Annotated in this window: 59 protein-coding genes and 1 pseudogene (1 of these 60 running past the window's edge); 40 read left to right on the top strand and 20 right to left on the bottom strand. The window is 45.1% G+C overall.

Going from position 1 to position 57,671, the window contains the following annotated elements:
* The 3 genes from acoL to BFW96_RS15810 all read left to right on the top strand — a co-directional run.
* Nucleotides 1-720: the 3' portion of an acetoin dehydrogenase complex dihydrolipoyl dehydrogenase gene (acoL, locus tag BFW96_RS15820; RefSeq protein ID WP_069839965.1), read on the top strand. Its footprint begins 657 nt before the window's first position; the window shows 720 of its 1,377 coding nt (coding positions 658-1,377); the start codon falls outside the window, past its left edge; the stop codon is at nt 718-720.
* Between the two features lie 114 nt (nt 721-834).
* The gene (gene acoR / locus BFW96_RS15815) at nt 835-2,652 is read left to right on the top strand and encodes an acetoin dehydrogenase operon transcriptional activator AcoR (protein ID WP_069839964.1); all 1,818 of its coding nucleotides are present in this window, start codon (nt 835-837) and stop codon (nt 2,650-2,652) included.
* Between the two features lie 53 nt (nt 2,653-2,705).
* Complete coding sequence (locus tag BFW96_RS15810; RefSeq protein ID WP_069839963.1) at nt 2,706-2,885, top strand: small acid-soluble spore protein H; 180 nt, start codon at nt 2,706-2,708, stop codon at nt 2,883-2,885.
* A 36-nt stretch (nt 2,886-2,921) separates the two neighbouring features.
* Here the strand turns inward: BFW96_RS15810 and BFW96_RS15805 are convergent, their stop codons facing one another.
* The 5 genes from BFW96_RS15805 to BFW96_RS15785 are packed head-to-tail and all read right to left on the bottom strand — an operon-like array spanning nt 2,922 to nt 6,204.
* Nucleotides 2,922-3,251 (bottom strand): YnfA family protein, encoded by a 330-nt coding sequence (locus tag BFW96_RS15805; protein WP_083252904.1) that lies wholly within the window; start codon nt 3,249-3,251, stop codon nt 2,922-2,924.
* A 49-nt stretch (nt 3,252-3,300) separates the two neighbouring features.
* The gene (locus BFW96_RS15800; RefSeq protein WP_044052593.1) at nt 3,301-3,858 is read right to left on the bottom strand and encodes a YfjD family protein; all 558 of its coding nucleotides are present in this window, start codon (nt 3,856-3,858) and stop codon (nt 3,301-3,303) included.
* Nucleotides 3,859-3,881: 23 nt separating this feature from the next.
* Complete coding sequence (locus BFW96_RS15795; protein ID WP_014663230.1) at nt 3,882-4,649, bottom strand: hypothetical protein; 768 nt, start codon at nt 4,647-4,649, stop codon at nt 3,882-3,884.
* Nucleotides 4,650-4,660: 11 nt separating this feature from the next.
* Entirely contained in the window at nt 4,661-5,884 is a 1,224-nt protein-coding gene (locus tag BFW96_RS15790; protein ID WP_069839961.1) for a hypothetical protein, read from the bottom strand.
* A 5-nt stretch (nt 5,885-5,889) separates the two neighbouring features.
* Nucleotides 5,890-6,204 (bottom strand): WXG100 family type VII secretion target, encoded by a 315-nt coding sequence (locus tag BFW96_RS15785; RefSeq protein ID WP_042978114.1) that lies wholly within the window; start codon nt 6,202-6,204, stop codon nt 5,890-5,892.
* A gap of 335 nt (nt 6,205-6,539) precedes the next feature.
* On the opposite strand from BFW96_RS15785, the gene glvA reads away from it, so the two are divergent.
* The 12 genes from glvA (at nt 6,540) to lnrN (ending at nt 20,820) form a co-directional block, all read left to right on the top strand.
* The gene (gene glvA / locus BFW96_RS15780) at nt 6,540-7,889 is read left to right on the top strand and encodes a maltose-6'-phosphate glucosidase (RefSeq protein ID WP_069839960.1); all 1,350 of its coding nucleotides are present in this window, start codon (nt 6,540-6,542) and stop codon (nt 7,887-7,889) included.
* A gap of 64 nt (nt 7,890-7,953) precedes the next feature.
* On the top strand, nt 7,954-8,718 hold the full coding sequence (glvR, locus tag BFW96_RS15775) for a MurR/RpiR family transcriptional regulator GlvR (protein ID WP_014476181.1): 765 nt from the start codon (nt 7,954-7,956) through the stop codon (nt 8,716-8,718).
* A gap of 14 nt (nt 8,719-8,732) precedes the next feature.
* A complete protein-coding gene (gene malP / locus BFW96_RS15770; protein ID WP_069149192.1) occupies nt 8,733-10,319 on the top strand; it encodes a PTS maltose transporter subunit IIBC in 1,587 nt (528 codons plus the stop codon).
* A 105-nt stretch (nt 10,320-10,424) separates the two neighbouring features.
* Complete coding sequence (locus tag BFW96_RS15765) at nt 10,425-12,146, top strand: ABC transporter ATP-binding protein (RefSeq protein WP_069839959.1); 1,722 nt, start codon at nt 10,425-10,427, stop codon at nt 12,144-12,146.
* Nucleotides 12,140-13,954, top strand: coding sequence for an ABC transporter ATP-binding protein (locus BFW96_RS15760; RefSeq protein ID WP_069839958.1), 1,815 nt, complete (start codon nt 12,140-12,142; stop codon nt 13,952-13,954). Before BFW96_RS15765 ends, BFW96_RS15760 begins: the two co-directional genes overlap by 7 nt.
* A 153-nt stretch (nt 13,955-14,107) precedes the next feature.
* Entirely contained in the window at nt 14,108-14,512 is a 405-nt protein-coding gene (catD, locus tag BFW96_RS15755) for a DoxX family oxidoreductase CatD (RefSeq protein ID WP_014663239.1), read from the top strand.
* Nucleotides 14,513-14,529: 17 nt separating this feature from the next.
* Nucleotides 14,530-15,387 (top strand): catechol 2,3-dioxygenase, encoded by an 858-nt coding sequence (gene catE, locus BFW96_RS15750; protein WP_069839957.1) that lies wholly within the window; start codon nt 14,530-14,532, stop codon nt 15,385-15,387.
* Nucleotides 15,388-15,504: 117 nt separating this feature from the next.
* Nucleotides 15,505-16,707 carry a two-component system sensor histidine kinase LnrJ gene (gene lnrJ / locus BFW96_RS15745; protein WP_083252903.1) on the top strand — a complete coding sequence of 401 codons (1,203 nt, stop codon included), beginning with the start codon at nt 15,505-15,507 and terminating at the stop codon, nt 16,705-16,707.
* On the top strand, nt 16,704-17,366 hold the full coding sequence (lnrK, locus tag BFW96_RS15740; protein ID WP_069839956.1) for a two-component system response regulator LnrK: 663 nt from the start codon (nt 16,704-16,706) through the stop codon (nt 17,364-17,366). The genes lnrJ and lnrK overlap by 4 nt, the downstream gene beginning before the upstream one ends.
* A 143-nt stretch (nt 17,367-17,509) precedes the next feature.
* Complete coding sequence (gene lnrL, locus BFW96_RS15735) at nt 17,510-18,445, top strand: linearmycin resistance ATP-binding protein LnrL (protein ID WP_069839955.1); 936 nt, start codon at nt 17,510-17,512, stop codon at nt 18,443-18,445.
* 12 nt (nt 18,446-18,457) lie between these two features.
* Nucleotides 18,458-19,648 (top strand): linearmycin resistance permease LnrM, encoded by a 1,191-nt coding sequence (gene lnrM / locus BFW96_RS15730; RefSeq protein ID WP_069839954.1) that lies wholly within the window; start codon nt 18,458-18,460, stop codon nt 19,646-19,648.
* A gap of 14 nt (nt 19,649-19,662) precedes the next feature.
* A complete protein-coding gene (gene lnrN / locus BFW96_RS15725) occupies nt 19,663-20,820 on the top strand; it encodes a linearmycin resistance permease LnrN (protein ID WP_069839953.1) in 1,158 nt (385 codons plus the stop codon).
* A 75-nt stretch (nt 20,821-20,895) separates the two neighbouring features.
* Here the strand turns inward: lnrN and padR are convergent, their stop codons facing one another.
* The gene (gene padR, locus BFW96_RS15720) at nt 20,896-21,444 is read right to left on the bottom strand and encodes a transcriptional regulator PadR (RefSeq protein ID WP_069149200.1); all 549 of its coding nucleotides are present in this window, start codon (nt 21,442-21,444) and stop codon (nt 20,896-20,898) included.
* 459 nt (nt 21,445-21,903) lie between these two features.
* On the opposite strand from padR, the gene BFW96_RS15715 reads away from it, so the two are divergent.
* Nucleotides 21,904-22,992: an acyltransferase family protein gene (locus BFW96_RS15715; protein ID WP_069839952.1), complete on the top strand. Its 1,089-nt coding sequence runs from the start codon at nt 21,904-21,906 to the stop codon at nt 22,990-22,992.
* Between the two features lie 33 nt (nt 22,993-23,025).
* On the opposite strand, the gene BFW96_RS15710 is transcribed toward BFW96_RS15715, so the two are convergent.
* Both BFW96_RS15710 and BFW96_RS15705 read right to left on the bottom strand, forming a co-directional pair.
* Nucleotides 23,026-23,643 (bottom strand): TetR/AcrR family transcriptional regulator, encoded by a 618-nt coding sequence (locus tag BFW96_RS15710; protein ID WP_069839951.1) that lies wholly within the window; start codon nt 23,641-23,643, stop codon nt 23,026-23,028.
* Entirely contained in the window at nt 23,609-24,862 is a 1,254-nt protein-coding gene (locus BFW96_RS15705; protein ID WP_069839950.1) for an MFS transporter, read from the bottom strand. Before BFW96_RS15705 ends, BFW96_RS15710 begins: the two co-directional genes overlap by 35 nt.
* Before the next feature lie 125 nt (nt 24,863-24,987).
* Here BFW96_RS15705 and bstA point away from each other — a divergent pair, with 125 nt between their 5' ends.
* The gene (gene bstA, locus BFW96_RS15700) at nt 24,988-25,524 is read left to right on the top strand and encodes a bacillithiol transferase BstA (protein ID WP_014663253.1); all 537 of its coding nucleotides are present in this window, start codon (nt 24,988-24,990) and stop codon (nt 25,522-25,524) included.
* Here bstA and BFW96_RS15695 read toward each other — a convergent pair.
* Together BFW96_RS15695 and BFW96_RS15690 are read right to left on the bottom strand one after the other, a co-directional pair.
* A complete protein-coding gene (locus tag BFW96_RS15695; RefSeq protein ID WP_069839949.1) occupies nt 25,521-27,077 on the bottom strand; it encodes an MFS transporter in 1,557 nt (518 codons plus the stop codon). The two genes, bstA and BFW96_RS15695, sit on opposite strands and share 4 nt — an antisense overlap.
* Nucleotides 27,078-27,187: 110 nt before the next feature.
* Nucleotides 27,188-27,670 carry a MarR family transcriptional regulator gene (locus BFW96_RS15690; RefSeq protein ID WP_014663255.1) on the bottom strand — a complete coding sequence of 161 codons (483 nt, stop codon included), beginning with the start codon at nt 27,668-27,670 and terminating at the stop codon, nt 27,188-27,190.
* 171 nt (nt 27,671-27,841) lie between these two features.
* Between BFW96_RS15690 and mprF the strand changes: the two genes are divergently transcribed.
* Nucleotides 27,842-30,412: a bifunctional lysylphosphatidylglycerol flippase/synthetase MprF gene (gene mprF, locus BFW96_RS15685; RefSeq protein WP_069839948.1), complete on the top strand. Its 2,571-nt coding sequence runs from the start codon at nt 27,842-27,844 to the stop codon at nt 30,410-30,412.
* Nucleotides 30,413-30,428: 16 nt separating this feature from the next.
* On the opposite strand, the gene BFW96_RS15680 is transcribed toward mprF, so the two are convergent.
* Nucleotides 30,429-31,406: an ABC transporter substrate-binding protein gene (locus BFW96_RS15680; protein ID WP_014663257.1), complete on the bottom strand. Its 978-nt coding sequence runs from the start codon at nt 31,404-31,406 to the stop codon at nt 30,429-30,431.
* 128 nt (nt 31,407-31,534) lie between these two features.
* Between BFW96_RS15680 and BFW96_RS15675 the strand changes: the two genes are divergently transcribed.
* The 4 genes from BFW96_RS15675 to BFW96_RS15660 all read left to right on the top strand — a co-directional run bounded on the left by BFW96_RS15675 (nt 31,535) and on the right by BFW96_RS15660 (nt 35,232).
* Nucleotides 31,535-32,536 carry a FecCD family ABC transporter permease gene (locus BFW96_RS15675; protein ID WP_069839947.1) on the top strand — a complete coding sequence of 334 codons (1,002 nt, stop codon included), beginning with the start codon at nt 31,535-31,537 and terminating at the stop codon, nt 32,534-32,536.
* Nucleotides 32,533-33,564, top strand: a complete 1,032-nt coding sequence (locus BFW96_RS15670; RefSeq protein ID WP_014663259.1) for a FecCD family ABC transporter permease — start codon at nt 32,533-32,535, stop codon at nt 33,562-33,564. The genes BFW96_RS15675 and BFW96_RS15670 overlap by 4 nt, the downstream gene beginning before the upstream one ends.
* Before the next feature lie 114 nt (nt 33,565-33,678).
* Nucleotides 33,679-34,560, top strand: coding sequence for a PhzF family phenazine biosynthesis isomerase (locus tag BFW96_RS15665; protein WP_069149207.1), 882 nt, complete (start codon nt 33,679-33,681; stop codon nt 34,558-34,560).
* Between the two features lie 87 nt (nt 34,561-34,647).
* Nucleotides 34,648-35,232: a nitroreductase family protein gene (locus tag BFW96_RS15660; RefSeq protein WP_069839946.1), complete on the top strand. Its 585-nt coding sequence runs from the start codon at nt 34,648-34,650 to the stop codon at nt 35,230-35,232.
* 37 nt (nt 35,233-35,269) lie between these two features.
* Here BFW96_RS15660 and BFW96_RS15655 read toward each other — a convergent pair whose 3' ends face one another.
* From BFW96_RS15655 to BFW96_RS15645, 3 genes are all read right to left on the bottom strand, one after another.
* On the bottom strand, nt 35,270-35,461 hold the full coding sequence (locus BFW96_RS15655; protein ID WP_014663262.1) for a YfhD family protein: 192 nt from the start codon (nt 35,459-35,461) through the stop codon (nt 35,270-35,272).
* A 66-nt stretch (nt 35,462-35,527) separates the two neighbouring features.
* The gene (locus tag BFW96_RS15650) at nt 35,528-35,638 is read right to left on the bottom strand and encodes a YfhE family protein (RefSeq protein WP_003223230.1); all 111 of its coding nucleotides are present in this window, start codon (nt 35,636-35,638) and stop codon (nt 35,528-35,530) included.
* A gap of 54 nt (nt 35,639-35,692) precedes the next feature.
* Nucleotides 35,693-36,604: a TIGR01777 family oxidoreductase gene (locus BFW96_RS15645; protein ID WP_069839945.1), complete on the bottom strand. Its 912-nt coding sequence runs from the start codon at nt 36,602-36,604 to the stop codon at nt 35,693-35,695.
* An 88-nt stretch (nt 36,605-36,692) separates the two neighbouring features.
* On the opposite strand from BFW96_RS15645, the gene recX reads away from it, so the two are divergent.
* The 3 genes from recX (at nt 36,693) to BFW96_RS15630 (ending at nt 39,144) form a co-directional block, all read left to right on the top strand.
* Nucleotides 36,693-37,484: a recombination regulator RecX gene (recX, locus tag BFW96_RS15640; RefSeq protein WP_069149210.1), complete on the top strand. Its 792-nt coding sequence runs from the start codon at nt 36,693-36,695 to the stop codon at nt 37,482-37,484.
* Between the two features lie 8 nt (nt 37,485-37,492).
* The gene (locus tag BFW96_RS15635; protein ID WP_014476208.1) at nt 37,493-37,807 is read left to right on the top strand and encodes a YfhH family protein; all 315 of its coding nucleotides are present in this window, start codon (nt 37,493-37,495) and stop codon (nt 37,805-37,807) included.
* Nucleotides 37,808-37,950: 143 nt separating this feature from the next.
* Nucleotides 37,951-39,144, top strand: a complete 1,194-nt coding sequence (locus BFW96_RS15630) for an MFS transporter (RefSeq protein WP_083252902.1) — start codon at nt 37,951-37,953, stop codon at nt 39,142-39,144.
* A 31-nt stretch (nt 39,145-39,175) separates the two neighbouring features.
* Here the strand turns inward: BFW96_RS15630 and BFW96_RS15625 are convergent, their stop codons facing one another.
* Nucleotides 39,176-39,328 carry a small, acid-soluble spore protein K gene (locus BFW96_RS15625; RefSeq protein WP_003223241.1) on the bottom strand — a complete coding sequence of 51 codons (153 nt, stop codon included), beginning with the start codon at nt 39,326-39,328 and terminating at the stop codon, nt 39,176-39,178.
* Between the two features lie 124 nt (nt 39,329-39,452).
* Between BFW96_RS15625 and BFW96_RS15620 the strand changes: the two genes are divergently transcribed.
* The 6 genes and pseudogenes from BFW96_RS15620 (at nt 39,453) to BFW96_RS15595 (ending at nt 45,498) form a co-directional block, all read left to right on the top strand.
* The gene (locus tag BFW96_RS15620) at nt 39,453-39,722 is read left to right on the top strand and encodes a YfhJ family protein (RefSeq protein ID WP_014663267.1); all 270 of its coding nucleotides are present in this window, start codon (nt 39,453-39,455) and stop codon (nt 39,720-39,722) included.
* Between the two features lie 117 nt (nt 39,723-39,839).
* Complete coding sequence (locus tag BFW96_RS15615; protein ID WP_040083674.1) at nt 39,840-40,358, top strand: SH3 domain-containing protein; 519 nt, start codon at nt 39,840-39,842, stop codon at nt 40,356-40,358.
* A gap of 83 nt (nt 40,359-40,441) precedes the next feature.
* A pseudogene (locus BFW96_RS15610) lies at nt 40,442-40,773 on the top strand (SdpI family protein).
* Nucleotides 40,760-41,620, top strand: a complete 861-nt coding sequence (gene ephM, locus BFW96_RS15605; protein ID WP_069839943.1) for an epoxide hydrolase EphM — start codon at nt 40,760-40,762, stop codon at nt 41,618-41,620. The pseudogene BFW96_RS15610 and the gene ephM overlap by 14 nt, the downstream one beginning before the upstream one ends.
* A gap of 231 nt (nt 41,621-41,851) precedes the next feature.
* Nucleotides 41,852-42,841 carry a glycosyltransferase family 2 protein gene (locus BFW96_RS15600; RefSeq protein ID WP_069839942.1) on the top strand — a complete coding sequence of 330 codons (990 nt, stop codon included), beginning with the start codon at nt 41,852-41,854 and terminating at the stop codon, nt 42,839-42,841.
* A 71-nt stretch (nt 42,842-42,912) separates the two neighbouring features.
* On the top strand, nt 42,913-45,498 hold the full coding sequence (locus tag BFW96_RS15595; protein WP_069839941.1) for a YfhO family protein: 2,586 nt from the start codon (nt 42,913-42,915) through the stop codon (nt 45,496-45,498).
* Here the strand turns inward: BFW96_RS15595 and BFW96_RS15590 are convergent.
* Nucleotides 45,491-46,474, bottom strand: a complete 984-nt coding sequence (locus BFW96_RS15590; protein ID WP_014663274.1) for a metal-dependent hydrolase — start codon at nt 46,472-46,474, stop codon at nt 45,491-45,493. The genes BFW96_RS15595 and BFW96_RS15590 overlap by 8 nt on opposite strands.
* A 215-nt stretch (nt 46,475-46,689) precedes the next feature.
* Here BFW96_RS15590 and mutY point away from each other — a divergent pair, with 215 nt between their 5' ends.
* Nucleotides 46,690-47,799 (top strand): A/G-specific adenine glycosylase, encoded by a 1,110-nt coding sequence (mutY, locus tag BFW96_RS15585; protein WP_040083669.1) that lies wholly within the window; start codon nt 46,690-46,692, stop codon nt 47,797-47,799.
* Between the two features lie 7 nt (nt 47,800-47,806).
* Here mutY and BFW96_RS15580 read toward each other — a convergent pair whose 3' ends face one another.
* Nucleotides 47,807-48,031 (bottom strand): hypothetical protein, encoded by a 225-nt coding sequence (locus BFW96_RS15580; protein WP_014663276.1) that lies wholly within the window; start codon nt 48,029-48,031, stop codon nt 47,807-47,809.
* An 81-nt stretch (nt 48,032-48,112) separates the two neighbouring features.
* Between BFW96_RS15580 and fabL the strand changes: the two genes are divergently transcribed.
* The 5 genes from fabL (at nt 48,113) to BFW96_RS15555 (ending at nt 52,124) form a co-directional block, all read left to right on the top strand.
* The gene (gene fabL, locus BFW96_RS15575) at nt 48,113-48,865 is read left to right on the top strand and encodes an enoyl-[acyl-carrier-protein] reductase FabL (protein WP_003223262.1); all 753 of its coding nucleotides are present in this window, start codon (nt 48,113-48,115) and stop codon (nt 48,863-48,865) included.
* Nucleotides 48,866-48,933: 68 nt separating this feature from the next.
* A complete protein-coding gene (gene sspE / locus BFW96_RS15570) occupies nt 48,934-49,188 on the top strand; it encodes a gamma type acid-soluble spore protein SspE (RefSeq protein WP_014663277.1) in 255 nt (84 codons plus the stop codon).
* A 172-nt stretch (nt 49,189-49,360) separates the two neighbouring features.
* Nucleotides 49,361-49,621 carry a YgaB family protein gene (locus BFW96_RS15565; protein WP_003242708.1) on the top strand — a complete coding sequence of 87 codons (261 nt, stop codon included), beginning with the start codon at nt 49,361-49,363 and terminating at the stop codon, nt 49,619-49,621.
* Nucleotides 49,622-49,764: 143 nt separating this feature from the next.
* Nucleotides 49,765-50,295 carry a nucleoside tri-diphosphate phosphatase gene (gene ntdP, locus BFW96_RS15560; RefSeq protein ID WP_003223272.1) on the top strand — a complete coding sequence of 177 codons (531 nt, stop codon included), beginning with the start codon at nt 49,765-49,767 and terminating at the stop codon, nt 50,293-50,295.
* An 86-nt stretch (nt 50,296-50,381) separates the two neighbouring features.
* On the top strand, nt 50,382-52,124 hold the full coding sequence (locus BFW96_RS15555) for an ABC transporter ATP-binding protein (RefSeq protein ID WP_014663279.1): 1,743 nt from the start codon (nt 50,382-50,384) through the stop codon (nt 52,122-52,124).
* A 74-nt stretch (nt 52,125-52,198) separates the two neighbouring features.
* Here the strand turns inward: BFW96_RS15555 and BFW96_RS15550 are convergent, their stop codons facing one another.
* Nucleotides 52,199-53,260: an aromatic acid exporter family protein gene (locus tag BFW96_RS15550; RefSeq protein WP_014663280.1), complete on the bottom strand. Its 1,062-nt coding sequence runs from the start codon at nt 53,258-53,260 to the stop codon at nt 52,199-52,201.
* A 219-nt stretch (nt 53,261-53,479) separates the two neighbouring features.
* Entirely contained in the window at nt 53,480-54,769 is a 1,290-nt protein-coding gene (locus BFW96_RS15545) for a glutamate-1-semialdehyde 2,1-aminomutase (protein ID WP_041521271.1), read from the bottom strand.
* A gap of 152 nt (nt 54,770-54,921) precedes the next feature.
* Between BFW96_RS15545 and bcp the strand changes: the two genes are divergently transcribed.
* Complete coding sequence (gene bcp, locus BFW96_RS15540) at nt 54,922-55,395, top strand: thioredoxin-dependent thiol peroxidase (protein WP_014663282.1); 474 nt, start codon at nt 54,922-54,924, stop codon at nt 55,393-55,395.
* Between the two features lie 132 nt (nt 55,396-55,527).
* Entirely contained in the window at nt 55,528-55,965 is a 438-nt protein-coding gene (gene perR, locus BFW96_RS15535; protein WP_003223285.1) for a peroxide-responsive transcriptional repressor PerR, read from the top strand.
* Nucleotides 55,966-55,999: 34 nt separating this feature from the next.
* Here perR and BFW96_RS15530 read toward each other — a convergent pair whose 3' ends face one another.
* On the bottom strand, nt 56,000-56,353 hold the full coding sequence (locus BFW96_RS15530; protein WP_069839940.1) for a YgzB family protein: 354 nt from the start codon (nt 56,351-56,353) through the stop codon (nt 56,000-56,002).
* A gap of 207 nt (nt 56,354-56,560) precedes the next feature.
* Between BFW96_RS15530 and BFW96_RS15525 the strand changes: the two genes are divergently transcribed.
* The gene (locus BFW96_RS15525) at nt 56,561-57,445 is read left to right on the top strand and encodes a nucleotidyltransferase-like protein (protein WP_069839939.1); all 885 of its coding nucleotides are present in this window, start codon (nt 56,561-56,563) and stop codon (nt 57,443-57,445) included.
* Nucleotides 57,446-57,671: the final 226 nt, after the last annotated feature.

Here is a 57,671-nt window from a genome sequence, read left to right as displayed (position 1 = left end):
AAGCTTGAGGAAGACGGTGTTGAAGTGCATATTTCATCCAGGTTAGAGCGGGTGGATCAAACAGCGAAAACGGCAATATGGAAAAGCGGTCAGCGTGAGTTTAAAACGAAGGCCGATTATATACTGGTGGCGATCGGCAGAAAACCCCGTGTTGACGGATTACAGCTGGAGCAGGCGGGAGTTGATTTTTCTCCAAAAGGCATTCCGGTGAATGGGCACATGCAGACGAACGTGCCTCATATTTATGCGTGCGGAGATGCAATAGGAGGCATTCAGCTGGCGCATGCCGCATTCCATGAGGGTATCATCGCTGCTTCTCATGCTTCTGGAAGGGATGTCAAAATCAACGAGAAACATGTGCCGCGCTGCATCTACACGTCCCCGGAAATCGCGTGTATCGGAATGACAGAACGACAGGCAAGAAGCGTATACGGGGATGTGAAGATTGGCGAATTTCCTTTTTCCGCAAACGGCAAGGCGCTCATTAAACAGCAAGCGGAAGGAAAGGTCAAAATCATAGCTGAACCGGAATTCGGCGAAATCGTAGGTGTTTCGATGATTGGTCCGGATGTAACCGAGCTCATCGGCCAGGCGGCAGCGATCATGAATGGTGAGATGACGGCAGATATGGCGGAGCATTTTATCGCCGCCCATCCGACCTTATCGGAAACATTGCACGAGGCGCTGCTAAGCACGATCGGGCTTGCGGTTCATGCATAATAAAGGAAAAGCAGGCGAATGGATATAAAGCGCCTGCTTTTTTATTGTTGAAAGCGCTTTATTTTTCCCCTACAATAGATGAAAACGGCGTGTAAGGGAGGAGCGATCAAGGAAATGAATTCGGTCCCAAACGATTTGCAAACCTGGAAACGTTTTGTGAAAGACGGTGTGCTTGACGAAGCGCGAATAAGAAAACGGATCGCAGAGTCATGGCATCGCTGCAAAAAAGCTGAGGTCAATCCTTATTTAGAAAAAGGCCCGAGGGTTTTACAGCAAACGGAGCTGGATCAGCAGTCAAAAAAGCATTCATTCTTCCTGACGACCGCAAAGCCTTACCTCGAAAAACTGCTGCCTGCCATAAAAGAAATGGAAATGATGGCGCTGTTAATTGATTCAGATGGTGTTGTACTGGCATTGGACGGCCATCCCCGCGCGCTCTATGAAGCCAAACGCATCAATTTCGTCGAAGGGGCATGCTGGACAGAAACGGCTGTCGGAACAAATGCGATTGGCACGGCGCTCCACATCAGCGAGCCAGTTGCAATACAAGGATCAGAGCATTACTCTATCGCTTCCCATCTTTGGAACTGTTCAGCCGCTCCGATTCACCATGAGGATGGCAGCCTTGCGGGTGTAATTGACATATCATGCCCGGCGGCAGGCGCGCATCCTCATATGCTTGGTATTGCCACGGCGATTGCCTATGCCGCTGAACGGGAACTCGCAGCTAAAAGCCGTGAGAAAGAGCTGGAGCTGATCAGCCGTTTTGGGGAGAGAGCTGCATCCAGTGTGCCGATGGTGCTCTGTAATACCAAGCGGCACATCATCAGTGCGAGCATGCCGATTCGAACCTCAATGCCGGATTGGCAGGGCCGGCATCTGTACGAGTTGAAGGAACGGGGCTATTCAATCGAAAAAGCTGTCACCATAGGAGGTGGCGGCACTTGTTTTTATCTTTCGGAACAAAAGAAAAAGAAGGCGTTTCGATTCAATGGAGTGATCGGGCAAAGCGGCCGATCGCAAGCGATGCTGATGCACCTTGAACGAGCAGCTGCGACGGATGCAACGGTCTGTTTGTCGGGTGAAACGGGTACGGGAAAGGAGGTCGCGGCTCGCGCGCTTCATGAGAACAGTGAGAGACGGCACGGTCCGTTTGTTGCTGTCAATTGCGGAGCGATTCCGTCTGATTTGATTGAAAGCGAACTGTTCGGCTATGCGGAAGGTGCTTTTACGGGAGCGAAGCGAAATGGCTATAAAGGCGCCTTTCAAAAAGCGAATCAAGGCACCTTATTTTTAGATGAGATCGGAGAAATCTCCCACTCGATGCAGGTTGCGCTTTTACGCGTGCTTCAGGAACGCAAGATTACGCCAATCGGCGGGGCGAAAGAAATTCCGGTTGATATCAGAGTCATTGCCGCCACACATTGTGATTTACGCGAGCTTGCCGAAAGCGGAAAAATCAGAGAGGACTTGTTTTACCGCCTTCATGTCTATCCAATTGAACTTCCTCCATTGCGCGATCGCCCCGAGGATATTCCGGACCTCTTCGAGTACTACAAACAGAAGAATCATTGGCCAGGCGAACTTCCTTCTGATTTTTGCGAGGTGCTGAAGCATTGGAAGTGGCCGGGAAATATCCGTGAGCTATTTAATGTGTTTGAACGTCTTTCCATCAGATTTCCGGACGGCGGGCTTGGGGATGAGCCGCTTTCCGCTTTACTGGAAGCCGCTGGACTGCCGGTCAGCACTGCAGAAAAACAGCCCGCTGCTGCCGGCGTGCTCAAACTTCGTGAGCAAATCCAAAAGGATATAATGATCAAAGCGCTTGAATCCGCAAAAGGAAACGTCTCTCAAGCCGCCAAAATCAGCGGGATCCCGCGAAGCACTTTCTACAAACGCCTGAAAAAATTCAATTTGTCCGCTGAATCATAAAGCATACTTCCTTCAGGAAATGGAAACATTATGTATTGAAGGAGGGTGTTACGATGAATATACAAAGGGCGAAAGAAATTGTAGAATCTCCCGATATGAAAAAAGTAACGTACAACGGTGTTCCTATTTACATTCAGCACGTGAATGAAGAAAACGGAACAGCAAGAATTTATCCGCTTGACGAACCGCAAGATGAGCATGAAGTGCAGCTGACCAACTTAAAAGAGGATTAAACAAAAATGGCCCGCTTCATAAGCAGGCCATTTTGTTTATCCGCGCGGCGCAAATAAGATGACGCAGACACCGATGAGACAAATGCATGCGCCGATCCAATCATACAGATCAGGTGTTTTCCGGTCAACAAGCCATCCCCACAGGACCGCAAGCACGATGAATACCCCGCCATAAGCGGCGTATACACGGCCGAAGGAAGGGAAGGACTGGAATGTCGGAAGAATGCCGTAGACAATCAAGATCAATGCTCCGGCGATCCCATAGCCGACTGGCTTTGCCTCTCTCAGCCATAGCCAAATCAGATATCCGCCGCCTATTTCGGCAAGCCCCGCCGTGAGAAATAAAAGAATGGTAATCGGCATCACGTGCACTCCTCAAGTTGCTTTTCTCTTTCATTATAAAGGAGGAGAGCTGTTAAAGCTTTGGATGATTTTCAAATTCCTTTAAATACGCGCTGCGCTGAATCTCCGTAAATTGGCTGATCCAGTTGCTTTTCGCCTCTTCATTCAGATGAGGGAGGATATAGCGTTCCACCGCTTCAAAAAACAATGGATTCGCGATAATGTTCCAAGTAGGGATGCGAACGACTTTTCCGTCTGTTTTCTCGATGATAATATCTTCAAAAAAGATCCCTTTCAAGCTGTAATGATGCCGTCCCATATAAATCCGTTTTACCTCAGAAAACATCACGCTGCGCTTTCTAGAGAAAATCTCGCCATCAGGCCCTGTTTTTACGCTGAAAATGACATTTCCCCGGCTTGTGAACGCCGGAAAAGCCATAAAAAATGTGATCAATCCATAAACGATCGCCATTAATCCGCCGCCCAAATAAAGCAGGGCATACTTAGATTCAAATGTAAGAGCTTCAGACACCAGCCATACTCCTGCAATAAAAGCGCCTCCTGTAGCGAGGAACAGCCATATTCTAAAAAACAGTCTGCTTTTGACCTTAATTACTTCATTGTTTTTCAATTGCTATTCTCCTTTATCGCTCTTTAGCAAAAAAGTATTCCTTTTATCACATCTTTATTTGCTGTTACGATAGAAAATTCATTTTGAGTAATGCCTGTTACCAGCCAAGTATGACGGCTGCCAGGCAGGACGAAAGCCATATCAGCCACTTCCGGCGAGTTGTCTTTGTCATAAACCAGCCGCATCAGCGTATCCATTTTTCCTTTTCGCAAAGCCAGATCATTTACAAAACGGGTCACGTCCTCTTGGTGATCATGCTTATCTAGAAATTCCTTCAGATATGCGGGAGTGTCTGAAGCGCCCTCCAGAAGCCATTCGAATTCAGTTGACGTCAGGGTGATCATTGATTCTTTATGATCTTCTGCATCTATTACATTTAAAAACTCGTATGTTTTAGAGAGTACTCCATTAGTTGAATCCATTTTTTTGATTCTATGTACCTGTTCATCAAACAGCAATTCATGAGAGTAAGTGCCAAACTTCGAAACATGGCAGGATATATTCTGTTCTTTGGCTTGTTCATCAAATTTGGATAGCTTCACTGTATAGTCCGCATCGTTTAACACATGGATAAACGGACAGTATTCGTCCTTTAACCGATATTGATGATTCCGATATTCCGCCGCCTCCTTGGCTAAGAGTGAGCGGCACGCAGCTTCAAATAAGGAGCCGAGCTGTTCATCTTCTATTTCGGGAAAATAAGCTTGTTTTAAGGCCATTCCCTGTTCAAAAAACCCTTCGCTGTAAAAACAAAACAAGAGTTCTTCTATGCTAATTGTAAACTGCTTCATTGTTTATTCTCCTATCCAAATGAAAATTTCCCTTTAAGGAAATGGGTTGCGCCGTGTATAAGCGAATCCGCTGTTTTCTTTGCTTTTTCTATTCCTTTTTTCGCGCTGTCTATCCCTTTATGTATCGATTTATTCGCCGCATCTATGCCATCATTCACTGATTTGACGACTTTGCCGGCTGATTCCAGCCCTTTTTTGGCTGTATCAACGACAGCATGGATCGGCTCTTTCAGCTTTATCGCTGCTTTTTCAGCATAGACTGATGTGAATTTTGCGATTTTTTCCCCAACAAATCCGCCTACCGCCGAACCAATTGTGCCTCCGACTACGGTGCCGACAGGGCCTAACACACTTCCTACGGCACCGCCTACAACAGCACCAGCTGTCGCACCGCCCGCTATAAAAATGGTGTTATTCACAGCATTCCCGACGGCCTTGGCGTTTTCACGCTTGAGAACTTCCGGTTTGTCCTGGTATTTCGCGTAATTTTCAGCTATTTTCAAGCCCGCTCCGAACGTTTCGGTCGCACCGGTAATCAGTGTGGCGGTAATGGCATTTCCTTTCGCGAATTTTAAGCCCGTTTTTCCGACATCCTTCAAAGTTGAGCGTACGCCGGCTTCATTAAGAAATCCTTTTGTGTAGCTTCTGACGCTATTTGAAAAATCGACCGTGTCCTGAGGGAAGTATTTTGTAAACTTTTTATGTACCAAATCTGAAAATGGCCGGTTTGTCTTTTTTAACAAATATTTAGGGTTCAAAAGGACTCTTGCCGCTTTTTGATAACGGGAGCTGTCAACGGCCCTGGAAATATCCAATAGAAGTTTTGAGTGCTGGGCGGTATGCAAGCCGCTTGGCTGTTTCACAAATTTCGTAAGCCCTAATCCATAATATTTTCCCTGTGTCAGCATAAGGGCGGTTAAGCTTGTCATCGTGCCGTATTTGTCGTAGGCATTGTAGAGCTTTCGCAAAATATCATCTTGCTCCACAAATTTATCGCCCGTTTTTCTGATGAAAATCTCATTGTCACTCAGCTTGGTGACGAGCGCTTTTCCTGAGCTCCACGCATCGCCCACTCCGGAAAAACAGCTGCTGTAGCGGGGATCGCATTGCAAAATCATCTGCCCCAGCTCCACATGCAGATCCTTATATTTGTTTTCCATATCAGTCAATTCATTGACTACATCATTTGCAAGCTGTTCGAGCTTATCCGGATCAACTGCAATATTTCCTGACATACCGTTCACCTCCCGAGTTTATGTCTTTCCTCTCTTGCTTTACGTTCCAGTTCTTCCATTCTGGCAATTTCAGCTTTTCGTTCTTCTATTTTGACAGCGGCTGCCTTCAGCTCCTGGCTAGTTTCAAGCAGCTCCTGTTCAAATTGGTCGTAGGCGGCTTTCGTTTCCTCGAAATCCTGGTCAAACGAATCTCTTGCTTTTCCCTGCCAAGCATCTCCCATTGCAGATAACCGGGATTCAAGCAGCATTTTGGAGCTTCTGACCTCTTCTGCGGCCGCACTGTACTTGTTTGCCAGCTCAATGACTTTATATGAGTCCAACTTTTGTCCCCTGCCTTTTCTAAATTCACGCACAATTGGATGTTTTATATAAATGATTATAAATAATTCGGCATGTATCCGAATCGTACAAAAGAACCTTTTCATAAGAACTGGAAGGGCGTATATTCACTTAAAATTCACAGTTGATGAGACTTTAAGATTACAAAAAAGGAAAAAAAACCAAATCTTACGGACGGAAGGTAAATGAGAAATTTCCCGCTCTATGGGAAAAAACACTAAAATTGATCAAATGACCTAAGTGCGCCAAACGTGTTACGGGACGGGCTCTCCCATGGTATAAATGAAATTGTAAACGTTATCAAGGAGGTCGTCATATGAAGAAAAAATCATTCTCAATTGTAATAGCGGGCGGAGGAAGCACTTTCACTCCAGGGATCGTACTCATGCTCTTGGACCATTTGGAGGAGTTTCCGATCAGAAAGTTGAAGCTGTATGATAATGATAAAGAGAGACAGGATCGCATTGCAGGCGCCTGTGACGTTTTTATCAGAGAAAAAGCGCCGGATATTGAATTTGCAGCGACGACTGACCCGGAAGAAGCTTTTACAGATGTCGATTTTGTTATGGCGCACATCCGGGTAGGGAAATACGCGATGCGCGCGCTGGATGAACAAATTCCGTTGAAGTACGGAGTTGTCGGCCAGGAGACATGCGGGCCGGGCGGGATCGCGTACGGGATGCGTTCGATCGGCGGTGTGCTTGAAATATTAGATTACATGGAAAAATACTCGCCTGAAGCGTGGATGCTCAATTATTCCAACCCGGCGGCAATTGTAGCTGAAGCTACGAGACGCCTTAGACCGAATTCTAAAATTCTCAATATCTGTGATATGCCTGTTGGAATCGAAGACCGGATGGCGCAAATTCTTGGCTTGTCCTCAAGAAAAGAGATGAAGGTCCGCTATTACGGATTGAATCATTTCGGCTGGTGGACATCGATTCAGGATCAAGAGGGCAACGATTTAATGCCGAAGCTGAAGGAGCATGTATCCCAATACGGTTATATTCCGAAAACAGAGGCTGAAGTTGTGGAGGCAAGCTGGAATGACACGTTCGCCAAAGCGCGTGACGTGCAGGCTGCAGATCCTGACACACTGCCGAATACGTATTTGCAATATTATTTGTTCCCAGATGATATGGTGAAAAAATCAAATCCGAATCATACGCGGGCGAATGAAGTCATGGAAGGGCGCGAAGCTTTTATTTTCAGCCAATGTGACATGATCACACGTGAACAGTCCTCGGAAAACAGCGAAATTAAAATCGATGACCACGCATCGTATATCGTTGATCTTGCCCGGGCGATTGCCTACAACACAGGTGAAAGAATGCTGTTGATTGTTGAAAATAACGGTGCAATTGCGAACTTTGACCCGACTGCGATGGTTGAGGTGCCATGCATCGTCGGCTCAAATGGACCTGAACCGATTACCGTCGGCACCATTCCGCAATTCCAGAAAGGGCTCATGGAGCAGCAGGTATCCGTTGAGAAGCTGACTGTTGAAGCGTGGGCGGAGAAATCGTTCCAAAAGCTGTGGCAGGCGCTGATCCTGTCAAAAACAGTGCCGAACGCGCGTGTGGCAAGACTCATTCTTGAGGATTTAGTGGAGGCCAACAAAGACTTCTGGCCTGAGCTTGATCAAAGCCCAACCCGCATATCATAAATGAAATTCCCCCATTTTCGAATCTGTAATTGTATATAATAGAAAGAAAATGGGGGGATCTGATATGCAGCTCGAAGAACTGATCAATCAGCACTACAGCAAATTGAATGACAACGATTTTCATATTTTAAAATATATATTGAATCATAAGCACACATGCTATCACCTTGGAATCGACGCGCTGGCCAAAGCTTGCAGTGTATCGCGTTCCTCAATTTTGCGACTTGCCCAAAAGCTCGGTTTCAGCGGCTACAGTGAATTTCGCGTCTTTTTAAAGTGGGAAGATCAGCCGGAAGAAGGCGAGAGTATGAGTTTTGAAAAGCTGCTTGATGATATTGAAGCAAATTTGAAGTTCTTACGGACAAAGGACATGACGGACATGTGCCAGCTGATTGATGAAGCGGACCGCATTTTCGTCTATGGTTCTGGAAATGCGCAAAAGATATGCGCCCGCGACCTGCAAAGAATGTTTATTCCGCGCCATCGCTATCTTATTTTGATTGAAGACACGAATGAATTTAATCTGATGCGCGGGGATTTTAAAGTGAACGATCTGTTTATCATCATTTCTCTTTCCGGAGAAACACCGGAGCTGATTCCTCAGGCAAGAATGCTTTCTGCAAAGGGTATTCCCTTTATTTCCATTACGAATTTAAAAAACAATGTCCTCGCCCAGCTGACTCCGCATAATCTTTATGCGACAAGCAAACCTGTGACATTAAGCGATAAAACGGAAATTGTCGCTTTTGCACCGTTTTTTCTCGTTGGCGAAGCATTGTTCCGCGCATATGTTGATTACAAAGAGGCAGAAAAAAATGACAATGAGTAGCAGGGGGTTTTGGTATGATGCAAAAAATTCAGCGCTTTGGAAGCGCGATGTTTGTGCCTGTTTTATTATTCGCGTTCGCCGGCATTATCGTCGGTATCAGCACGCTCTTTAAAAATAAAACCCTCATGGGATCGCTCGCCGATCCTGACGGTTTTTGGTATCAGTGCTGGTATATCATTGAGCAGGGCGGCTGGACTGTCTTTAACCAAATGCCGCTCTTATTCGCCATCGGCATCCCGGTTGCTTTGGCGAAGAAAGCTCAGGCACGCGCTTGTTTGGAAGCGCTTACTGTTTACCTAACCTTCAATTATTTTGTCAGCTCGATATTGACGGTATGGGGAGGAGCATTTGGCGTCGACATGAATCAAGAGGTCGGCGGAACGAGCGGATTAACGATGATTGCGGGCATAAAAACGCTCGATACCAACATTATCGGAGCCATCTTTATTTCTTCGATTGTCGTCTTTTTGCATAACCGCTATTTTGATAAAAAACTGCCCGATTTTCTCGGCATCTTTCAGGGTTCAACGTATATCGTGATGATTTCCTTCTTTATTATGATCCCGATTGCCCTGGCAGTGTCTTATATATGGCCGATGGTTCAATCTGGAATTGGCTCGCTTCAAAGCTTCCTGGTTGCTTCCGGGGCGGTGGGCGTTTGGATATACACGTTTCTGGAACGGATTTTAATTCCGACCGGCCTTCATCATTTTATTTACACGCCGTTTATTTATGGCCCAGCTGTAGCGGAAGGCGGGATCGTCACGTATTGGGCACAGCATCTCGGCGAATATTCGCAAAGCGCCAAACCGCTGAAGGAACTCTTCCCGCAAGGCGGATTCGCGCTTCACGGGAACTCGAAAATCTTCGGTATTCCGGGTATCGCCCTGGCTTTTTATGTGACAGCCAAAAAGGAAAAGAAAAAACTCGTTGCAGGGCTGCTGATTCCTGTCACACTGACAGCGATTGTCGCGGGAATTACAGAGCCGATTGAGTTTACTTTCTTATTCATTTCACCATTCTTATTTGCGGTTCACGCCGTGCTTGCCGCCACAATGTCGACAGTTATGTATATGGCCGGCGTCGTCGGAAACATGGGGGGCGGACTGATCGAAGCGGTGACCTTGAACTGGATTCCGCTCTTTGGCAGCCACGGCATGACATATGTATATCAAATTTTGATCGGACTCTCGTTTACAGCTATTTATTTTTTCGTCTTCAGATTTTTAATCCTCAAATTCAATATCGCTACACCAGGACGGGAAAAGGATGAACAGCAGGAAACAAAGCTGTATTCCAAAAAGGAATACAGAGAACGAAAAAACAAGGATGAAACGGCGGCCTCCGCTGCAGAAACGGCGGATGACACTGCTTTTCTATATATTGAAGCGCTGGGCGGAAAAGACAACGTCACTGAAGTCACAAACTGCGCAACCCGTCTCAGAGTCAGTGTTAAGGACGAAACAAAGGTTGAACCCGACAGTGTATTCCGGGCGCTTGGCGCACATGGCATCGTCAGGAACGGGAAGGCGTTTCAGGTGATTATCGGATTGAGCGTGCCGCAGATGCGGGAGCGTGTGGAAAAAATATTGAATCAATAAAGACAGCCCTCCTTTTCGGGAGGGTTTTCGTTTGCCGTCAAAAAGACCGCCATAGTAAAGTAAAGAAAGAGACAATCGAGTAAAAAGGGGTTTGGAGGCTTTTACATGCAAAAGGCTTTGTCGTTTTTAAAACCATATTCATTGCTTGCGGGAATTGCGCTGATTCTTATGCTGACGGAGCTTGCGGTTGAACTGATGCAGCCTTTATTGATTGCAAAAATCATCGACGATGGGATATTGAAGCAAGATCTGCGGCATGTTTGGACATGGGGCGCGGTCATGATCGGACTGACCGTGCTATCCTTTGCGGCGGGGATGCTGAATTCCTTTTATGCCGCCCATGTCAGCCAAAGCTTTTCCTATGATACGAGAAAAGGGCTTTTTCAAAAAATCCAGTCCTTCTCCTATTCCACATTTGGACAGTTTTCATCCTCTTCTTATATTACAAGGCTGACAAACGACGTCACACAGGTTCAAAATATGATTTTTATGAGTTTGCGGTTTATGCTGCGGGCTCCTTTAATGATTGCAGGCGGCATTGTGCTGTCGCTTGCCGTTAATGTGAAGCTCGGCTTTTTTCTGCTTGTGGCCATTCCGATCCTGATCTTGTTTTTGCTATGGGTATTAAAGAAAGGCGGGGCGCTGTTCCGTTCAGTGCAGAAACGGCTGGATCAAGTGAACACCATCATGCAGGAAAACTTAACCGCAATCAAGCTGATCAAAGCGCTGCTTCGCGGCAGCCACGAGGTCAAAAAATTTATCAAAGCCAACACAAGACTGATGGAAAAAACGGTTTCTGCCTTTCAGCTTGTGGAATTCACGATGCCTGTATTGATGCTTTTGATGAATCTCTGCATCCTGTTGATTTTGTGGGCGGGGGCCTACAGTATCACGAGCGGAAGCACTCAGGTCGGCGATGTTGTTGCGATTATTAACTATGCCACACGAATTACGGGCGCGCTTTCGATGTTTCCGTTTTTGATTATGATTTTCACAAGGGCGAAGGCTTCAGGAGATAGAATCGGCGAGGTGCTTGAAACAGAAGGCGACGAGCGGGAGGAGGGCATCATATCTGATCGTTTGGCGGGACGGATTGAGTTTCAGCAAGTATCTTTCCGCTATCCTGAAATGGACAGGGAAGCGCTCAGAAATGTGTCATTTTCAACAAAGCCAAGAGAAACGATCGCGATTCTCGGTGCGACAGGCTCGGGCAAATCCACGCTTTTTCAGCTCATTCCGAGGCTTTACCAGCCGGATGCAGGCCGCATTTACATAGATGAAAAGCCGGTTCAAGATTTTCCGGCTGAAGGGCTGCGCAGGCAAATTGGATATGTACCGCAGGAGGTTCTCTTGTTTTCAGGCACAATCAAAGAAAATATCGCGTGGGGCAAAGAAAATGCTTCACTAGATGAAATAATGGATGCGGCCAAACACGCGCAAATTCATGAAACGATTTTGAAGCTCCCAAATGGATATGACACAGTTTTGGGGCAAAGGGGCGTCAATCTGTCCGGCGGCCAGAAACAGCGGATTTCCATTGCTAGGGCGCTGATCCGAAAGCCGGCCATCCTTCTTTTGGATGACAGCACAAGCGCGCTTGACCTGCAAACGGAGGCGAAGCTGCTTGAGGCAATCAGCACATACGAGTGCACAACATTGATCATTACGCAAAAAATGACCACAGCCATGAAAGCTGAACAGATTTTGCTGCTTGAGGACGGCGAACTGATTGAAAAAGGCACTCACAGTGAGCTGCTTTCTGAATCTCAGTTATACAAGCGCATTTACGAGTCACAATTCGGAAGGGAGGGGGGCGAGTCATGTTAAAAGACATCCGCAAGCCTTTCCAATATCCCAAACTGCCAATTGACAAAAAAGAAAGCGCGAAAAAGCGGGCGAAAGCAAAGGATACAAAGGGTACACTGAGACGAATCTGGTCTTACTTGGCTGAACGAAAAGGACTTCTCGTACTTGTCATGCTGATGGTTGTCATCAGCGCGATATTCGGGCTCCTTGGCCCCTTTGTGATCGGAAAGGCCATTGACCATTTTATCGTTGGGAAAACGGTCAATGGCTTGATTCCTGTTTTGCTTCTTCTGCTCGCTATCTATATCATTCAGTCCCTGTCGCTCTGGTTTCAAAACTACTGGATGATTACGATCTCGCAGGGCACGGTTTTCAGAATGAGAAGCGAATTGTTCACCCATCTGCATGAGCTGCCGATTCCGTTTTTTGATAAACAGCGGCACGGCGAGCTGATGAGCCGGGTGACGAATGACATCGAAAATGTCAGTTCTACCTTAAACACGTCAGTCATTCAAATTTTGTCAAGCGTGATCACCTTTGTCGGGACCGTTGCGGTGATGCTGTACATGAGCCCGCTCCTTACATTGATTACGCTGACCATTATTCCGGTGATGGCAGCGAGTCTGAAATGGATCACCAACCGAACGGGGAAGCTGTTTAAAGAACAGCAGAAAAATCTTGGTGATCTGAATGGGTATATTGAGGAATCTGTTTCCGGCGCAAAGGTCATTAAAGCCTATTCGCGTGAGAAGCAGATTACTGCTGAATTTCTCGAAAAAAACGCTGCCCTCAAGACGTCGGGCTTTTGGGCGCAGACGATTTCAGGGTTTATCCCGAAAGTCATGAACTCTTTGAATAACTTAAGCTTTACAATGATTGCGGCAATTGGCGGTCTGTTCGCGCTGAAAGGCTGGATCTCGATCGGCTCAATCGTCGTCTTTGCCGAGTATTCAAGACAATTTACACGTCCTTTAAACGATCTGGCCAACCAGTTTAATACGATGCTGTCCGCAATTGCCGGCGCTGAACGGGTATTTGACGTGCTTGATGAAAAAGAAGAACGCGAGGATGAAAAGAACGCCGTGCATCAGCCTATCCAAACAGGAAGCATTGAATTTCGGGATGTGTCCTTCGGTTACGATAAAGGGCGACAGACACTGAAGCATTTACAGTTTACCGTGCCTGCCGGGCAGTCCATCGCGTTTGTCGGGCCGACGGGAGCGGGAAAGACGACCGTCACCAACCTACTCGCCCGTTTTTACGAGCCTGACGAAGGAAAAATTTTAATCGATGGTACAGATATTAAAACCCTTACTAGAGCAAGCCTGAGAAAAAACATGGGATTTGTTCTTCAGGATTCGTTTTTGTTTCAAGGAACGATCAGAGAAAATATTCGCTACGGCAGGCTTGATGCTTCTGATCAGGAAGTAGAAACAGCTGCAAAAACAGCAAATGCCCATAGTTTTATTGAAAGGCTGCCAAAAGGGTACGACACCGTGCTGACGCAAAACGGCTCGGGCATCAGTCAAGGACAGAAACAGTTAATTTCTATAGCGCGGGCGGTGCTTGCCGATCCGGTTCTTCTCATTTTGGATGAAGCAACAAGCAACATTGATACCGTAACGGAAGTCAACATTCAAGAAGCGCTTGCCCGTTTAATGGAAGGAAGAACAAGCGTCATCATTGCCCACAGGCTGAATACCATTCAAAGAGCGGATCAGATTGTGGTGCTGAAAGACGGCGAAATGATTGAAAAGGGCAGCCATGATGATCTGATCCGGCAAAAAGGATTTTACAGCAACTTATATGAAAGCCAATTTGAGAAATAGACCTTTGTCCTGCACAGAGGTCTTTTTTGTTACAGTTTTATAGTACTTTTATGTCATTTTCGTAAAATGTAACAAAATTACTTGACGTAAACAAGTTATGTATATATACTAGCTTACATTAAGTAAGTGATAACATTTATCAAGGAGGATCAAATGAATAAATCATTTGAAATTGGCACATTACTTTTAAGGGTTATTACAGGTATTATCTTTTTTGTCCACGGTTTGTCTAAGTTTCAGGGAATGGAGGGCACCATCCAATTTTTCGGCAGCATAGGCCTTCCAAGCTTTATGGCGTATGTCATCGCAGCGATTGAACTCATTGGCGGAGTGCTTGTCTTCTTCGGATTGGCTACACGTATTGTCGGTGTACTATTCGCGCTTACACTGATCGGCGCCATCATCACAGTTAAGCTGAAAGCGCCATTCATGGGCAATGCAGAATTTGATTACCTTCTGCTTTTGACATCCATCCACCTGGCGCTTACGGGAAGCCGATTCCTGGCGCTGGACCCATTAGTGTTTAAAGGAAAAAAGAACACAAACGTATCAGCATAAGAAAAGAGGCATACAGCATGACAAGCATTCATGAGGATACACACATTGGCTATGCCAAACTCACAATCCGCAGTTTGGAGCGTTCCCTTCAGTTCTACTGTAACGTCATCGGTTTTCAAGTCTTAAAAAAGACGGATCACCGAGCTGAATTAACGGCTGACGGGAAACGCATCCTGCTTATTCTTGAAGAAAATCCAAGCGCCGTCGTCTTGCCTGAACGGTCTGTAACAGGCCTTTATCACTTTGCGATTCTTCTTCCGGACAGGAAGGAACTTGGGATCGCGCTCGCCCGCCTGATTGAACACGGCATTGCCATCGGGCATGGAGACCATGCTGTCAGCGAAGCTCTCTACCTGTCTGATCCTGACGGAAACGGCATTGAAATGTACGCTGACCGCCCCCGCAGCACGTGGCAGCGTGACCGGGAAGGGAACTACGTCATGACGACAACCGCTGTTGACATTGAAGGCCTTCTGGAAGAGGCAGGAGATGAGCGGAAAACTGCGCTTCCCAACGATACAATCATCGGACACATTCATCTGCATGTCAGTGATTTGAATGAAGCAAAAGCGTTTTATACAGATGTGCTGGGCTTTGACATTGTCGGAAACTATGCGGGCATGTCCGCTCTCTTCGTTTCAGCCGGAGGCTACCACCATCATATCGGCTTAAACATTTGGGCGGGAAGAAACGCGCCGCCCAAACCGACAAATGCCAGCGGACTAGACTATTACACGGTTGTCCTACCTCATCAAGAGGAGCTGGATCAAGTGGCTGACCGAGTCAAACGCGCCGGATATTCGATCGAAGAAATGGAAAACAGCTTCCGCGTGAAAGATCCTGTTTCCGGGACCCATATTCTATTTGTGAATTGACTGCAATCCCCTTGCCGAAAAAACGGCAGGGGGATTTTTTATTTTCCAGAAACTCCTGTCAAAAATGCCCTGAGGCAGGTATGATAAGAAGGGAATTGGGTATCGGGAGTGATGAGCGTGAAGGCTCTTTTTTTTACGAGAATGTTCACCTTGATGGTGAGTTGTTTAATGTATTTGTCCATTGTCAAAGAGGATAACTGGTTTGGATATGTATTTATCGCAGCAGGTGCTGCCATGTATGCAGCCAATCATGTTTTGCTGACAAAAGAGACAAGTGCCATCTGGTTCTGCCTGATTGATATTGCAATCGGCTTTTCGTTCGGCTTTATCTTTCCAGGCACAGGTTTGTTCATTATTATGCTTTGTCCGGTTGCGGTCGCCTTTTTTCTGCGCGGGTTTCCTAAAAGAACAGCATGGTCTGTCTTATGTCTTTGTTCTATTTTGTTTTTGATCGTCCTCATCCGTACATATGCGATGTTCGGCAATGAATTTGTCATTGATCATTTGACCAGCATGACATTCGTTGTCTTCTGCGGTGTCGTGGGCAAATTAATCCGCAAGCTGTTGGATGCGCAGGAAACGGCAAAACAGCAGTACCGGGAACTGACGGAATCCCACTTGGCGCTGTCTGCTGCCCACGAGGAGCTGCATTTATATGCGAAGCAGGTTGAAGAGCTGACCGCCATTTATGAGCGGAACAGAATGGCAAGGGAAATCCATGATACAGTCGGACACAAAATGACGGCGCTCCTCGTTCAGCTGCAGCTTTTGCGTGAATGGCAAAAAAGAGACAGCCAAAAAGCGGATGAGACAGTCGGTGTCTGTGACACGCTTGCCCGTGAAGCGCTTGATGATGTCCGCTTATCAGTACGCACCCTGCAAACGGAAAACGATCCTTCGCTAATCGAATCGCTGAAACAGCTGACAGAAGACTTTTATAAAAATGCAGGAGTCACAATCGAATTTGCGGTAAGCGGCGATCCTGCAATCATCCCGCTGTCTCTTCATCCGACCCTGATCAGAACGGTGCAGGAAGCACTGACCAATGCCAAACGGCACGGCGGCGCCACAGCTTGTTCGATACAGCTTGCCTGCACAACGGACAGCGTAAGCCTTGTCATTAAGGATGAAGGCAAAGGAAATCCCGAAACGGCACTTGGCTTTGGTCTCTTGAATATGAAAAAGCGGGCAGCGGAGCATGGCGGAATGATCCGCTTTGAGAGCGAACGGGATCAAGGGTTTACTGTAATCGCCGAATTTTCACTGGCTAATAAAAAATGGAGCTTCGGGCCCGCGCAGCAAAAGGAGAATTTATCATGATTAAGATCATCATTACCGACGATCAGGATATCGTCAGAGAAGGGCTGGCATCCCTGCTTCAGCTCCGAGAAGAGCTCGATGTGATCGCAACGGCGCGAAACGGACAGGAAGCCTTTGAAAAGGCGAAAGAGCTGGAGCCGGATATCGTGTTAATGGACATCCGCATGCCAATCTCCAATGGTGTCGAAGGAACAAAATTGATTACAAGCTCTTTGCCCGGCGTAAAGGTTTTGATGCTGACAACCTTCAAGGACTCAGAGCTGATTGCTGAAGCACTTGAAGAAGGAGCGAGCGGATACCTGCTGAAGGACATGTCGGCAGATACGATTGTAAAAGCGGTCATGACTGTTCATTCTGGCGGAATGGTGCTTCCTCCGGAACTGACCGCCCAAATGCTGAACGAATGGAAACGTGAAAAACAGCTGAAAGGAATAAATGAGATAGAAAAACCTAAGGAGCTGCTCGACTTGACCGAGCGCGAAATCGAGGTTCTGGCTGAGCTGGGGTACGGGCTGAATAACAAAGAAATTGCTGAAAAGCTGTACATTACAGAAGGCACAGTCAAAAATCATGTTTCAAATATCATCAGCAAACTGGCTGTCAGGGACAGAACCCAAGCCGCCATTTACTCGGTCAGATATGGTGTATCTGTCTTTTGACATATGACGTTTTGCATATGTATTTCTCTAAAAAGGCCTTTTACAGGCCTTTTTTTCATGCCTTACATTCTATCCGGCGCTACATGCCGCACGCCTTTCTTTTTTCTACAATGGTAATGGGAGTAAAAAAGGAGTGAAACAACGTGCTGCAAGCAGAAAACATCAAAAAGGCATATGGAAAAAAAACAATTGTGAAAGGCATTTCATTTTCCCTCCAAAAGGGGGAGTCATTCGGACTGCTCGGGCCAAACGGTGCGGGAAAATCCACAACCATCTCGATGATTTCCGGCCTTGTGCCGCATGACAGCGGGAACATCACAGTCGGCGGCTGTGTCATCGGAAAAGAAACAGCTAAAGCGAAACAAAAAATCGGCGTTGTCCCGCAGGAAATTGCTTTATATCCGACGCTGACGGCTCATGAGAATCTTATGTTTTGGGGAAAAATGTACGGACTTACGCACGGTCAGGCCAAAAAAAGATCGGCAGAGGTTCTTGAATACGTCGGCCTGACTGAGCGTGCCAAAGATAAAATTGAAACATTCTCCGGAGGGATGAAGCGAAGAATCAACATCGGTGCGGCTTTAATGCATAAGCCCGAGCTGCTGATTATGGATGAACCGACTGTCGGTATTGACCCTCAGTCAAGAAATCATATTTTAGAAACGGTGAAACAGCTCAACGAATCGGGCATCACGGTGATCTATACGAGTCATTACATGGAAGAGGTTGAGTTTTTATGCGATCGGATCGGAATTATTGATCAGGGCGAAATGATTGCGATCGGTACAAAAACTGATTTGTGCAGCCGTCTTGGAGGCGATACCATCATTCAGCTCACAGTCAGCGGGATCGATGAAGCGTTTCTTTTTGCAATCCGTTCATTGGCTCATGTGAATGATGTAACAGTACATGATTCAGAGCTCAAGATTGAGATTGCTGCGGCTCATCATGAGAAAGTCGTCACCAGCCTGCTTGCTGAAGCCGCTGCCCATCATATAAACCTGCTGTCCCTCCAGGTGCAGGAACCGAATCTGGAACGCCTGTTTCTGAATCTGACTGGCCGCACGTTGCGGGATTAGGGGGGGACGGCTATGAAAAAAAGCATATGGATCGCATGGAAAGATGTCAAAATTAGAATCACAGACAGAAAAGGGTTTATGATGCTTATCCTAATGCCGCTGATCCTAACCTGTATTTTAGGAGCGGCGCTCGGATCAGTTGTTGACGGAGGCAGCGGGATTGATGAGATCAAAGTCGGCTACGTTCAACCAGATCAGTCAGATGCAGCGAACATGTTTACAAAAGATGTGCTCAAAAAAATGAAATCGATAAAGGCCACACAAGCAAACAGCGAAGACAAGATGAAGAAACTGCTTGATGAAAAGAAAATCGATGTAGGTATTGTCATTCCGAAACATTGGGAATCCGGCAAAACCTCAGCTGTAGTTTATGCCGCTCCTGATCAAACATTAAAAAGTTCCATCATCGAAACCGCTGCCAGCTCTTTTATAGACCAATATAAAGCGGTAAAAGAAGCCGCGTCAGCTTCAATGGATTACGTCAGCAAAACGGCAGCTGTCAAACAAGGAAAACTTGATCCTGCACAGTTTGCGGAAAAGCTGACAAAGACGCTTGAAAGAGAAACGGGTGACAAGCTTACTATTGCGGAAAAATCTGTCGGCAGCAAGACAGTTACCAGTTTTCAATACTATTCGGCTGCAATGCTTTGCATGTTTATGCTGTTTCATATGACTGTCGGGGCGAAATCATTTTTACAGGAAAAGGATACGGAGACGCTTGCCAGAATGCTGATGACGCCCGCGCAAAAATCTGTCATTCTCTTCGGAAAGTGGCTTGGGACATATCTGTTTGCCATCATACAATTTTTCATATTTCTGATCGTCACAATCAATGTTTTTGGTGTGGACTGGGGCGGCAATCTGCTGTTTGTGAGTGTTCTCGGGCTTTCTTACGCCGCTGCTGTATCCGGCATTTCAATGCTGCTTGCGTCCTTCCTCAGCGATATGAAATCTGCGGATGCGATCGGCGGCTTCGGTATTCAATTGCTTGCAGTTCTCGGCGGGTCCATGCTGCCGCTGTACCAATTTCCGGACGTCTTGCAGTCTGTATCCAAAGCTGTGCCGAATCGCTGGGCGCTTGACGGCTTTCTTTCTTTAATGGAAGGGGGAGGCTGGACTGACCTTCAAAAGCCTGTGCTTCTTTTTGCGGGGATTGGGCTTTGCTCACTTGTAATTGGTATCAGACGGCTTCATACAAGATAAGGAGGTACACCAGGGTGAAAAAAATCATAGCCATTTGCGGCATTGAGCTTTCTCTCATTTTTAAGAAGCCGCAGAACTATTTAATCATGTTTGCTGCCCCGCTTTTGCTTACCTTTGTATTTGGGAGTATGCTCGGCGGAAATGATGATAAAGTGCGGCTTGCAATCGTTGATCAGGACGACACGATTCTCTCACAGCATTATATTCGGCAGCTGAAGGCGCACGATAATATGTATACATTCGAAAGCATGTCTGAAAACAAAGCGTCAGAAAAGCTGAAACAAAAGAAAATTGTCGGGATCATCGTCATTTCCCACACGTTCCAGACACAGCTGGAAAAAGGCAAACATCCTGAGCTGATTTTCCGTCACGGCCCCGAGCTGTCGGAAGCGCCGATGGTCAAACAATATGCAGAAAGCACATTGGCAACGCTCAATATTCAGGTTATCGCGGCGAAAACGGCAGCTCAGACAGCGGGAGAGAGCTGGAAGGCGGCGTATAAAACATTTTTCGCCAAAAAACATGAAGATTCAGATCCGGCTGTAAAACGACAGACGCTCAGCGATAAAAAAGAGGGTGCGGAAGCGAGTGACACAGCCTCCAGAGCAGCAGGCTTTTCCATCCTGTTTGTCATGCTGACCATGATGGGAGCGGCTGGAACCATTTTAGAAGCAAGAAAAAACGGCGTCTGGTCCAGATTGCTTACAACCTCAGTCAGCCGAGTGGAAATCGGTGCTGGGTATGTGCTGTCCTTCTTTGTCATTGGCTGGATTCAATTTGGCATATTGCTTCTCGCAACCCATTGGCTGTTTGGCATCAACTGGGGGAATCCGGCTGCGGTTATGGTATTGGTCTCGCTATTTTTGCTGACCGTTGTCGGCATTGGATTGATGATTGCGGCCAATGTCAGAACGCCAGAACAGCAGCTCGCTTTTGGCAACTTGTTCGTCATTGCAACGTGTATGGTGAGCGGAATGTATTGGCCGATCGACATTGAACCGAAATTCATGCAATCCATCGCTGAATTTCTCCCCCAAAAGTGGGCAATGAGCGGGCTGACTGAGATTATTGCTAACGGTGCCCGCGTCACAGATATTCTCGGGATCTGCGGCATTTTGCTTGCATTTGCGGCGATCACTTTCGCAGCGGGGCTGAAAGCGCTCCGAGCTTAAAAAAATCATCTGTCCGAGGGACAGATGATTTTTTTATGTGGGCAAACCCATGCATTACGTAAAGGCCGCTCCCGGTTAATCCTTATCGATCATAGCTAAAATCGATTCCAGCCAAGAAACGTAATTTTTCTCTCTCTCCAGCGCTTTCGTCAGCACGAGGTAGTGGCCGAAGTCCGGTGAAGAAAACGACATCGGCTCTGCTGAAGCCATAAGCTTTTCATAGCTTTCCTGCAGGTCAGACAGCTTGGCCTTGCGTTTTAGAAGCTGGTCTGTAAACAATTCTGAAGCCTCCTGCCGTGATAGAGAAGAAATAAAGTATGCCTTCAGCATAAATTCATCCTTCACCGTCTCCGGTATCGGCTGATGGCGGATCAGCCAGTCATGCAGTTCCTGCTTTCCGCTGTCTGTCAGGGTGTACATCTTTTTCTCCAGCTTTGTGCCCTGAATCGTTGTCCGGAACGTGATAAATCCTTCATCCGTCAGCTTTTTGAGCTCAGGATAAATCTGGCTGTGCTTGGCGCTCCAAAATTGGCCAAGCTCCTCTTTAAAATAACTCGTAATGTCGTATCCACTCAATTCGCCTTTTCGCAAAAGCCCTAATATGGCGTATTTTAATACTCTCATGCTATCCTCCGTGTCTATGGCTGTTTCGCAAAACAGATGAGCCGGTGCTCATCTGTGATTCTAACTGCCTATTCCCCTTATTATAGAAAAGGGAGGAAGGGAACACAACCGGGCCACTTGGGAAATGAAAATAAAAGGTATGTCAGACGTATCCGATTCATCTCCATCGATGATATAAAAGAGATTTACATTTAATTTTAGAAAAATATAAACGATATTGTTTTTTTATGTATAATGGGGAATCCTCTCATAATATGAGCCGCAATATCTATATCTCCATAAAACAACCTGCTGTCTCCGTTACAGCGGATTTTTTCGTCTGAGAAAGCCATAGGGTCTTATGACCTTAGTCTATCATGCATACGTCACTATATGACATCAGGCACTTTTTCAAATAGAACAGACATGTTAAGGTACAACCATCGATTTCTGTCAATTTGAAATAAAAGGAGCGCTGTCATGCAAATTAAAGAAATTTTTATGATCCGCTGCATTTCGTGCTTAAGTGTCGTCCTGCTCCATATCATTTCAATGGTCCTGATGCTTCAGGCAGAAGCTCTTGCAGATATTTCTCACACTGTTGATTCTTTCCGTACCCTCCTGATGTTCAGCACGCCCGCTTTTATTTTCATCTCTGAATTTTTACTGGCGCGTTCTTATCCTGACGGGGTGCCGGACGGTTTTTTAAAGAAGCGGGGAAAAGTGATTTTTGTTCCTTTTTTATTTATCGCGGCCATTGATGCCCTGCTGATGACCAGTGCGATGGGGGGAGAGATAACCTTTCTCGCGTTTGTGCAAAAGTATCTGGCGAATGTATTCCTAGGAAACTTTATCGGGTACTTCATTCTCGTCATCTTTCAGTTTTACATTCTGCATATGATGTTTCATGAGTATTTGAAAAAAGCATCTCTGAAATGGGTGCTGTCTATCTCATTTGTGGTGACAGCCGCTTATTTAAGCTTTTTCTCGGCAGTCAGCCCGGCTCCTGCTTCTGAAGAGGGCGGGTCATTTCCGTTTTTCTGGGTTCCGTTCGCAGGCTGGCTTTTCTACTTTTGTCTAGCCTACTATTGCGGAAAAGAGTACAAGCGTTTCTTAGCGCTGCTGAACCAATACCGCTGGGTCGTATACGGTTGCGCAATTGCTTCTGGTGCGCTGGTTGTCACTGTTTCTTATGTCGGCGAAATCGGCATGATCAGCTCGAAGCGGCCTGATATCATGCTGTATTCGACAAGCATGATTTTCCTGTGCTTTCACTTGTTTTCTAAAATGAAGCATGTGCCGAAAATCATGATGTTTATCAGCAACTATTCCTTTTCGATTTATCTGCTCCATGCCTATTTTATGATGATAGGCTACGTGTTGCTTTTGAATATGCCCGAAATTCCCGCCGTACCGGCTGTTCTCCTGTTGTTTGCCGTGTGTACAGTCGGCCCGATTCTGACCTCGTGGGCGCTGAATAAGTTCAAATACGGTTATTTATTTGTGGGGAAGGTTTATCAGCCAAAACAGAAGAAGGTAATAGTCGAAGTGCGTGATCACGCAGGGTAAAAACAAGCGGCAGGGGGCTCCTGCCGCGTTTTTTTATTTCTCATCCGCTTGCAGAACTGTTTTTAAATATAGTTTTGCAGACTGAGCAAGTCCAGATACATCAGCCTTTTCTTCATCGAAATACAGGGCGTTTTGAATGATGCCGTCATTCATATTGAGGAAAAACTTGGCGATAGTCGCAAGAGGCTGAACCGGCTGAAACTCTCCCTGATCAATCCCTTTTTGCAATAGCTTTGAAAACCTTTCCACAAAAAGATCATACCGCTTCTCCAAGTACTGCCGTCGCTCTTCATTCCGCCAAGCTGTCACTAAATATTCAAATTGCACCGGCGCCAGCGTATCTGCTACATCACGCAGACCCTCAGTCAGTTCGTCCAAATAGATTGAAATGGCGGCCCAAACACTTTGGTGTTCAGCTGATTTATCAAGCTTACGGAGTCCTTCATCCAGCCCTGTTTCAATAATGCGGCGAAACATCTCCTCAGTGCTTGAAAAATAAAGATAGACACCGCCTCGGCTGAAACCTGATTCTTCCACAACGTCCTTCATCGTCGTTAATTCGAATCCTTTTCGTTTAAAAACCGTTTTGGCAGCCTCTAAAATCTCTGCCTGCCGTTTATCCTTGTGCTCCTTTGTTACTTTCGGTGACAAGATATCGCCTGCTTTCTGAAACTTTCTTACCTATAAGTGTAATCAACCCAATCATGATCAGCAAGCAGCCACAGACAAGAAAAGCAAGTGAAACACCGATCCATTCCGCCAGCACGCCCCCGCCCGCCATGCCGAGGATGGAGGCGAGGGTTGTCGCGCTTTGAATGGCGCCGAACACCCTGCCGCTGTAATCGACAGGCACTGTTGTTTGCACGAGAATTTGAAATGGAATATGGACGAGGCCGAAAGCCGCCCCCATGATGAAAAAAGCAAATATAAAAAGAGCCATGCCGGCAATGCCCATGCCGGTTAGAAATGGCACACTTCCAGTCGCTAGTCCAAGAAGAAGGGTCCCAGTTGAGAAATAAAGCAAATAAGAAGTGATCTGCCGTCTGCCGGCAATGACCGCCGTAAGGAGCATTCCGGCGCCGCTTACGGCCATGCACCAGCCTGCAAGCTCGGGCGGAGCTCCTGAAAAGGAGCGGATAAGAATAATCGCTTGGGAATCACCAATCTGCAAAACAAAGAGAACGACACAAGCTGTGAGTAAGCCTGTTAAAAGCAGCGGCATCCGTTTCAAAAACTGAAGGCCTTCCTTGATAGAGGTAAGTGCTGATGTTTTTTCTTGAGGTGTATTGGCTTTTTGTAAAAAAGCATCTCTGGGGAGGAAAAACAAAATGACAGCGGAAAGAAAGAAGGCGCCGGCGTTTATATAAAAAACAGAATGTATCGAGAAAGCAGCGATCAGCGTGCCGCCGAGAGCAGGGCCAAAGATTTTTGCACTATTATCAATGATGCTGCTGACGGAAACAGCCTGCTGGAGGTGTGCTTCCAGTGCCAATTCCTTAAGCTTTCCGTTTTTAGCAGGTGAAAAAAGTGAAGAAAAACAGCTCTGAATGCATAGCAATACGTAAAGCTGCCAAAGCTCACTGACATAAACGCAGCTGATAACGGTGAGGGCACGGCCGATTTCAGACAGAAACATAATCGTTTTTCTGTCAAAACGGTCGGCGAGTAGGCCCGATACAGGTCCAAGTACAATGACAGGCAAAGCAAATGACATCATTAAAAACGACATATCTAATGGTGAAGCATCCAGCTGAAAAGCGGCTAACGTTAGCACGGCCAAAATGTGAAGCCAGTCTCCAAGTGAAGAAATGGTTTGTGAGGCTAACAGTGTCATCAGCCCTTTTTGAGTGCGAAACAACGGTTTTTCCATGATTCATCCTCCTAAATAATAAAAATGACACTAGTGTCGTTTTTTTATTGTATGGGAAAAAGACGCAAGACACAATCTTTTTCTTGTAAAATAAAGGAGAAGAGTGAAAAGAAGGGGGAACATGCATGACAACAGACAACCTAAGCTACCCAATAGGAGAATACAAGCCGAGGGAATCCATATCGAAGGAGCAAAAAGATGAATGGATACAAGCCCTTGAAAAAGTGCCTGCCCAACTGAAGCAAGCCGTAGAAGGCATGACGGACAGCCAGCTTGACACACCGTACCGGGACGGTGGATGGACCGTTCGGCAAGTTGTTCATCATCTGGCTGACAGTCATATGAACAGCTATATTCGTTTTAAATTGAGCTTGACGGAAGAGACGCCGGCTATCCGTCCGTATGATGAAAAAGCATGGTCGGAGTTAAAAGACTCGAAAACGGCAGATCCGAGCGGTTCACTCGCCCTTTTGCAGGAGCTTCACGGAAGATGGACGGCTCTGCTCCGCACTCTGACGGATCAGCAATTTCAGCGCGGGTTTTATCACCCTGATACAAAGGAGGTTATTACTCTGGAGAACGCGCTCGGCCTGTATGTCTGGCACTCACATCACCATATCGCTCATATTACAGAGCTTTCCAAACGGATGGGGTGGTCTTAACGCTTTTGCCGGCGGAAAGCTGGAATACTGATAGCGGCAATCACTAGCAGTGAGATCACAGCAGCCGCTGCATATAAATGGTCATAGCCGCTGGCGACACTCGCATGAATGGCGTCGCTTATCGCGGCTTTGACTTCAGGAACGGGAATGCGTTCAACTTGTTCTTGTAAAGTAGAAACATCAGAACTGTCGATCTCCGGAATCATCTGCCTCGCCTTTTCTGAATGCCCGCTGTCCGATAAGCGGCTCTTGATTTCATCACCGATTTGGTCGAACCCGGCTGTGATAAAACCTGCGTAAAGAGTAGGCGCCAAGGTCAGTCCAATTTGTCTTACTAATGAAAGCGTGCCAAGCGCTGTGCCCTTATTTGTTTTAGCCGCCTCTGATACAAGGACGTTCAGCGGAGCCCCTAAGAGAAAGCCAAAACCGATCCCAGCCACCACACTTGCGATCATAAACTCCCATTTTTCTGTCACCCAAAGCGGAAATAAAGCAAACCCCGCACATGAGATGATTCCCGAAAGAATAACGGTTTTTACAGGACCTTTTTTGTCGGTAAGCGCTCCGCCAAGCCAAGCGCCGATTCCGGAAGCCAACGCAAGTGGTGTCATCCAATAGCCTGCTTTTGCGGCAGGGACTCCTAAATACTGCTCGACATATGACGGGATAAAAATGACTGCCGCCAAGAGTCCCCCGGATAACAAACCGATGATAAGCGTGCGCTGAAACATGTTGTTTCGCAGCAGAGAATACGCCAAAATCGGATCGCCCCCGCGCATTTCAACTCTCTTTTCATACGTAATAAGCGCTGCAAAACAAAGAATGCCAAAAATAATACATCCATAAACCTCCGGATTTCCCAAGCTGTTTAAGAGATTTGCCCCGTCAAGGTTTGTCATGCCGTACATCACGGCTAAAATCGACAGGGACAGAAGAAAGATGCCAGCCGTATCGAGGCGTTTAGCCTCAGGCGCTTTTGTTTCCGCAATAAAACATGCGCCGAAAACAACCAATAGCACGGCAATCGGCAAATTAATCAAAAACAGCCAATGCCAAGACCCGGTCCAATCAAGCAGAAAGCTCCCGATATTGGGTCCGAGCACAGCGGCCATCCCGTTCATTGCGCCAAGCAGCCCAAGCGCCTTTCCTTGTTTTTCCTTTGGAAGCGTAGCGAGAATGTGCGAGCTGCCGATGATGAAAATCCCGCCGCCGCCAAGCGCCTGAATCAGCCGCGATATCAGAAAGAGCGGGAAGCTTTGGCTCAAAGCAACAAGCAAAGAACCAAGTCCGAACAGGCAAACCTCAATGAGAAAGAGTTTTTTTCTGCCGTAGCGGTCGGAAAGCTTTCCGACGATTGGCACACTGACGCTAAGACCAAGCGTATAAAGGGTGATGCCCCATGATCCCCAGGAAGGAGAAACGGCAAACGACTCGTTTATCGTTGTTAAAGCAGCCGAAATAATTCCGTTATCTAAAGCAGCCATAAACACGCCAATCGTAAACAGGCTGATTGCCCACTTTTGGCTTTTCTGCTTTGTTAATGCTTCAGACATATTCATCACTCCTATTTAGTTTACTCAAAATTTATTATTCATTTTAAGTGAACTAAATGTCAAATAAAAAAAGCCTGTTTCCGCAGTTTGCGGATGACAGACTTGCAGATCTATTCTTTTTTCGCTTTCTCTAATGCTCTTGAAAGGATAGACAACCCTTCGGAAACAGCCTGCTTTTCTTCAGGGGACAGCAGCTCCAATGAACGCTTCAATTTCAGGTGGCCTTTTTCATACAAACCCCGGAAAATATTTTTCGCATTCTCTGTCAACTGAACAACCACTGAGCGGCGGTCCTCTTCAGAATGTGAGCGTTTGACAAATCCTGATTTTTCAAGCCGGTCAAGCAGCCCTGTTGTATTAGACAGGGAAGCCCCCATTTTTTCAGCAATGTCACTCACTTTCAGTGTTCCATGGTTGTTTAATAGCATCAGCACTTTCATTTGCGGCATGCTCATATCCAGCTTCATCCATTCGGACACATCACCGAGCCCGGCAGAAGTTAAGACTTTCATATAGAGCACCCATATTTCCCGCTCCTCCGATGAAAGAATGTTTTCGTTTAGTACCGTTGTATCATGTAAATTATATTCCATTTCATCACTTCCTCATCATTCACTCCTCTTATCATATTACTCGATTTCTACTCCTGAAAGAAAGTGAGCAGAAACTGCATGCGGGACTTTGTCCGAGAAATAACGGTAGTGTATAATGAGTTGGAGATTATTGGGGGAGAGATTCGAACTAGAATATGATTGGAGAGACCATTGCTGATTAAAAAGAATGCTTTATCAATATTAAAAATCGTTTTTCCTATTGCTGTTTTGCTATTTGTTATTTATCAATCGAAAAAAGAACTGACAAATCTGTCTTTCAAACGTACGCTCATGGTCATCAACGGGCTGGAACGAACAGACTTATTCATACTTGTGTTTGTCGGCTTGCTGGCTGTAGCGGCCATGTCTCTGTATGATTACGTCCTGAAATACTCACTGCGCCTATCGATCACAAACGGAAAAGTATTCAGGGTTTCTTGGATCGCCAATTCATTTAATAATGTGCTGGGATTCGGCGGTTTAGCCGGAGTCGGGTTAAGAATGATGTTTTATAAGGAGCATACGAAAGACCATAAGGCTCTCGTGAAAGGAATCGCCTGGCTCACATCCTCTATGCTGCTCGGATTATCTGTTTTCAGCATTTTCGTCGTTGCCCGAGTGCTGCCGGTGGATGAAGTCATTCATGAAAAGCCTTGGCTGTGGGCGGTCGTTATCGGGTTTGCGCTGATTTTACCGCTATCCTTGGCAGTGTCCAAAATAAATGACCGCAAAGCTGGGGACGAAGAAAATGCGGATAAAGTGAAAAATCCGATTTTCGCATATATTGGAGCTTCCGTTGTTGAATGGCTCATGGCCGGGATCGTCATCTATTTTGCTTTGTTCGCTATGGGCGTTCATGCTGATATCAGGTATGTGTTCGGAGTGTTCGTCATTGCGGCGATCGGCGGGATGATCAGCCTCGTGCCGGGCGGCTTTGGTTCGTTTGACCTTTTGTTTTTGCTGGGGATGGAGCAGCTTGGCTATCATCAGGAGGCCATCGTTACTTCTATTGTGTTGTACAGGCTCGCCTATTCATTTATCCCATTCATTTTGGGACTATTCTTTGCCGCAGGCGACCTGACGGAAAATACAATGAAACGGCTCGAAACGAACCCGCGCATCGCACCGGCAATTGAGACGACAAACGTTCTGCTTGTTGTTCAGCGTGCGGTATTAGTGAGAATTTTGCAAGGCTCGCTTTCGCTTATTGTGTTCGTAGCAGGCCTGATTATCCTGGCCTCAGTTTCCTTGCCGATTGACAGGCTGACGGTTATACCGCACATTCCGCGCCCGGCTCTTTTGCTGTTTAACGGTCTGTCCTTAAGCTCAGCGCTCATTCTGCTGATATTGCCGATCGAGCTTTATAAACGGACAAAACGCTCCTATACGATGGCCATTACAGCACTTGTCGGCGGGTTTGTGTTCAGCTTTTTAAAAGGACTTAACATCAGTGCGATATTCATACTGCCGATGATTATCGTATTGCTTGTGCTATTGAAAAAACAATTTGTCCGCGAACAGGCATCTTATACACTGGGACAATTGATTTTCGCTGTAGCGCTGTTTACTGTGGCACTCTTTAACTACAATCTGATTGCGGGCTTTATTTGGGATCGGATGAAGAAGGTGCTGCGTCATGAATATTTCGTCCACAGCACCTCGCATATTACACATGCAACCATCATGGCAATCATCATTGTGCCGCTGTTCTTCTTTATATTTACAGTGGTCTATCATAAGAGAACGCGACCGATCGGAGAGAAAGCTGACCCTGAGCGTCTTGCTGCGTTTCTCAATGAAAAAGGCGGCAACGCGCTGAGCCATCTCGGCTTTCTTGGAGATAAGCGGTTTTATTTTTCAAGTGACGGGAATGCATTGCTTCTGTTTGGGAAAATCGCCAGAAGGCTGGTCGTGCTCGGCGACCCGTCTGGGCAAAGAGAATCATTCCCGCTCGTGCTGGAAGAGTTTCTGAACGAAGCGCATCAGAAGGGATTCAGTGTTTTGTTCTATCAAATTGAACGAGAGGACATGGCGCTGTATCACGATTTTGGCTACAACTTCTTTAAATTGGGCGAGGAAGCATATGTAGATTTACATACATTTACCTTGACTGGGAAGAAAAAAGCCGGCCTTCGGGCAATCAATAACCGCTTTGAGCGGGAGGAGTATACTTTCCATGTGGATCATCCCCCATTTTCTGATGCGTTTCTGGAGGAGCTGAAACAAATCTCAGACGAATGGCTAGGTTCGAAAAAGGAGAAGGGATTCTCGCTCGGATTTTTTGATCCTGCCTATTTACAGAAAGCGCCGATCGCCTATATGAAAAATGCAGAGGGAGAGATCGTTGCATTCGCAAATGTCATGCCGATGTACCAGGAAGGAGAGATATCGGTTGATCTGATGCGCTATCGCGGCGACGCTCCAAATGGCATTATGGACGCATTGTTCATCCGCATGTTTTTATGGGCAAAGGAAGAGGGCTGCACGTCATTTAATATGGGAATGGCACCCTTGTCCAATGTCGGCACTGCCTTTACATCCTTCTGGTCAGAAAGGTTTGCTGCTGTCATTTTTAACAATGTCAGATACATGTACAGCTTCAGCGGCCTAAGGGCCTTTAAAGAAAAGTACAAACCGGAGTGGCGCGGGAAATACCTGGCGTATCGGAAAAACAGATCTCTTTCTGTCACCATGTTCCTCGTTACACGTCTGATTGGCAAAAGCAAAAAAGACTCCGTCTAATAAGACGGAGTCTTTTTTATTTCGTTTTTAAGAAATAGGTTTCAATATCATCAAGCAGGTAGTTTGCGGCTTTAATTCCGCCTGCGGTTGTCCACACGACGTCGTCGACTTCATGTGCGTTACCAGACTTCACGGCCTTTAGGTTTTTCCATAATGAACTGCTTGTCCACTGATTGGCCCATTTTTCATTTTCCTTTGCATTATCGGCTTTATATGTGAAATAAAACAGCACATCGGCATCCATATCAGGAATGGACTCTTTACTGTCTGTTGAGAACGTAAATTGGTCCTTTTGCTTCTTGAACAGTTCTACTTGTTTTTCAGGGCGTTTGAAGCCAAGCTGGTCTAAAATAATTCCTGAGAATGAATCAGTATAATAGATTCTTGATTCACCGGATAAAAAGCGTACGACAGAAACTGTTTTGTTGGTCTGGTCGCCAAGCTTTTCTTTTAAATCGGCAGCGCGTTTATCAAAATCGGCAATGGCTTTCTTGCCTTTGTCCGCCTTGTTCACCGCGTTGGCATATAAAGTCAGGTTATCCTTCCAATTCCCGGCCAAGGATTCAGCAAAAACAGTCGGTGCAATCGCATTTAGCTGATCATAAATTTTTTCCTGGCGCACTTTGTTTCCAATAATCAAATCAGGCTTTAATTCTGCGATGGCTTCTACATTCGGTTCTGTTTCAAGGCCGACGTTTTGAACACCTTTCATGTCATCCTTCAGATAGTCATACCACGGGTCGCCCTTCCATGACTTCACGGCGCCAACCGGCTTGATGCCAAGCGCTAAGAGCGCCTCTGTGCCTTCGTTTGTTAAAACAACAATCCGTTTTGGATTTGCGGGAATATTGTCTGATGTTCCCATTGCATGTTTAACCGTTCTGGTTTTGCTGTTTGACTCCTCGCTGTTGCTTGAACTTTCTGAACTATTACAGGCAGAAAGTACGACAAGGGTCATTAAAAATACGAATAGCATGCTGATATGCTTTTTCATCTTTTTCCTCCCGATATTGAAATTCATTATCATTTAGATCATAATAAGCAGTGGTGAGAGTGTCAATCCCTAATTGAGGATTATTCTCAAAAACAAACAATACATAGTAAATCTGGGAGAATGAGATCATGATCTGCAAAAAGGCATCTTCAAAATGGATTACGTTATTATGTCTGATTTTCATTTTACTGGCAGCTGTCTGCGCAAGTGTTGTGTACGGTTATACAGGTACGTCATGGGGACAGGTCTATCAAGCGTTTCATTCCTTCAACGGTACAAATGAGCATGTCATCATCAAGGACGTCAGGCTTCCGCGTGCTTTGGTTGCCACAGTCGTCGGCGCTTCGCTTGCAGCCGCGGGAGCACTCATGCAGGCGCTCACAAAAAATCCGCTTGCGTCACCGGGAATTTTCGGAATAAACGCCGGTGCCGGCTTTTTTATTGTGGCCGGATCGTTTTTTCTGCATATTCAATCACCTCAGGCACTAGTATGGAGCTCGTTTCTCGGGGCAGCATTTACCGCTGCGATCGTCTACGCAGCAGGCTCGCTTGGGAGAGAAGGGCTGACACCAATCAAATTGACGCTGGCGGGCGCTGCCATGGCAGCCATGTTTTCTTCTCTGACGCAAGGCTTGCTGTCTGTCAACGAACTTGAGCTTGCCCAGGTGCTTTTTTGGCTGACTGGCTCTGTGCAGGGCAGGAGTCTGGGTCTGCTGATGACGATGTTTCCATATGCAGCGGCAGCGCTGGTAATCTGCTTTTTTCTTGGCCAAAAAATAAATCTCCTTGTGATGGGAGAAGATGTGGCAAAAGGACTCGGCCAAAAAACGGGCCTGCTGAAATTCGTGATGGCGCTTTGTGTTGTCTTGCTAGCAGGATCTGCTGTCGCCATTGCCGGGCCGATTTCCTTTATCGGCATCATTATTCCGCATTTTTCCAGGTTCGTCGTCGGTAATGATTATCGCTGGGTTCTGCCGTTTTCCGCTGTTTTGGGTGCCATTCTGCTTGTTTCCGCGGACATTGGTGCGCGATATATCATTATGCCTCAGGAAGTTCCTGTCGGGGTCATGACCGCCATCATCGGAATGCCTGTGTTTGTGTACATCGCAAGAAGGGGGGCGAAGCTATGAAACTTCGTTTTGGCGTTACTGCGGCTGAAAAGAAAGCGTGGATCGTCTTTTTGGTTTTACTGGGATTAACAGCTGCTGTCCTCATCATAAGCGCCGGTCTTGGACAAAGGTTTATTCCTCCCTGGGATGTAGCAAAAACATTCTTTGGCGCAGGTTCCAAGCTGGATGAACTGATGATCATGTCGTTCCGCATGCCAAGAATTTTGACGGCTTTATGCGCCGGCGTTTGTTTGGCAGCGGCAGGCGCGATATTGCAGGGACTCGTCAGAAACCCTCTCGCATCTCCGGATATTATCGGAATAACGGGAGGAGCGGCAGTAGCTGTCGTACTTTTAATGATGTTCTTCTCAGACCGCAGCAGTTCACTGACGATCAGCCTGTCATGGCTTCCAGCGGCCGCATTTATCGGCGCCTCGGCTGTCGGTCTCATCGTCTATTTACTGGCATATAAAAATGGCGCCTCCACATTTCGGCTGGTGCTTATCGGAATCGGATTTTCTATGTCGGCGCAGGCGATGACGACCCTGCTGATGATCAAAGGTCCGATTTATCGGGCATCACAAGCCAATGTATATATCACTGGGTCAGTTTATGGGTCAAACTGGGGGCATGTAAAAATAGCTATTATCTTATCTGTCATTCTCCTATTCATTTGTTTTGTCGCGCTGAAAAATATGAATATACAGGTGCTGGGTGAAGATATTGCGGCGGGTGCGGGAAGCGCTGTGCAGCGAAATCGTTTTTTCTTGCTCCTTTTGAGTACGGCTCTTACGGGTTGTGCAGTTTCAGTTGCCGGCACAATCGGTTTTGTCGGGCTGATGGCGCCCCATATTGCAAGACGGCTTGTCGGCTCATCTTATGGCGCGCTGCTTCCGGCGTCGGCACTTATTGGGGCTCTGCTCGTCTTAACAGCTGATATTGTCGGCAGAACCTTATTTGCTCCGGTGGAAGTTCCAGCCGGCGTCTTTACAGCGGCTATCGGTGCCCCTTATTTTATTTATTTGCTCTATAAAACAAGAAACTCTTGATCGTTACGCCCATTTTCTTGAAGAAGAAAATGGGTTTTTTTATTAATAACTGAAGATTCGTAATTATTTTTGCTATACTGACAGAGACATTGATAAAGAAAGGGCGGCAGATGAATGAAAGAAGCAGAGGTATTAAAATATGAAGCATTTACAAGCAGTCCCGGAAAAGGAAACCCCGCAGGCGTCGTATTGCAGGGAGACGATTTTACTGAAAACGAGATGCAGATCATAGCCGAGCGTGCCGGGTATTCAGAAACCTCCTTTATCCGAAAAAGCGAGTCGGCCGATCTTGAACTCCGTTACTTTACCCCTGGACACGAAATGAATTTGTGCGGTCATGCTACAGTTGCTTCTCTTTACGCATTATGTGAGAAAGGGATGCTGGAGAGCGGTAAAACGTACAGCATCCAAACGAAAGCCGGAATACTGCCTGTGAACATTTCTGAAAAAGATGGCCGCATTCACATTACGCTTGAACAGGCCTCCCCGCAATTCAAACCATTTACAGGCGATCGGGAAAAACTTGCGCACGCACTGGGAATCACCGAAGAAGATTTTCATGAAGATCTTCCGATTGTATTTGGCAGCACTGGCATATGGACAGCCATCGTACCGCTTAAATCATTAGAGGCTTCTAAAAAGATGGTGCCAGATAACAAACAATTTCCGAATGTGTTAGTTGATCTGCCAAAAGCTTCAGTCCATCCGTTTACCTTTGAAACCGTTCATCCTGACAGCGACCTGCACGGACGCCACTTTTCATCCCCGTATTCGGGAACAATTGAAGACCCAGTGACCGGCACAGCGTCCGGCGTGATGGGGGCTTATATGAAACATTATGGCAATGCCGAGCAGCATAAATTTATCATTGAACAAGGGCAGGAAATCGGAAAGGACGGAAAAGTCGAAATCGAAATGAACGAAGCGGACGGCCATGTGAAAGTGAAGATGACAGGAACGGCCGTTTACTCAGAAACGCGTATTTTTAACATCTAATACGGATGATGGTTTACAACAAGATGCACTTTCCGTTATCATTATGAAATGATAATCATTTTCAATTGGATAGGAAGGTGAAACGGTATGCCTCAAACCGAACAAATACATCAGCACTCAGAACTGCGGGACATCATACGCAGCAGAAGATCGATTCGAAAGTTTAAACAAGGGCCAGTACCTGCAGAAGTCATTCTTGACATGCTTGAAACGGCAAAATATGTGCCAAATCACAGAGTAACAGAGCCATGGAGATTTATTTACGTTTCCAGTGAGACAGGTAAAGCGAACCTCATCAATACATTTGCAGCGTTCTCTAAGAAATCCAAGCCGGATATGACAGAGGAAAAGCTTCAAAATTTCAAAAACACACTTGGGCGCGTTCCGGGTTTTCTGCTCGTCGTATTTCAGGAAGATGAAAACGAAAGAGCGCGAGACGACGATTTTGCGGCAACAAGCTCATTGATTCAAAACCTTCAGCTTCTTGCTTGGGAAAAAGGAATCGGCATGGTTTGGAAAAGCGGAAAAATCCTATACGACAAAGAAGTCCATCAGGCCTTTGGTTTACAGGATAATGAACGCTTCGCCGCCATCATACAAACGGGTTATCCTGACGAGTCGCCGGAAGTGAAAAAACGCACACCGATCCGCGACCGGTTCACTGAAATGTAAAAAACCCCTTGTCTCAAACGGAGACAAGGGGTTTTTATTAACGAGATTTCTTTTTCGCTCTGTTGTCGGCTGCTTTCGCACGCTCTTGCGCTTCGCGGTCATTTGCATCAGCAAGCTCGCTTGAATATTCTTCGTAAACGCCGTCAGTTTCCCTTTTTAATGCATCGGGAACTTGTGGAAGCTTTTGTTTGTTTTTATCACGGTTTTTGTGGATATGATTTCTGCCCATATCAAATTCCCCCTAAAAAGTGATATCAAACAAAGATAGTATTTGGTTTTAAGGGGCTATGTATTCCTACTTCCGCTTAGCAGCTTTTTCCGCTTTTTTAAATTCGCCTGAATAAAGAACTTCCTGCATTTTCTTCAGGTTGGCGCCTTGCTGGTGCTTCTCCCTCTTTTTTTCCATAAAAAGGACCTCCTTCAACCATGTTATCCTTAAGGTTGACGCTTCCTGCTGTTTTTATACAGTCTTTCGGTCCGTTATCAGCTGTAAGAGTGCGAAGGCAAGATCCGAATATGTAAAACGAAATCCAGAGGTGATCGCTTTTTTAGGAAGAGCGCGCTGACCTTTCACAATCAAAAGACTCATCTCACCCAATGCTTTTGATAAAAAGAATTCCGGGACGGGGAGCCAGTGCGGGCGGTGCTTCACCCGTGCAATCGTTTTGCCGAATTGTTTCATTTCCACAGGATTGGGCGCGGTGACATTCATTGGGCCAGAGATGCCGGCGTTTTCCACCGCATATCGGATCATCTGGGCCGCGTCTTCGACATGTATCCATGACAGCCATTGTCTGCCTGTTCCGATCGTTCCGCCGGCCAGAAACTTATAGGGGAGAACGATAAGCGGTAGAGCGCCTTTTTCTCCAAGCATCACGCCAAATCTCGCATAAACCGTCCTGATGCCCATCGCCTCAATATTCTGTCCTTCCTTTTCCCACAGGTGCGCAGTATGGCTGAGAAAATCCTCATCTGACGTTGCAGAATCCTCTGTAAAGGTTTTCTCAAGGCTTGTACCGTAAATACCCACAGCACTGGCTTGGATCAATGTCTTCGGCTTCTCCTTCTGTTTACGAATAAGCCGCTGCACTTCACGCGTCGCATTGATACGGCTGGAGAGAATGTCCTGCTTCGTTTTTTCTGTCCAGCGGCCAAAAATCGATTTTCCCGCAAGGTTTATCCAGACATCAATATGAGGAAGTTCCTGCTCCGGGGCGGCTCCTTCCGTCAGCCATTGGACATATGTCATATTTTTTTGTTCAGTTTCCCTTGCGTTTCTTGATAAAATATAAACATGGTGTCCCTGGCGGGTAAGAACGCCTGTCAGATGCCGGCCGAGAAAACCGGTTCCGCCCGTCATTGCGATATTCATCAACATCTCTCCTCATCGTTCTAATAAATATACTTTACCTCATTTTAATAAAAGGAAACACGTTTCAGGCCTGAGAAGGGAGATTAAGATGCCGTTTATTACAAAAATATCAGCGCAAAAAAAGAATACGGAACGCTTCAATATTTTTCTGGATGATAAATACGCCTTCAGCGTGGACGCGGATGTGCTCGTGAAATATGAGCTCAAGAAGGGAAAAGAACTTGATGATCTTGACATCATTGAGATTCAATACGGCGATGAAGTGAAGAAAGGCTTCAACCGCGCGCTTGAATTTTTATCCTATCGAATGCGGTCAACGAAAGAGGTCGAGGACCACTTGAAGAAAAAAGAAACCTCGCCACCCGTCATTGCGGAGGTCATCCATAAGCTCAACGATTACAAGTACTTAAACGACCAGGAATTTGCCGCAGCCTATGTCAGCACCCACAAAAAAACAAACGGAAAAGGACCTGATGTTTTGTTCAGAGAGCTGAGAGCGAAGGGAATTGATGACGATACAATTAAGGAGGCGCTAAGTTCTTTTTCCTTTGAAGATCAGACAAGAGAAGCGGTCAAGCATGTTGAAAAGCTTCTCAAAAAAGATAAAAAGCTTTCGACAAAAGAACTCAAACAGCGCGCCCAGATGCAGCTTCAGCGCAAAGGCTTCTCATTTGATGTCATCAATGCGGCGCTAGAGCAGATTGAATATGAAAATGATGAAGACACAGAGAAAGAAGCGCTGCGCATTCAAGCAGAAAAAGCGCTTAGAAAATACCGCTATGACGGCTCCTATGAAAGCGCCATGAAGGTCAAACAATTTTTATTCCGCAAAGGATTCTCACTCGATTTAATCGAACAATTTCTGCACGAAGAGGAGTAGCTGAAAAAATGGAGAAACGATACAGTCAAATGACACCGCACGAACTCAATACTGAAATTGCATTACTTTCTGAAAAAGCAAGAAAAGCCGAACAGCACGGAATTATAAACGAACTGGCTGTGCTCGAACGGAAAATTACGATGGCAAAAGCATATTTGCTGAACCCGGAAGATTACTCACCGGGAGAAACGTACCGTGTTGAAGACACTGAGGACGAGTTTACCATCAGTTATTTAAATGGCGTTTTCGCATGGGGATACAGAACCTCTTCTCCTCAGCAAGAGGAAGCGCTGCCAATCTCAGTTTTGAAAGAAAAAGAATAAAGCGTAACAGGGAGGCTGATCATCAGCCTCTTTTTTTGTGCAGCACATTTACACGAGGTCTTAAAGAAAAAATCATTGAATTCATTTTAAAAATCTTTTAGTATGGAAATCGTTGTTTTTTAATATCAAAGGAGGCGATGACGTTGAGTATCAAAAGCCCATCTGTAAAATTTATTATATTTGTTCTTATGATTTGTACATTTTCAATCGGCTATACAGAATACGCGGTGATGGGTATTTTGACGTCGATTGCCAATGACTTTCATATACAGGTTTCATCTGCAGGGCTTCTTGTCACGGCTTACGCGGCAAGCGTCTGTTTGACAGGACCGCTCGTCACCATCATTTCCGTCAAACTCCCGAGAAAGCCTGTGCTTCTTGGGCTGATGGCGATTTTTATCCTTTCAAACCTGATGAGCGCACTGGCACCGAATTTTGCGGTACTGGCCGTCTCAAGAATTTTATCTGCGTCCATTCACGGCGCATTCTTCGCGATAGCCATGGTCTTCGCCAGTGAAATGGTTCCGCCGGAAAGGCGCGCTGCAGCCGCTGCTTCAATGAACGGCGGACTCACAGTAGCTCTAATGCTTGGTGTTCCATTCGGTTCTTATCTCGGAGATGTCCTGAATTGGAGAGCGGTGTTTTCCATCATTACGGCACTTGGAGTCATCGGATTTTTAGGCCTTATGGCTGCCGTGCCAAACAGAAAACCAAAAGTGATCCCCATGCTTATGAATGAGTGGGGGGTTTTTAAGCACAAACAAGTGCTGTTTTCCTTCGCGATTACCATTTTAGGCTATTCCGGTGTCTTTATCGCCTACACCTTTATCGAACCGATCTTGAGACATTCAGCCGGATTCAGCACGGTTGGCATTACAGGCGCTCTCTTTGCGTATGGTTTGGGAGGCGTTGCAGGGAATTTTTTTGCGGGAAAAGTGCCACTGCCTCTGCTGACTCGGACGATGATCGGCGTAATGATCGGTTTAATCGGTGTTCTGGCTGTATTTCCGTACATCGCCATTTACCCGGCTGCAGCCATTGTGGCCACGTTCCTATTCGGGGCATGCGCATTCGGCACGCCGCCTCTGCTGCAAACAAAGGTCATTTCCTCATCTGAGGGCGGCACAACCATTGCCGCAGCTGTCAGCGTATCAGCATTTAACCTTGCTAATGCCCTTGGTGCATGGATCGGCGGAATGATTTTAAGCGGAACTGGCTCTTATTCCTGGCTGTTTGCAGGCGGCGCGCTTATGACTGCATGCGGACTTGTGCTTTCTACCTTCGCACACTTATCAGAAAAGAAGAGCGTCTACGAATATCAAGTCAATAAAGGGTAAAAACAGCTGCAGTGTATGCAGCTGTTCTTCTTTACCGTTTGCCAGAGGCTCTCATTCTTTCTTGAGGATGCTGATTGATCGATCCATCAGCACGCTTTGAAGCATAGTCGTCCTTTGCTCTCGGTTCACCCTGAAATTTGTTTTCGTTTTCGTAAGGAAATCCTTTTTCTTTATTCCGGACCATGTCATATCCCCCTAAGTTCGAGATCAAAAAGTTGCGTCTTTCCAGATGAAGACGTAAGGTTAGTATATGGAGAACACCACGTAATAAAGCGTTATTTTTTTCCTGAAGAAAGGAGACTGCACACATGAATATGTACATTGAGAAACTGACGAATCTGCTTCTGGAAAAGAACGATATGATCAGCTATATACAGGCGAAAACATGGGTGGAACTGCTATGGAGCGATTTTGAAGCAACCTATGCAAAAGCCGGACACGCCTATCAGGGTGAAAAAATGACTGAAAAAATCGTCACACAATGGATCGAAAACTACGGAGGCCAGCTCCACCTTTTTCAAAGCTCCCGTAACGACGTGAATGATTACTTACATCAAAGCAGAGGCCTTTTGCATTAAAAACCTGCCATTAGCGACCGGCAGGTTTTTTCATTTTTTTCACATAAAACATGTTTCGCCAGCCTGTCAATCAGGGAATACAACTTATATCTTGTCAAATGCGAGGAGGAGCTTTAAATGAAAAAGAAACAAGTAATGCTCGCTTTAACAGCTGCCATAGGAATGGGCTTGACAGCACTTCACTCCGCTCCCGCAGCAAAAGCTGCGCCCCTTCACGACATATCTGTCAGCATGCCATCATCCGATACTTACATCATAAAAGCAGGAAAACTGAATGTCCGGACTGAGCCAAATCATGAAGGTGATATTCTCGGCACTGTATCATCAGAACAAAAGGTAACAGTCGATGGGTTCGTAAATGCCGATTGGGCTCAAATTCATTTCAAAGGAAAAAAAGCATATATTTCAACTCACTTTTTAATGAAAACCGCAAGCCAAGCGAAAACAACGAAACAGACAGCCTTCTATACACCGACACCCGAAAACGGAAAAGCTAAGCAGCTCTCATCTGGAACAAAGGTGACAATACTCGGGTGGGGATTTAGTGAAAACGGAGGATTTGACTTCACTTGGGCATTCGTGGATTATGGCGGTGTTATAGGCTATATTCACACAAAGGATTTACAAATGCGATAAAAGGCAGGCCGAGGCTTGTCTTTTTGTCTATGTGTGAAACATTTCTTCTTTCTGCACGTAACAATGAGAAAGGAGATGATAATATGGCTGGTTTAGTCAGCGGAGGACTTATGATCATTGCGGGCATACTGATCAAACAGTTTCTTCCAAATCCATCAACAGTGTGTACGGATACAGAACAAGACGCTCAATGTCAGATCAAAGATTATGGAATGAAGCGAACCGTTACAGTGCATCATTAATGATCCTGTCAGGCTTGGTGATTGCGGGAATGGGATTTTTGCTGGGATCAAGCTTGATCATTCTTCAGCTAATCCTGCTGATTGCCGCTTGTGTCATCATATTTATGCTAACGGAAAAAAGACTGAAAACCATGATGCACAGTCAAGGAGGAGATAGAAGTGGACGGAGTTAAATGCCAGTTTGTCAATACAAACGGAATCACGCTCCATGTTGCAAGCGCAGGACCGGAAGACGGCCCGTTACTTGTCCTGCTTCATGGATTTCCTGAGTTTTGGTACGGCTGGAAAAATCAAATCAAACCGCTTGCTGATGCGGGTTACCGGGTCATTGCTCCTGATCAGCGGGGCTACAATCTCAGTGACAAACCGGAAGGAATTGATTCGTACCGGATTGATGCATTAAGAGATGATATCATCGGACTTATTACGCAATTCACTGATGAAAAAGCAATTGTCATCGGGCATGACTGGGGAGGGGCTGTCGCATGGCATTTGGCTTCCACACGCCCGGAATATCTTGAAAAGCTGATCGCGATCAACATCCCGCACCCGCACGTCATGAAAACCGTAACGCCGCTTTATCCGCCGCAGTGGCTGAAAAGCTCGTATATCGCATTCTTTCAGCTGCCAGACATACCGGAGGCATCACTAAGGGAAAATGAATATGAAACATTAGACAAAGCGATTGGATTATCGGCCCGTCCGGAGATTTTTTCGTCCGATGATGTCAGCAGGTACAAAGAAGCGTGGAAACAGCCGGGTGCACTGACAGCTATGCTGAACTGGTACAGAGCCCTCAGAAAAGGAAGCCTTGCAGAGAAACCGCCTTACGAAACAGCACCCTACCGGATGATCTGGGGAATGGAAGACCGCTTTTTGAGCAGAAAGCTTGCGAAAGAGACGGAAAAGCAATGCCCGAATGGACATCTCATCTTTGTAGATGAAGCATCCCATTGGATTAACCACGAAAAACCAGCCATCGTCAATCAGCTGATTTTGGAATATCTTAAGAACCAATAAGAAAAATTTTCTCTCCATCCGTCTGCCATAATGGCAGACTTTTTCTGTGCGATTTTTTCATAGTCTGTTTTAAACATGACAAAATAACATTAAAAATCATGAATGTCACCATAAAATTGTAACAAAAAACAGGTTTAAACGACTTTAAAAAAAGGAATAGCCTTACTGAAGATTTGTGTAAAACTCCCCTAAGGCAATACTTAAAAAGAATAATAAAAAGAAGGTGCCTTAATGAAGCAAGGATTAATCTCGATTATTATCCCTTCTTACAATGAAGGGTATAATGTCAAACTCATTCATGAATCTTTAAAAAAGGAATTTAAAAACATTCATTATGACTATGAAATATTCTTCATAAATGACGGAAGCGTTGATGACACGCTTCAGCAGATCAAAGACTTGGCAGTGACGTGCAACCGGGTGAAATATATATCTTTTTCTCGGAACTTTGGAAAAGAAGCCGCGATTTTGGCGGGCTTTGAGCATGTTCAGGGCGAGGCGGTAATTGTAATGGATGCCGATCTGCAGCATCCGACATATTTGCTGAAGGAATTTATCAAAGGCTACGAAGAAGGGTACGACCAGGTCATTGCCCAAAGGAACAGAAAAGGAGACGGGTTTGTCCGCTCACTCTTATCATCAATGTATTACAAGTTCATTAATAAAGCGGTGGAAGTCGATTTGCGTGATGGTGTGGGTGACTTCAGATTGTTAAGCCGCCAAGCTGTAAATGCTCTTTTGAAGCTGAGCGAAGGAAACCGCTTCTCAAAAGGCCTTTTTTGCTGGATCGGCTTTGATCAGAAAATTGTGTTTTATGAAAATGTCGAACGGAAAAACGGCACATCCAAATGGTCGTTCAGCAGTCTGTTTAATTACGGTATGGACGGCGTCGTTTCATTTAATCATAAGCCGCTGAGATTATGTTTTTACACCGGCATTTTCATCTTGCTGCTTTCCATCATTTATATCATTGCCACATTCGTTAAAATTCTGACTAACGGTATTTCTGTGCCTGGGTATTTTACAATTATCTCAGCTGTGTTATTTCTCGGCGGAGTACAGCTGTTAAGCCTCGGGATCATAGGCGAATATATCGGCCGAATTTATTATGAAACAAAAAAACGCCCGCATTATTTGATCAAAGAAGCGAATATCCCAAACAAAGACCTGCCTGAAACGAACGAATTAAAAAGCGTGCGGCGTCTGACAAAAATGCACTGAAATCACCAAGCGCCATTGGCAGTGCTTTTTTTGCGTGTCTATCATCTTAAAAGCAAGACTGGAGAATGTATATGAAAAGAAAACATGTTATGATATATGCGGCCAGTCTGCTGGTGTCCGTTCTGGCACACGCCTTTTTTGTGAAAGAATGGGCGGAAGGCAGATATATGACAGGTCCGGGTGACGGGCTTGCGCAAATGATCGTATTTAAAAAATTATTATTTGACCAATATACACATGGGAATTTTTTCTACAATTATTCATTCGGACTTGGCGGCGGCACATTCAGTCAGCTCGGCTATTATTTTTCTGCTTCTTTTCTATTTCTTGCTGTGTCCGCCGTTGTCTGGCTGCTTCAAGCCCTCCAGTTTATCGGAGAAGCGGATACGCTTTTTTGGGCAGAGTCAGCTGTTTTTATCAGTATTTTCAAATTGAGCTTGATCATCTTTACGTCCGCTTCTGTTTTTCACTATCTTCTCAAGCATAGAGCGGCATCGTTTACGGGGGGCGTGTTATATGGCGTCTCGATTATTTATTTCCGTCACGAAGCGTATTGGGAATTTTTTACCGATACAATGGTTTTGCTTCCGCTGCTTGTGCTTGGCGCAGAAAAAATTATTAGAGAGCGGCGTCCGGCGTGGTTTATTGTTGCGTGTTCGCTGACGTTCATCAACAATTTTTACTTTGCATACATAAACCTTATATTCATCGGAATCTACGTGCTGTTCAGATGGCTGATCAGACTGGAACAGGATGAAGTGAAAAGATGGATTCAATGCAGATTATTTCTGGTTTCGGGCCTCATTTCTTTTGGCATCAGTGCGGCGGTGTTTGTGCCGGTGGTATACGGTTATTTAAACAACCTGCGCCCCCCATACAGCCAGAAAATAGAGTGGCTCAATTTCGATGATAATATATTATTTTCGAGCCGGATCATCATTGTGCCGGCCGCTTTTCTGCTGTTTTTGTTTATGATGTCTTTTTACAAAAACCGTGTGTTTCGTCTTTTTGCCGGATTGAGCCTGCTGTTTATTCTTTTTCATTTCAGTCCGTATGCGGCAAGCGTTTTTAACGGCTTTTCCGCCCCGCAAAACCGCTTTGAATATGTTCTGGCCTTTACCATTGCGGGAGCAGCGGCGGCTGGTTTGTCACAGCTGTCTGAACTGAAACGGAAAGAACTGCTCCCGGCCATAGCTATCGTCCTGCTTCTTTACTTGTATCATATCCAAAGGTATAAGCTCGATATATGGAAGCCTGCGAATGAAAGCATTCTCTTGCTCTTACTCATGACAATCGCAGCCTTGTTTGCTGCAGCTTTTGCGAAAAAACGGGCAAAAGTGGCTGTGTACGGTATCATCATTCTTTCTTCGCTGTTTGTCGCCAACTCCTATCAAAAATACGCACTCTCAGAAGGCGGCGATCTGGATAGTGTGACAAGAGAATATCTTACAAGTGAGGAATACAGAGGGCAAGAATCATCTGAGCTCATCAGACGTTTACAAAAGGAAGACAATGACCCGCTCATGAGAATCGACTGGATGAACGGTGTCCGCAATAATACGCCAATCATTTACGGATTTAATGGCTTCAGCGCCTATTCCAGCATTTTAAATAAAAATCTGCTGGCCTTCTATTGGAATGATTTAAGCATCGATATGGGCAGGGAAAGCGTCAGCCGTTATGCGTCATTGGGAGACAGGGCGAATTTATACAGCCTGCTTTACGGCAAATATTATATGACGGAAAAAACAAACGCAGCCAGCGTCCCGTTCGGCTTCAAAAAGCATTTAGAAACAGAGCATTATGCGGTTTATGAGAATGAGTACATGCTTCCATTCGTCAAAACAGCGGATGCCATATACAGCGAAAGTGAGCTGGACCAATTGCCCGCTCTTGCGAAAGAACAGGCGATGCTGAAAGGAATCATATTAAAAGATCCATCTGGAAAAACCGAGCAGACACCAAAACCGGCCAATTTGATCACCAAGTCGGACATCACCGCAAAACAAGCCCATTATCAAAACGGACTGCTCACCGTAACTGGAGAAAACGGAGGAGAGCTGACCATCACTCCGAAACAGCCATCATCCGCTCCGGGAGACTACTATGTCAGCTTTTATTTGAAAAGCAAAGCAAAAGACAAAGGATTTACATTAAAGGTAAATGATTATGTCACAACAAGGAAATCGAACAAATCGATCTATAAAACCGGTGTAAATGATATTACGGTCAGAGTGCCTAAATCAGGCCATATCTCAATCCATCTTCCGAAAGGAACCTATGAGCTGAGAAATATAGCGCTCTATGAAGAAAATTATGAAACGCTGAAAAACGCTGTATTGCAACATAAAACAGAGAAAGCAGAGAAACTGAATTGGAACAAAAATCAACTGACCTTTGCATATCATCTGTCAAAAGACCAGTACATCATGCTTCCGATCCCATATGAAAAAGGCTGGGAGCTGAAGATCAACGGACACACAGAGAAGATCGAAAAAGCGGACTATGCTTTTATAGGCTTCAAGGCGCAAAAGGGAGACAATCACATTGAGCTGACTTACTATCCGCCATACTTCAACATATCGGCGATCATATCTCTCGTCAGTCTGCTGCTTGCTGTTTTATATATAAGACGTAAAAAGCCCGGCTCTATATAGAGCCGAGCTTTAATTTTTTCTGAAGTTTTTCTTCGCTGAATATCCATCCCGTATAGGATGAACGAATCGTAAGATCATGGCCGATATGAACAATTGCCACAAAAGGATAATGGCCTTTGCTCCGATAACGCAGGTCGATAAATCTCACCTCATAATGATCTTTAAACGTATCCACTTCCCACCGGTAAACCGGAGAAAAGGACAGAAACGCCGCGATGTTATCATCCTGCTTTGCCGCATGCATTACATCGGTTTCAGGAACAGGCACTCGATTAAATGTATCCAGAATCACGACGTGTCCTTCCATGCTTCTTCCTACATAGAAAGCATGTGCTGTTGTCACTGCGATTCGCCATTGCCTGAATTTCATCGTTGGAGAAATAATAATGCTTTCAATCTCATCATGAATCATCTCATGAAGCTTTCGTTTAATTCTCAGCTGCATGATCAGGCGCACCAAATAATAGCCTGCCAATATGATATATAAGCTGAGAAACGTGATGCCGGGACTGCCGCCTGCATACCAAATCGCAATAGCTGCCAGATGGCTGATAAAAATAAACGGATCAAACGTATTAATCAGCCCAAGCGCAACCCATTTTTTCGAAAACGGACGAATGGCTTGTGTCCCATAGGCGTTGAATATATCAACGAAGACATGCAGAACAACGGCCAGCAGCGTCCACAGCCACAGGTGCAGAAAATTGGCCTGAGGATAAAATAAATACAGAATCGCCGGGATGATGACAGACCAAAACAAAACGGCGGGAATTGAATGGGTAAATCCTCTGTGATTCCTTATATAAACAGCATTGTTTTTAAGCTTTAACACAGTATCAATATCCGGAGCCTGAGAGCCCGCAAGCGTTGCGATCATAACAGCGTGAGCCATTGCCGGATCTGATGCGACAACAGGATCAAGCGTCGCAATACCGCCCAGTGCGATGCCCATAACGACATGTGTGCCCGTATCCATAGGTGACCTCCTTGCAGGATGATCCTGCACATTCACTTTGTAAGAAATTCCCCATTTTCATATACCCAATTTTTAAACTGATTCAATCGTTCTCATATGTTTCCGCTTTTTCTTTACTATTATTTAATGTAACATATTATCGTACTGTGCCCTTAGTGTACAACAAAAAACAGTCTAAAGAAAAGCGGGGCGCGAAAGACTGGGGAGAAACACATATGAACGTACTTGAAGACAAATTAAAACAAAAAGACATACAGCAATTTCGCGATGATTTAATCACATGGTTTGAAAGAGAGCAGCGCGTTCTGCCGTGGAGAGAGGACCAAGATCCGTATAAAGTGTGGGTGTCTGAAGTCATGCTGCAGCAAACAAGAGTAGAGACTGTGATTCCTTACTTTCTGCGATTTGTGGAACAATTCCCGACAGTGGAAGCGCTCGCTGATGCAGATGAAGAAAAGGTGCTGAAAGCATGGGAAGGACTCGGCTATTATTCCCGAGTCAGAAACCTGCAAAGCGCAGTAAAAGAAGTAAAACAGGAATACGGCGGCATTGTCCCTCCAAACGAGAAAGAATTTGGCGGGTTAAAAGGCGTCGGCCCTTATACAAAGGGAGCGGTGCTCAGTATAGCCTACAATAAACCCATTCCCGCGGTTGACGGAAATGTGATGCGTGTCATGTCAAGAATTCTTTCTATTTGGGATGATATTGCCAAACCAAAAACAAGAACGATCTTTGAAGACGCTATACGAGCTTTTATTTCCAAAGAAAAACCTTCTGAATTTAATCAGGGCTTGATGGAGCTTGGAGCCTTGATCTGTACGCCAAAATCACCTTCATGCCTGCTATGCCCGGTTCAGCAGCATTGCTCAGCATTTGAAGAAGGCACTGAACGGGAGCTTCCGGTCAAAAGCAAAAAGAAAAAGCCCGGGATCAAAACAATGGCCGCGATCGTACTGACCGATGAAGACGGACAAGTGTATATCCACAAACGGCCGTCTAAAGGTTTGCTCGCCAACCTATGGGAATTCCCTAATCTTGAAACCCAAAAAGGGATCAAAACTGAGCGTGAACAGCTCATAGCATTTCTAGAAAACGAATATGGGATACAAGCTGATATCAGCGATCTGCAAGGTGTAGTCGAGCACGTTTTCACCCACCTGGTATGGAATATTTCTGTGTTTTTCGGTAAAGTAAAACAAGTGTCGGATACTGCCGAGCTGAAAAAAGTAACGAAAGAAGAGCTCGAACAATTTGCGTTCCCGGTGTCACATCAAAAAATCTGGAAGATGGCAGTGGAAGCAGCCTCATATTCGGCTGCTCCGTAAACCATTCTTAATCGTAAGAAACGCGCGTGCCGTGGCTGTAGTCCGCTTCATTGCGCTTCATTCCGCCGCGCGCTTCAATTTCTTGCGTTAATTCCCGGTATTTTGATTGGCCTTCTTCGTTCAAGTAAGGCATAATTTGCTGAAAGGCATGATGAAAATAAGCGAGTTCACTGTTCTTCCAATCTTTTTTGGAAACCATGCTCAATTCGCTCATATCACGTCCGACATACATAACAGAAGACCCCCTTTAAAGTTCTTGCCATTATTGTTTGTGGAAATAAAAGAACTATACGCTACAAGGAGATGAGGAAAAATGGAACAAAATAAATGTGCACTCGTAACAGGAAGCAGCCGCGGTGTCGGAAAAGCGGCCGCGATCAGACTTGCTGAGAACGGCTATAACATCGTCATTAACTATGCCCGCAGCAAAAAAGCAGCACTAGAAACAGCGGAAGAAATCGAAAAGCTTGGTGTTAAAGTGCTTGTCGTAAAAGCAAACGTAGGACAGCCTGCAAAAATCAAAGAAATGTTTCAGCAAATTGATGAAACGTTCGGCAGACTTGATGTTTTTGTCAATAATGCCGCTTCAGGAGTACTAAGACCTGTCATGGAATTAGAAGAAACACACTGGGACTGGACGATGAACATTAATGCGAAAGCATTGCTTTTCTGCGCTCAGGAAGCTGCCAAGCTAATGGAGAAGAACGGAGGCGGGCATATTGTCAGCATCAGTTCATTAGGCTCAATCCGCTACCTTGAAAACTACACCACGGTTGGTGTATCAAAAGCAGCGTTAGAGGCTTTAACACGTTATCTTGCGGTTGAGCTTTCACCAAAACAAATTATCGTCAATGCTGTTTCAGGCGGAGCGATCGACACAGATGCGCTGAAACACTTCCCGAATAGAGAAGATTTGCTTGAGGATGCGCGCCAAAACACACCGGCGGGCCGCATGGTCGAAATTAAAGACATGGTTGATACCGTTGAGTTTCTAGTGTCTTCCAAGGCTGACATGATCCGCGGACAGACTATTATCGTTGACGGCGGACGCTCACTGCTCGTTTAAAAATTTTTAAAAAAGAGGAATAGCTATACGATCACCTGCACATTCTAATGACCGTGGAGGTGATAACAATGGCTAACTCAAATAATTTCAGCAAAACAAACGCTCAACAAGTTAGAAAACAAAACCAACAATCAGCTGCTGGCCAAGGTCAATTCGGCACTGAATTTGCTAGCGAAACAAACGCTCAGCAAGTTAGAAAACAAAACCAGCAATCAGCTGGCCAACAAGGTCAATTCGGCACTGAATTCGCTAGTGAAACTGACACACAGCAGGTAAGACAACAAAACCAATCTGCTGAACAAAACAAACAACAAAACAGCTAATCACTGAAACAGAAAAAAGCACTTCATCTTCGGGTGGAAGTGCTTTTTTCTGTTTGAAAAACGACAAAACTTGTGGAAGGTCTACAGAATGAGTCAAAGGGTTTGCTTTATGGAGATCGAAATGATTAAAGGAGGAAACGTTTATACTTTCACCAGGCTGAAGGAGGAACCGATGACGGAATTTGAAAAGCTGGTAAGTGAACAGATGAAAACGATGGATAAGCTTCTCGATCTCCAATCAGAGCTCGACCGCTGCAAACAAATTGAAGCGGAACTCAGGCATTTGGAAAGGGATGCAAGGCTGCGGGGGATTCAGGCTGAAATTGCGGTAAAACGGAAACACCTTGCCGATATACAGGATATGTTTCAAAAGCAGACAGAGCAGGTCATTCGTTCTTATCGCAGCTCAGAAAAGCCGTCTTCCTTTGTGTAGTGCAGGAATGTGCCATTCCCCGGCCGGAATGGCTCTTTTATTTTCATTTTTCAAATTGTAACGTTATAATAGGTAAAAGACGTTGTCGGTAAGCAAATTTGGACATACTAACTGTAGGGCTTTATAGAAAGTAGGGGAGAAATATGGGCTATCCCAAGGAAGGAGAAACCATTCAAATTCACAGCTATAAGCACAACGGGCTGATTCATAGAATTTGGAATGAGACAACAATCTTAAAAAGTACAGAAATGTGTGTCATTGGGGCCAATGACCGGACGATGGTAACCGAATCAGACGGCCGGACATGGATAACCAGAGAGCCCGCAATCTGTTATTTTCATGCAAGACAATGGTTTAATGTCATCGGGATGCTGAGGGAAGACGGGGTTCATTATTATTGCAATATCAGTTCTCCGTTTGCCTATGATGGCGAAGCAATTAAATATATCGATTATGACTTAGATGTTAAGGTTTTCCCTGACATGACCTACAATATTCTTGATGAAGACGAATATGATGATCACCGGAAAGCCATGAATTATCCAAAAGAAATCGACAGTATATTAAGAGACTACTTAAACACGCTGCTCCATTGGATTCACCAGCGTCAGGGACCATTTGCGCCCGAGTTTGTTGATATGTGGTATGAACGGTATTTGCGCTATACAAAATAATGGTTACGTAAAAACCTGTTGCGGGGTACAACAGGTTTTTCACATGGGCTCACACACATCATGACCAAGAGAGAGGGGGAATCAACGTGGGGGTTATGAAACGCTACATGCAATTCGTCAAACCTTATAAGAAGCAAATTTTCGTTACAGTGTTAATCGGGATCGTAAAATTCTCCATTCCGCTTGCTCTCCCATTGCTTCTGAAGTACGTAGTTGACGACATTATTCAAGGAGGCGGCACGGCTAGTGACAAAACAACGTCATTGTTCACGATTATGGCGATCATGTTCGCCTTATTTTTAATTTTGCGCCCGCCTGTTGAATATTATCGGCAATATTTTGCCCAGTGGACGGCCAGCAAGGTGCTTTATGACATAAGAGCTAAGCTGTTTGACCATATACAGAAACTCAGCCTTCGTTTTTATGCGAATACAAGAACAGGGGAAGTCATTTCCCGAGTGATCAATGATGTGGAACAAACAAAGGATTTCGTCATCACAGGCCTGATGAATATATGGCTAGATATGCTGACGATTTTGATCGTGATCTCTATCATGCTGACGCTGGACATAAAATTAACACTGATCTCTATCGTTTTATTCCCATTATACGGCATATCAGTGAAGTATTTTTACGGCCGTTTACGAAAGCTGACAAGGGAGCGCTCACAGGCGCTAGCTCAAGTACAGGGGCATTTGCACGAGCGCATTCAAGGCATGCCGGTCATCAGGAGCTTTGCAATAGAAGACCATGAACAGGCTCAATTTAATGAGAAAAATGGTCATTTCTTAGATAAGGCCATCAGCCACACGAATTGGAATGCCAAAACCTTTGCGGTCGTTAATACCATTACAGATTTGGCGCCGCTCATCGTCATTGCGTGCGCCGGCTATTTTGTCATTAATGGACCGCTGACAGTCGGAACAATGGTCGCGTTTGTCGGATATATTGACAGAATGTACAACCCAGTTAGAAGACTGATCAATTCCTCTACAACCTTGACACAGTCAATCGCATCAATGGACAGGGTGTTTGAATTTATCGACGAGCCCTATGAACTCACTGATAAACCAAATGCGATAAAGGCCGATCAGATTCGCGGAGGAGTGGAGTTTCAAAACGTTTCATTTCAATATGAAAAGGAAAAAGAAAACATTCTCCATGATGTCTCTTTAAAAGTTAATAGAGGGGAAACTGTAGCTCTCGTCGGCATGAGCGGAGGAGGAAAATCAACGCTTGTCAGCCTGATCCCGAGATTTTATGATGTTTCAAGCGGCAGACTGCTGATTGACGGGAAGGATATACGCGATTATGAAGCGCGAAGCCTTCGTAACCAGGTTGGCATGGTGCTGCAGGATACCTTTTTATTTAGTGAAACGATTCGGGAGAATATCGCAATCGGCAAACCTGATGCCACTCTTGAAGAAATTATTGAAGCCGCCAAAGCTGCCAATGCCCATGAATTTATCATGGGTTTTCCAGAAGGATATGAGACCCGGGTGGGAGAACGAGGCGTTAAGCTTTCAGGCGGACAAAAGCAGCGGATCTCAATTGCGCGGGTATTCCTGAAAAATCCGCCGCTCCTCATTTTAGATGAAGCGACATCGGCTCTGGATTTGGAAAGTGAGCATTATATTCAAGAAGCGATGGACAAACTGGCGAAGGATAGAACAACTTTTGTTGTCGCACACCGGTTATCGACGATCACACATGCGGATAAGATTGTCGTCATGGAAAACGGCACAATCATTGAAACCGGAACCCATGATGAACTCATGGACTATGACAGCCAGTACAAGCACTTATTTACCATTCAAAATTTGAACTAAAACATCAATCTTATATCCTTTTAACGAAGGATATAAGATTTTTTTGTATAAAAAAACCCGGCTGTTTAACCGGGTTACTCTTCTGTTTCTATTTCGCAGTCTTTCGGATGATACGTTTGAAAACTTGTGATGAGTGTTTCTAAATGTTCGAGCTGCTCGCGGTACTCTACGGCGCTTGCCATAATATTGAGCATGTTGTAATCAATAAGCTCCTCATCCGTATTTTGCTGATTTTTTAAAAAGGACTTTGTTAAAAGCTGCTTATATCGAATGCCTTCTTCATCCGCGTCATCATGCGGCTTGATTTTGCCGACAAACCTCATTAAAATCAGTTCATGCCAGTAAAGCAGGTAATCAAGCTCTTCAGTCAGTGTTTCCTGAAACTCTTCCGGCATATGATAGATCTCGTTTTCCAGACGATGCAGCTTCTTCAATGTATCAAGCGCCCGGTTTGCAGTAATAATGGCCTGTCTGAACAGTACAAGCTTTCTTGATTTCACATAAGTCGTTTTCTTAAAGTAACTTCTTTCTTCTTTATATAGAAGATATGTCTGATCAAGTTTGATCATTTTTTCTTTCAGTTTTTCAATATCCTCTTTCAAAATCGAATGCTCTGTCGACTGCCGCATGGACAATCTGATCCACTTCATAATTTCTTCGGTGTTTTCGACGGTATTATGAATCAGCTTTGTTTCGTACTTAGGAGGCAAAAACACAAGGTTGACGATAAAGGAAGAAAGCACCCCTAAGATGACTGTGCTTGTTCTGATCAGCGCGAACATTAAAAAGTCGTCACCGGCAGATTCTAATATCGCAATGACTGTTACAAGAGCAATTGAAATTGTATGTTCAATTTTAAGTTTCAGCATGATTGTAATGACAATAACTGCTGTTAACCCGATCATAATCGGGCTGGGTCCGAAAATAAGGCCGAACACTGTGGCAATCACAGCTCCGATGATATTTGCCTGAACCTGGTCAATAATAATGAGAAAAGAGCGGTAAATCGACGGCTGAATCGCAAATATCGCTGCAATTCCAGCGAAAATCGGCGCGGGAAGCCCGATCCACGAAGCCAAATAAAGGGCAAGTGTAATCGCAATCCCGGTTTTGAAAATGCGGGCACCAAGTTTCATTGGTTTGTGCGTGCATTCCTTTCTATAGTAAATTGTGTGACATAGCAAATGGGCTAATCCTTAAAATTCCCGGTTAGTTTATTTGCTAAACAATTAAGTAATATACAGGGATCGATACAAATATTCAAGCTATTTTTCTAGAAAAAGACCAAAATCTTACACGTTATTTGAATCCATAAAAAAACAGGAGCTCAATGCTCCTGTCCAAGGTGTCAAATTCTAGTTTTTAAGATGTTTAAAAGCATCCTCGACCGCCTCAAGCGTGTCTTTAATATCCTGCTCTGTATGTGCTGTCGTGATAAACCAGGCTTCATACTTAGAAGGTGCTAAATTAACTCCGCGTTCCAGCATCAGTTTGAAAAACTTAGCGAATGTTTCACCGTCACTCCGTTCAGCCTGCTCATAATTTTCGACTTTCTCATCAGAGAAATAAACCGTGAGTGCGCCTTTTAACCGGTTGACTGAAATTGTGATGCCATGTGTTTTTGCGTGCTGCAAAATGCCTTCTTCCAGCATTGCGCCAAGGTGATCAAGCTTTTCATACACGCCTTCCTCTTTGAGCACTTCCAGACAAGCGATGCCTGATAGGATGGAAGCGGGGTTCCCTGCCATTGTTCCAGCCTGATAAGCAGGCCCTAGCGGAGCTACCTGCTCCATGATTTCTTTTTTGCCGCCATAGGCGCCAATCGGAAGTCCGCCGCCGATAATTTTTCCGAGCGCTGTTAAATCCGGTTTCACCTGTAAGAGATCCTGCGCGCCGCCATACATAAAGCGGAAAGCCGTAATGACTTCATCGTAAATAACGAGAGCGCCTGCATTGTGCGTCAATTCATTTACTTTTTCTAAGAAACCTTCTTTTGGCTCAACGATACCGAAGTTGCCGACAATCGGTTCAACGAGAACTGCCGCGATTTCACTGCCCCATTTATCAAGAGCCTCTTTATAGCTTTCGATATCATTAAATGGAACAGTGATCACTTCGTTTGCAATGCTTTTTGGTACACCGGCTGAGTCCGGAGTGCCGAGAGTGGACGGGCCGGAGCCTGCAGCGACAAGCACAAGGTCCGAATGCCCGTGATAGCAGCCTGCAAATTTAATGATTTTTGTCCGGCCTGTATATGCGCGGGCCACGCGGATGGTCGTCATAACGGCTTCTGTTCCCGAATTGACGAATCTTACTTTGTCCATAGCGGGAATAGCTTCTTTGAGCATCTTTGCAAATGTAACCTCATGTTTCGTCGGTGTTCCATACAATACACCGTTCTCTGCCGCTTTTTTAATCGCTTCTGTAATATGCGGGTGGGCATGTCCTGTAATAATCGGACCATACGCCGCTAAATAATCGATGTATTTGTTGCCGTCCACATCCCAAAAATAAGCGCCGCTTGCTTTCTCCATTGCAACGGGAGAACCGCCGCCGACTGCTTTATATGATCTAGACGGGCTGTTTACACCGCCGACAATGTGCTCTAATGCCTCATTGTGAAGTTCAATTGATTTTGTATGCAAGAATAAAAACCTCCTATATCTCCATGCGTCCTTTCTATTGTAGCATGCTTCCGAACAAGAACAATGGCTTTGGGCTTCAGATGCAGCTGAGATGGTTGTAATCTGGACAAGAATTGGATACGCTTAATAAAAAAACATCCGGAGGTAACGTAATGACTATAGAAATCGGACAAAAAGCACCTGATCTTGAGTTAAAAGGCGATCATGGGGAAACAGTAAAATTATCGGATTATAAAGGAAAGTATATTGTGCTTTATTTTTATCCAAAGGACATGACACCGGGGTGTACAACGGAAGCCTGCGATTTTCGGGACAATCACGAAAGCTTCAGTGAACTGGATGCCGTCATTATCGGTGTCAGCCCGGACAGCCAGGAAAAACACGGAAAATTTAAAGAGAAACATGATCTTCCATTTCTGCTTCTTGTTGATGATGAGCATAAGCTGGCGGAAGCGTTTGATGTGTGGAAGCTGAAGAAAAACTTCGGAAAAGAATATATGGGAATCGAGCGCTCCACTTTTTTAATTGATAAAGAAGGCCGTCTCGTTAAAGAATGGAGAAAGGTAAAAGTGAAAGACCATGTAGCCGAAGCGCTTCAAACCCTCAAGGATATGTCGGAAAAGTAAATTCGTCTTTCAGCCTCAAATGATATGCTTACTTTTACCCTGATATCAATTGACAAATTATCGTAGAAAGAGTTACACTAATTATAAACATTACAATGTAAGAATTTTTTTTAGAAGAGAGGTGCATGACGGATGGCTGCACATGAACTAAAAGAAGCCTTAGAAACGTTGAAGGAAACCGGAGTTCGCATTACTCCTCAACGTCATGCGATTCTGGAATATCTCGTTAACTCTATGGCTCATCCAACAGCGGACGATATATATAAAGCTCTGGAAGGGAAATTTCCTAACATGAGCGTAGCGACGGTATATAACAATTTGCGTGTGTTCCGAGAATCAGGTTTGGTAAAAGAGCTCACATACGGTGATGCTTCCAGCAGATTCGATTTTGTCACATCCGATCACTATCACGCGATTTGCGAAAACTGCGGGAAAATTGTGGACTTCCATTACCCGGGCCTTGACGAAGTTGAGCAGCTTGCTGCCCACGTCACTGGTTTCAAGGTAAGCCACCACCGTTTAGAAATTTACGGCGTCTGCCAAGAGTGTTCGAAAAAAGAAAATCATTAAAAATAAGCTGACCGCACGAAACGGTCAGCTTATTTTATTTCGACATTTTCTTTTTATTATAAGACTCATCAAATTCTTTTCCTTCTAATCCCTTATCTAAAGTCAGCGGCTCTCGGCAATGCATGCACATATCGACTCTTCCTAAAACCTTTGTCTCTTTATCACAGCCTGGACAAATGACGCGAACCGCTTTAGTCGAAAGCATTCCAATCCAAAAGTAAACAACCGTGCTGAGACCGATCGATAAAAGCCCAAGTATCATAAACAAACTAGAAAACAAAACTGACTCTTTGAAAAAAATCCCGATGTACATAATGATAAACCCAACGAAAACCAAACTTAACGCGAATGTTCTGATTTTATTAATTTTGCTGGAGTATTTCGCCATGTCCATCCCCCTCTGATTTAACTATAGCACAAACCCGATGGGATTTTCTTCATGTTTTCGGTTGAACTGGAATTTACTTATGGAGACTTGCTGTGAAATTGTTTATAATAGTTCAATGTGTTTAGAAAAAAGGAATTTCGTTTTAACCATAGAATTGAATCAAATAGAGAATAAAAAAATTTGAACAATTGCATTGGAGGAATAGTGATGGAAAATCTTCTCCGCCCAATTTACCAAGAAAGAGCAAGTCACCCCAATACATTGGCTGTCATTATGATTGAGAGAAGAAACAAAACATCTTCCTTAACAGATAACTTTGACGCAGCTTTGCTGGTGATTGTAAAGGATGCTGATGAGCCAGTTTTTATAAAGCACTATGAATTCGATCATCAAACAGCTTCTTTGCATGTGGTAACAGATTCTCAGATTCAAGAATGGATTTTGCTTGGAACAAATAGAAGAATCATAGATTGGATTGTAAATGGCAGAGTCTTGTTTGACCGTAATGAATACGTTGCTGAACTGATTGACAGGCTGAATACATTTCCGTTTGCCGAACGTAAACTGAAGATCGGACTCGAATACGGCAAATTAATCAGAAGGTATGTTGAAGGAAAAGCTTTTTTTGAAGCCAATCAATTTTTAGATGCCTACAACGCAGTTGTTCATGCGTTGCATCATTTAGCACGTATTGAAGTAATCGACAGAGGATTTCATCCCGAAACCACGGTGTGGAGCCAAGTGCGCCAGATGGAGCCCCAAGTGTACAAATTATATTCCGAGCTGATTGAAAGTCACGAGAGCTTGGAAAAAAGACTAGAATTATTATTCTTAGCAAATGATTTTCTAATCCATTCTAAAGCAGAGATCGGTTCGGCGCATCTTTTCGAAGTAATGAAAGAAAAAGACATTTGGCAATTCGGTGAGCTTCTTCAACATCATGACCTAAAGCACTTTACACAGGATCTTGGCGTTATGCTTGATTACTTGACAGAAAAGGGACTTATCAACGTCAGCCAAATAGAAACGAAAGGACAGGCTGTCTATCACCGAGGATATTCTTTTAAAAAAGGTGTTGACTCTGTTTCTTGACCGTGTTATATTATTAAACGTCGCTGATGCGCTTCTGAGAAAATAAGCTCACAGCGGCGGGGAAATAAATCAAAAAAACATTTGACAAAAGAAAGTCGAAATGTTATATTGATAAAGTCGCTTCAACAAGAAGTGGAAATGATCTTTGAAAACTAAACAAGACAAAACGTACCTGTTAATTCATTTTTATAAATCGCACAGCGATGTGCGTAGTCAGTCAAACTTT

The sequence above is a fragment of the Bacillus sp. F56 genome, from assembly GCF_001748205.1.
GTDB classification, from domain to species: Bacteria; Bacillota; Bacilli; order Bacillales; family Bacillaceae; genus Bacillus; species Bacillus stercoris.
Note: the sequence above shows the minus strand (reverse complement) of the source record. Positions and strands in the feature narration are given on the sequence as shown.

Coding starts and splice junctions, on each gene's coding strand:
- BFW96_RS15795 (WP_014663230.1), bottom strand. CDS start 4,649: ATGAAGCAGTTTACAATTAGCATAGAAGAACTCTTGTTTTGTTTTTAC.
- bcp (WP_014663282.1), top strand. CDS start 54,922: ATGACTATAGAAATCGGACAAAAAGCACCTGATCTTGAGTTAAAAGGC.
- recX (WP_069149210.1), top strand. CDS start 36,693: ATGCCGTTTATTACAAAAATATCAGCGCAAAAAAAGAATACGGAACGC.
- BFW96_RS15530 (WP_069839940.1), bottom strand. CDS start 56,353: ATGGCGAAATACTCCAGCAAAATTAATAAAATCAGAACATTCGCGTTA.
- glvA (WP_069839960.1), top strand. CDS start 6,540: ATGAAGAAAAAATCATTCTCAATTGTAATAGCGGGCGGAGGAAGCACT.
- BFW96_RS15690 (WP_014663255.1), bottom strand. CDS start 27,670: ATGGAATATAATTTACATGATACAACGGTACTAAACGAAAACATTCTT.
- BFW96_RS15635 (WP_014476208.1), top strand. CDS start 37,493: ATGGAGAAACGATACAGTCAAATGACACCGCACGAACTCAATACTGAA.
- perR (WP_003223285.1), top strand. CDS start 55,528: ATGGCTGCACATGAACTAAAAGAAGCCTTAGAAACGTTGAAGGAAACC.
- sspE (WP_014663277.1), top strand. CDS start 48,934: ATGGCTAACTCAAATAATTTCAGCAAAACAAACGCTCAACAAGTTAGA.
- BFW96_RS15670 (WP_014663259.1), top strand. CDS start 32,533: ATGAAACTTCGTTTTGGCGTTACTGCGGCTGAAAAGAAAGCGTGGATC.
- catE (WP_069839957.1), top strand. CDS start 14,530: ATGACAAGCATTCATGAGGATACACACATTGGCTATGCCAAACTCACA.
- BFW96_RS15650 (WP_003223230.1), bottom strand. CDS start 35,638: ATGGAAAAAAAGAGGGAGAAGCACCAGCAAGGCGCCAACCTGAAGAAA.
- fabL (WP_003223262.1), top strand. CDS start 48,113: ATGGAACAAAATAAATGTGCACTCGTAACAGGAAGCAGCCGCGGTGTC.
- acoR (WP_069839964.1), top strand. CDS start 835: ATGAATTCGGTCCCAAACGATTTGCAAACCTGGAAACGTTTTGTGAAA.
- BFW96_RS15715 (WP_069839952.1), top strand. CDS start 21,904: ATGCAAATTAAAGAAATTTTTATGATCCGCTGCATTTCGTGCTTAAGT.
- BFW96_RS15595 (WP_069839941.1), top strand. CDS start 42,913: ATGAAAAGAAAACATGTTATGATATATGCGGCCAGTCTGCTGGTGTCC.
- BFW96_RS15525 (WP_069839939.1), top strand. CDS start 56,561: ATGGAAAATCTTCTCCGCCCAATTTACCAAGAAAGAGCAAGTCACCCC.
- lnrK (WP_069839956.1), top strand. CDS start 16,704: ATGATTAAGATCATCATTACCGACGATCAGGATATCGTCAGAGAAGGG.
- BFW96_RS15615 (WP_040083674.1), top strand. CDS start 39,840: ATGAAAAAGAAACAAGTAATGCTCGCTTTAACAGCTGCCATAGGAATG.
- malP (WP_069149192.1), top strand. CDS start 8,733: ATGATGCAAAAAATTCAGCGCTTTGGAAGCGCGATGTTTGTGCCTGTT.
- ntdP (WP_003223272.1), top strand. CDS start 49,765: ATGGGCTATCCCAAGGAAGGAGAAACCATTCAAATTCACAGCTATAAG.
- catD (WP_014663239.1), top strand. CDS start 14,108: ATGAATAAATCATTTGAAATTGGCACATTACTTTTAAGGGTTATTACA.
- BFW96_RS15645 (WP_069839945.1), bottom strand. CDS start 36,604: ATGAATATCGCAATGACGGGCGGAACCGGTTTTCTCGGCCGGCATCTG.
- BFW96_RS15590 (WP_014663274.1), bottom strand. CDS start 46,474: ATGGATACGGGCACACATGTCGTTATGGGCATCGCACTGGGCGGTATT.
- BFW96_RS15565 (WP_003242708.1), top strand. CDS start 49,361: ATGACGGAATTTGAAAAGCTGGTAAGTGAACAGATGAAAACGATGGAT.
- mutY (WP_040083669.1), top strand. CDS start 46,690: ATGAACGTACTTGAAGACAAATTAAAACAAAAAGACATACAGCAATTT.
- BFW96_RS15790 (WP_069839961.1), bottom strand. CDS start 5,884: ATGTCAGGAAATATTGCAGTTGATCCGGATAAGCTCGAACAGCTTGCA.
- glvR (WP_014476181.1), top strand. CDS start 7,954: ATGCAGCTCGAAGAACTGATCAATCAGCACTACAGCAAATTGAATGAC.
- BFW96_RS15600 (WP_069839942.1), top strand. CDS start 41,852: ATGAAGCAAGGATTAATCTCGATTATTATCCCTTCTTACAATGAAGGG.
- BFW96_RS15550 (WP_014663280.1), bottom strand. CDS start 53,260: ATGAAACTTGGTGCCCGCATTTTCAAAACCGGGATTGCGATTACACTT.
- padR (WP_069149200.1), bottom strand. CDS start 21,444: ATGAGAGTATTAAAATACGCCATATTAGGGCTTTTGCGAAAAGGCGAA.
- BFW96_RS15765 (WP_069839959.1), top strand. CDS start 10,425: ATGCAAAAGGCTTTGTCGTTTTTAAAACCATATTCATTGCTTGCGGGA.
- BFW96_RS15660 (WP_069839946.1), top strand. CDS start 34,648: ATGCCTCAAACCGAACAAATACATCAGCACTCAGAACTGCGGGACATC.
- bstA (WP_014663253.1), top strand. CDS start 24,988: ATGACAACAGACAACCTAAGCTACCCAATAGGAGAATACAAGCCGAGG.
- BFW96_RS15655 (WP_014663262.1), bottom strand. CDS start 35,461: ATGGGCAGAAATCATATCCACAAAAACCGTGATAAAAACAAACAAAAG.
- BFW96_RS15810 (WP_069839963.1), top strand. CDS start 2,706: ATGAATATACAAAGGGCGAAAGAAATTGTAGAATCTCCCGATATGAAA.
- lnrM (WP_069839954.1), top strand. CDS start 18,458: ATGAAAAAAAGCATATGGATCGCATGGAAAGATGTCAAAATTAGAATC.
- BFW96_RS15760 (WP_069839958.1), top strand. CDS start 12,140: ATGTTAAAAGACATCCGCAAGCCTTTCCAATATCCCAAACTGCCAATT.
- BFW96_RS15675 (WP_069839947.1), top strand. CDS start 31,535: ATGATCTGCAAAAAGGCATCTTCAAAATGGATTACGTTATTATGTCTG.
- BFW96_RS15580 (WP_014663276.1), bottom strand. CDS start 48,031: ATGTATGTCGGACGTGATATGAGCGAATTGAGCATGGTTTCCAAAAAA.
- BFW96_RS15705 (WP_069839950.1), bottom strand. CDS start 24,862: ATGGAAAAACCGTTGTTTCGCACTCAAAAAGGGCTGATGACACTGTTA.
- BFW96_RS15680 (WP_014663257.1), bottom strand. CDS start 31,406: ATGAAAAAGCATATCAGCATGCTATTCGTATTTTTAATGACCCTTGTC.
- BFW96_RS15625 (WP_003223241.1), bottom strand. CDS start 39,328: ATGGTCCGGAATAAAGAAAAAGGATTTCCTTACGAAAACGAAAACAAA.
- BFW96_RS15620 (WP_014663267.1), top strand. CDS start 39,453: ATGAATATGTACATTGAGAAACTGACGAATCTGCTTCTGGAAAAGAAC.
- BFW96_RS15695 (WP_069839949.1), bottom strand. CDS start 27,077: ATGTCTGAAGCATTAACAAAGCAGAAAAGCCAAAAGTGGGCAATCAGC.
- BFW96_RS15665 (WP_069149207.1), top strand. CDS start 33,679: ATGAAAGAAGCAGAGGTATTAAAATATGAAGCATTTACAAGCAGTCCC.